Origin of the sequence: Xanthomonas sp. DAR33341 (assembly GCF_003992815.1) — a bacterium.
GTDB classification, from domain to species: Bacteria; Pseudomonadota; Gammaproteobacteria; order Xanthomonadales; family Xanthomonadaceae; genus Xanthomonas; species Xanthomonas cissicola.
In genome coordinates this window covers 57,672-114,246 of the sequence record NZ_QEYV01000030.1, presented here as the reverse complement: position 1 = coordinate 114,246, position 56,575 = coordinate 57,672, and the positions used below count along the sequence as shown (strand labels likewise).

The window sequence follows — 56,575 nt, the reverse complement described above, 5'->3', positions numbered from 1 at the left end:
CCCTTGGTTGCATGAATGACACGCAAGAACGTCCATGGACGGATCCACTATGCGTCGCGCAAGCGCTGAGGACACCGCACACTCCACTCACCAAGCTATCGCCTTACCCTGCGCGCTTTTGCGCCAGCAGCGCAAACAACGCAGGCAAATCACGCATATCGTCGAACACCTCAAGCACACCGATGCGGCGCAAGGTATCGCCATGCCCCGGTGGAATGTGGCTCGCACCGGCAAACCCCACCACCTGCATGCCGGCCGTCACGGCCGCCGTTGCACCGGTCGGGCTGTCTTCGATGACCAGACAACGCTCCGGTGCGACCCCGGCGGTGCGTGCCGCCAGCAGATACACATCCGGTGCCGGCTTGGGCCGCTCCACCATGTCGGCGCTGAAAATACGTCCCGCCGCACGTGCGGTGAGCCCGGCCCGTTCCACCGAGGCAATCACATTGTGGCGCCGGCTATTGGAGGCGACCGCCAACGGCAGCGGAATCTGCTCCAACGCCTCGCGTACGCCTGCGATCGGCTGCACCTGCGCCTGGATCAATGCCTCGCTGCGCACCTGGATCTGCGCCAGTAACGTCTCCGGCAACCGCAGCGCAAAGCGCTCTTCCACCCGCCGCAACACCTCGCGTGTGGTCTGCCCGAAGGTGGTTTCCAGCAGATGTTCCAGCGGCTCGCTTGGCACGAAAGACGCCAGCGCCTCACGCATCACCCGGTCGGCCAATATCTCGCTGTCGACAAGAACGCCATCACAGTCACTGATCAGTAGCTCGTACGCCATTGCACCCATCTGCTCGCAAAGCGCCATTATGCCGGCCCCGGTGTGACCGTCGGCTGTGGGGCAGCAGGCTGTGGCGATAGATACCGTCGCCGCTCGCGGCATGCGCGCTGCCAGGACAGGCGGCCCCGAGCATGCGGCCCGCCCTGCCGTCATGTCACGAAATCTTACCGCAAGCGATTTTTGCAGCTGCTAGGATCTGCCCCGCTGCGGCGGGACTTGCCGCAGCGTCATCAGGAATGCGATCAGGAGAAGGAGATTTCGATGCAACCGCGATTCCCCGCCCTGCTCGTTCTTGCGACCTCGTTTTTCGCGGTCTCATGCACCGCCTCGCCCGGTGCCAAGGAGCAAACCACCATGTCAGCTACGCTGCAGGACCACACCGTCGCCTTCCGCGACCCCGCCCTGACCGATATCGCCAGAGCCATTGCGCACGGTGATGTTGCCCAGATCAAGGCGCTCGCCCCTACCGTCGATCTCGCCGCGCATGGCGATCAAAACGTCACCTTGCTCGAATGGGCCATCTGGAACGAACAGCCGCGCGCCTTGGCGGCATTGCTCGATGCAGGCGCAGATCCATCATTACCCGGCATGGACCAGGAAACGGTCGTGCACATGGCCGCCATGGCTCAGGACCCGGAATATCTGCAGATCCTGTTGCAGCACAAGGCGCCGATCGATGTCGTCAGCGCGCGTGCGGGCTGGACGCCGCTGTTTCGCGCGGTGCAGAGCAAGCGCGATGCGCAGATCGATTTGCTGATCAAGGCCGGTGCGGATGTACAGCGCGTCGACCACACCGGCAACAGCCTGCTGCACCTTGCAGCGCAAAGTGGTGCAGCTAGCCCTGCAGTGCTCACCTTGCTCAAGGCCGGTGTCGATCCCGCCGTGCGCAATGCCCAGCAGAAGACCTTCCAGGCGTATTTCTTCACCACGCCGGATCGTCTGCTCAATGCCAGCGGCCAGCAGGTGAGATCGGAGGTGCGCGCGTGGTTGAACGCCCACAACATTCCCGTGGAAAGCAGCCGCTAAGCGCGCTTTTCGCATGACGAACGCAAGGAGCCGCGCATGAGCCCGTCAGAATCCTCTTCTTCTTCCACCCCGTTCGCAGAATCGATGCGCGGGCAACAACCGCACCCGGAGGACCGCCAGTTCCCCGCGATGCTGCAAGACCTCTACGCCACCGCCGCCCAACGACGCGAAGGCGGCGCCGAAACCTTTGCCGCCTTGCCCAACGGCTGGTCGCGCATGGACGACCGCACGCTGCAGCAGGCAGGCATCGACCCTGCCCTGCTGCACGACGCCAAGAGCGGCTTCGACGCCGCGTTCTATCGCAATGATCAGGGGCAGGTGGTGCTGGGCTTCTGCGGCACCGACGAAGGCAAGGATTGGAAGCACAACATCGGCCAGGGCCTGGGCTTGGACGATGCGCAATACGCTTCGGCGATCCAGCTCGGCAGCCAGGCCAAACAGGCGTTCGGCGACCAGGTGGTGATCAGCGGGCATTCGCTGGGTGGCGGCCTGGCCGCGGCGTCGGCAATGGTCAACGACATTCCGGCGGTGACCTATAACGCTGCCGGCGTCAACGACCGCACGCTGGAGCGCCAAGGTCTGGATGCATCGGCGGCCAAGGATTACGCCAATAGCGAATTGATCCGCGGCTACCACGTCAAGAACGAAATCCTGACCCATCTGCAGGAAGACAGCATCCCGCTCAAATGGGCCATGCCCAATGCGGCCGGTCATCAGATCGAACTGCCGGAGCCGGACCCGTTGTCCTTCGGCCAGCGCCTGGTGCCGGGCGTGATGCTCAAGCATCGGCTGGATCTGCACGGCATCGATTCGGTGATGAAGGCGCAGGACATGCAGTTGCAGGGCCAGGCGCGCGGCAACGCATTGCAGCCCGGCAGCCAGCTGTTCAACGACGCGGTAGTGAAACTGGATGGACAACGCGACCGCCTGGGGCTGCGCGACGACACCGCGTTTCTCAATACCGCCGCCAGCGTGGCCGCGCGTGCAGGCAACGATGGCCTGCAGCGCATCGATCACCTGGTGCCCAACCGTGATGGCGACAGCCTGATCGCGGTGCAGGGCCGCATGGACGACCCGGCCCATCTGCGCAGCCATGTGCAGACGGCGTCCGCAGCCAACGAGCCGGCCCAGACCAATGTCAGCCAGTTGCAACAGCACAATCAGCAACACACCCAGCAGCAGCCGCAACAGCAGCAAGAGCAGCGGCGGGTGATTCAGCAGTAATGCTCCGGTGGCCCGCGCACTGCCGCGGGCCACTCTTTGTCAACGCACGCGGCCGGCGACAGCGCGTCAAGGCTTGCGCATGATCGCTGCCGGCGTCGCGTAGCGGACGGTGTTTCGGGAATGGCCCGCGCATTTGAACCATGGCGCGACGTTATTGACACCGTGTCATAGGAGTCGTCAGCCGATCGCGAACGGTGCGCAGAGCGGCGTGCCTGGCGCGGTACATAGCGCAACGCCGAGCATCGCCCAACATCGCCCAGCCGCGCTGGCGATTGCACGCAGCGCGATACCGCACCCAGTCGCTTAATCGTGGCGCTGCAGATCGCGGCGCGCGTTATCCAGCGCCCGCCATCGCCCGCAAAGTGATGCCGACCAGATATGCCAGGTAGGTGCCGGTGGCGTAGCCCATCGTGCCCAGCAACACACCCACCGGCGCCAGTGCCGGGTGAAACGCCGAGGCAACCACCGGCGCGGAGGCTGGGCCGCCGATATTGGATTGCGAGCCGATCGCAAAGTAGAAGAACGGCACCCGCAACAACCGGCCAAGACCCCATAGCACGGCAATGTGCACGGCAATCCAGATCAGGCCAAGCAGCAACAACCATGGCCGGTCCAGCAGCGCCAGCAGGTCCATCTGCATGCCGATGCAGGCGATCAGGAAATACAGCAGCAAGGTGCCGATTTTGGACGCGCCTGCGCCCTCCAGCGTGCGTGCGCGGGTGAAGCTCAGCAGCAGGCCCAGGCTGGTCGCCAGCACCACCACCCACACGAACGGCGTGTCCAGACTGAACTGGCTGGCCCAATGCAACTGCGCCTTGCACCACGCGGCGAGAGGATTGGCCAGGGCATGCGCAAGGCCGACACCGCCGAACGCCACCGCCACGATCACCATCAGGTCGGCCAAGCTGGGAATACGCGCATGCTCGGCCTGGAAGCGCGCCATGCGCTCGCGCAAGGCATCCAGCGCCCGGGTGTCGGCACCGCTGCGTGCATCGATCTTGCGCGCGCGGCCGGCCAGGAAGATCAGCGCCGCCATCCACACATAGCCCACGCCGACATCGACCACCGCGAACTGCCCGAACGTGGTTGCGTCCACATCGAACACTTCGCGCATCGCCAGCATGTTGGCGCCGCCGCCGATCCAGCTGCCCGCCAGCGCTGCCATGCCGGCCCAGGTATCGCCGGCCACGGTGGCCGGATGCAGCCAGCGCATCACCCAGAACGCCACCACCGCACCCAGCATGATGCTCAGCGATGCGGCCAGATACATCGCGACCAGCTTGGGGCCGAGCCGCAGGATCGCGCGCAGGTCGATGCTCAGGGTCAGCAGGATCAACGCGGCAGGCAGCAGCACGTCACGGGCGATCGGGTCGTACAACCGTGTGCCGGCACCGTCGATCAAACCGGCCGTGTTGTAGATGCCTGGCAGCAAATAACACAGCAACAAGGCCGGCACCAGCGCGTAGAAACGCCGCCAGAACCCTTGTTCGCGCGCGGATGTCCAGAACACCGCGCCCAGGGTGGCGGCGATCAGGCCGAACACGACAATATCGTTTTGAATCAGCGCAGCACCGGCAGCATTCACGACAGGCGGATATCCAGGAAAGTAGCCGCCAGAGCGCGGACCGGACCAAGGTGGCCGGTGCCTCGAATCTAGCCGACCCGGACGTCTGCGCAAACCCGGCACAGCGGCGCACAGCCGCCACTGTCGGCAATGACGTACTGCAGCAAACAGCCGCGTTCCTTACGGCCTCAGCCGTAGCGCCGCACCACCCGATCGCCGCCGCCGGTGTTGACCACCACGCCGCTGGGCTGGCCGGTGGTCAGGCAGTGCAGCTTTGCCATCAATTCGGCAAAGTCCAGGGCGCCCTGCTCGCGCAGATACCGCAACGGCGACCAGTGCGGGCGGGTCACCCACCAGCCGCCCTGTGCGGGATGGATGCGTACGACATAACGAGACTCGTCCATCAGGCCTCCGGCCAGTGCGCATAGCGGTCGAGCGAGGCGCACGGGGCATAGGCCCGCAGTGCGCGAGGAATGGGAACGCCTTCTCTCGTCCGGTATGCCGGCGTGCCCTTACTCAAGGGGCCGCGGGAGAGTAGCCAATGGCCCCGCGTCCGGCATAGCCAGGATGTTCTTTTATGCATGCCAATGCCGTCGGGCTGACACTGGCAGGGCGGTAGGAAAATTCTTACGTGACACACATCACGTCCAACGCTACATTCGGTCAGGACCGGTGAACGCCGCGTCATCAGTCATCGTCAGACGAGCGTGGACGATGCGCAGTGGGTGATCAGTCGCTCTTGAAGACGGCCTCTGGGGAGGGGTTGCATGCATCTGCTGAGGAAATTCCAGTTCTCGATCAAGACCGCCATGGTGATTGGCTATGTGTTGGTGATCAGGGAAGCGGTTGTGTTGTGGTCGTAAGGCTGCGGCACGGTTGAACGCGTCGGCCCGGCATGTCGCTTGGCGGGCTGCAAAGGATAGGTAACGCGCCTGGACCGGTGTCGGTGATCGACACCGATGACGCCAGCGTGCGTGCAGTGACCATGCCTGCCGCTTACGGTGCGACCGCCGCGCTATGGTGTCAGGCTGCCAGGGATTTGCGCGCATACCCGTCATGGCGTCTCACTCCGCATCGACCCAGCCGCGCTGCTGCGCGGTGGCCAGATCGGCCGGCGTGTCGATATCCAGCGCCAACGCCGGGGCGCTGACGCACCCCAGGCTCTGCATATCCAGGCTGGCGAACAGGCCGCGCAGGCCGCTATCGGCCTGCAATGGCACATCCGCCCAAGCCGTATGCGTGACCACCGCGGGAATGCCGCGCACGCCGCTGTAGCCACTGGTGGCGCATCCGGAGACGGCGCGATCGGCTTCTTCCAGCAGGGAGCGCAAATGCGGGGCATCCAGCGCAGGCTGATCGCACCCCAGGATCAGGCTGCGTCGCAATGCCGGGTCGCCCTGCACATGCCGACGCAACGCGGCCAGGCTAGAGCCCATGCCCTCGGACCAATCGGGATGCCGGAGTATTTCGATATCCAGATCCTGCAACACCTCGCTCAACGTATCGGCGTCGGCACCCAGCACGACCACGCAGCGGCGTGGCGCAGTCAGTAATGCAATGCGTGCGGCGCGGCGCAGCAACGGCTCGCCATCGCGCATCAGCAGTTGCTTCGAGCGGCCAAGCCGGCGCCCTGCTCCGGCGCCCAGCACCAGCGCCGCGTGATCGCCACTCATGTGCCGCACGCCGCTGGCATGGCGGCAGCCGCGTGCGGTGCTGGTTGCGAGACGGTGGGAGCGTGGCGCGTTCCGGCGTAGTCACCACGTGCGCAATGGTTGGTGGCGAAGAAGCTAAGGCGAACAGCATCACGCGATACGTCGACGTGGGGATCTGGAACAGGGGTCATGGCGACGTACTGCTTGAATGGAAGACCGCTGCAGCCTAGAGCGCCAGCTGTGCGTGCAAGGTGACCGACCTTTGCGTGCGCTGTCCATACATCGGCGAAGGCCTGCCAATGGCGATGCAGACTGCGGCGTGCTGTCGCAGGCCAGCGACGATAGTGTTCGGAAGCAGCCGTGTTTCACTCGACCGGCTGCAAGGCGCCTTGATGACTGACGCACGCGGCAGAAGCAGCTAGCGATTTATCAGCTTGCGGTAACGGCCTGCACATCTGCCACCGCCTGCGTGGCTTCGGCGATGACGCCGAGCGCGATGGTATGCGGCGAGGAGCGTCCCATGCGCCAGCCCGCCGGCAAACGCAGACGCGCGAGCGAGGTGTCGCCATACCCCAGCGCACGCAGCGCCTGTAGACGACCTTCGCGCTTTTGCCGGCTGCCGAGGATGCCGATGCAGGCGACGGGAGACGCCAAGCCGCGCCGCGCAACCTGTAGGTCGATCTCGGCATCGTGGGCCAGGCTGTACAGTGCGGTATCGGCATCCAGATGCAGATCCCGCAGTGCATCGCCCAGCGCACGTCGGTCGTAGTGCTCGGGCGCCAATCCCGGCGGCGGTTCCCCCGGACCATGCGGCCGCAACACGCGCACTTCGATGCCCATCTGGCTGGCCAACGACACCAGCGCCAGTAGCGACGGGTCGGCGCCAACCAGCACCAGCCGTAGCGGCGGACGATGGGTGCGCACGAATTCGCCCGCACGCGCGTCCTGTGCATGTGCCAGGTAACGCACCGTGCCGGAGGCACGATCCAAGGCCACATGAAATGCGCGCCGATGCTGGCGCGCGTTACGCCAACGCGCGAGGTGCTCGCCCAGATCCGGCACCGGCCACACCAGCACGCCGATGCGCCCCCCGCAGCTGAGCTGGATGTCCAGCACTTGGCTGCCTTCGCCATAGTCCAGCCAGCGCGGCTGACCATCGCGCAGCGCTGCCATGGCTTCATGCGCCACCGCCGCTTCGACGCAGCCGCCTGAGACATAGCCTGCCACGCGCCCGTCGGCGCTGATGGCCATCTCGCTCCCCAACGGGCGAGGTGAGGAGCCTTGCACATCGATCAAGGTCGCCATCGCCACGCGCTGCCCGGCGCGCTGCCATGCGCTCAGCGTTGGCAGCAAATCGTCGAGCAACGCGTAGCCCGGCCATGCCGGCCACGCCGGCGGCGCATGCGTGACGGGGGCAACGAGCGCGCTCACGCGCGCAGCATCTCGGGCAGGTGCGGCAGCAGTTTGTCGAGGGTGACCGGGTAGTCGCGCACACGCACGCCGGTTGCGTTGTAGACCGCATTGGCGATCGCCGCTGCCACGCCGCAGATACCCAGCTCGCCCACGCCCTTGGCCTTCATCGGCGACGACAGCGGGTCGCTTTCTTCCAGGAACACCACCTCCTGATGCGGGATATCCGCATGCACCGGCACTTCATAGCCGGCCAGGTCGTGGTTGACGAAAAAGCCCAGGCGTTTGTCCACTGCCAGCTCTTCCATCAGTGCCGCGCCGGCGCCCATGGTCATGCCGCCGATGACCTGGCTGCGTGCGGATTTGGGATTGAGGATGCGCCCCGCGGCGCACACGGCAAGCATGCGCCGGATGCGCACTTCGGCGGTTGCGATATCCACGCCCACTTCGACGAAATGCGCGCCGAACGTGGAGAGCTGGTGCGTTTTGCTGAGGTCGCCGAATTCGATCTTGTCTTCCACCACCAGCGCGCCATTGGCCGCGGCATCGCCGAGCGCAACGCGCTTGCCGCCGGCACGCACATAGCCATCGGCAAACTCGGCACTGGCCGGATCCAGGCCCAGTTGCTTGGCCACCGCTTCGCGCAATTTGACTGCGGCTGCATAGACGCCTGCGGTAGAACTGTTCGCGCCCCACTGCCCGCCGGAGCCTGCAGAGGCCGGAAAGCTCGAATCGCCCAGGCGCACATCGACCCAGTTGAGTGGGACGCCCAGCATTTCCGCAGCGGTCTGCGCAATGATGGTGTAGGAGCCGGTCCCGATATCGGTCATGTCGGTTTCCACCACCACGCGCCCGCCCTGCTCCAGCCGCATGCGTGCGCCGGAGGTCATGACCGGCGCGTTGCGAAATGCCGCCGCAACGCCCATGCCGACCAGCCAACGACCATCGCGCGTACTGGCCGGCTTGGCCTTGCGCTTGGACCACCCGAATCGCCTTGCGCCATCTTCCAGGCACGTGACCAGCTGACGCTGCGAGAACGGTCGCTGCGGGTTTTCCGGGTCCACCTGGGTGTCGTTGACGATGCGGAACTTGACCGGGTCCATGTCGAGCTTTTCGGCCATCTCGTCCATGGCGATTTCCAACGCCATCAATCCTGGTGCCTCGCCCGGCGCGCGCATGGCGTTGCCTTCGGGCAGATCGAGCACGGCCAGACGGGTCGTGATCAGGCGGTTAGCACCGGCGTAGAGCAATTGCGTCTGCGCGGCGGCGATTTCCGGGCTGCCGTCGGGCAAGTCGCCCGACCAGCTTTCATGCGCGATCGCCGTGAGCTTGCCGTCGCGCCCGGCCGCAAGCCGGATGCGTTGCAGCGTGGCCGGGCGGTGGGTGGTGTTATTGGCGATCAGCGGCCGCGGCAACATCACCTTGACCGGCCGTCCGACCTGACGCGCGGCCAGCGATGCCAGCACTGCATCGGCACGCAGGAACAGCTTGCCGCCGAAACCGCCGCCGACGTACGGCGACATGATCCGCACGTTCTCACGCGGGATGCCCAGCGTCCTGGCCAGATCGCCGGCTCCCCAGTTGATCATCTGATTGGAGGTCCACACGCTGAGCTTGTCGCCATCCCACATCGCGATGGAAGCGTGCGGCTCCATCATCGCGTGCGAATGATCGGGTGTGCTGTATTCGGCATCCAGTTGCACTGGCGCCGTCGCGAAGGCAGCGTCGAAGTTGCCGACGTTGCTGTTGGGCGCGTCGCCCTTCTTGGTCACCGTGGCGCCGGCGCGGGCCTTTTCCAGGTCGTAGGCGCCCACGTGACGGCCGTAATCGACCTTGATCAACTGGCCGGCCGCACGCGCCTGCTCGAAGGTCTCCGCCACCACCACTGCAATGGCCTGGTGGTAATGCGCGATCTCGGGACCGCCCAAGAGCTTGGCGGTGTTGAACTTGCCCTTTTGCAGCTTGCCGGCGTTCTGCGCAGTCACGATGCCCAGCACGCCTGGCGCCTTGCGTGCCGCACTTAGATCGATACTGCGGATGGTGCCCTTGGCGATGCCTGCGCCCACCACATGCCCGTAAGCCGCTTGGCCCGGCAAGTCATGATGTTCGTAGGCATACGGCGCCTGCCCGGTGGTCTTGAGTGGCCCGTCGATACGGTCGACGGGCTTGCCGACGACAGTAAGCTGATCGATGGGATTGGTGCCGGCGGGAGTGTCGAATTTCATATCAGGCCCTCGTGTCGGCCAAGATCGCGGTCAAGGTGCGCTCAACCAGCGGCACCTTGAATGCGTTGTGTTCGGTGGGCCGTGCGCCGTCGAGCAGCACGGACGCAATGGCGCGGGCACCCTCCTTCGATCTGGCTTCGGCGGCTTCGCTGCGCCATGGCTTGTGCGCGACGCCGCCGACTGCGACGCGTGCGCTGCCATCGCGCTGGACGACGGCGGCCACCGACACCAGGGCGAAAGCATACGAGGCACGATCGCGCACCTTGCGGTACACATGCGTGCCACCGAGCGGCTTGGGCAAGGTGACGGCGGTGATCAATTCGCCGCGCTCCAGCACGGTTTCCAGATGCGGCGTCGTTCCCGGTGCACGGTAGAACTCGGACAAGGCCACGGCGCGTGTCTGGCCATCCGGGCGCACCGTTTCCACAACCGCATCGAGCAGGCGCATGGCAATGGCCATATCGCTGGGATGGGTGGCGATGCACGCCTCGCTGGCACCAACCACTGCCAGTTGACGGTTATAGCCGCCGATGGCCGCGCAGCCGCTGCCAGGCAGTCGCTTGTTACAGGGCTGGTTGGTGTCGTAGAAATAGGGACAACGCGTCCGTTGCAGCAGGTTGCCTGCCGTGGTCGCACGGTTGCGCAGTTGTCCCGAGGCACCGGCCAGCAATGCGCGCGACAACACGGCGTAATCGCGGCGCACGCGCTGGTCGGCCGCCAGATCGGTGTTGCGCACCAATGCGCCGATGCGCAGGCCGCCCTCAGGCGTTGCGTCGATGGTATCCAGGCTCAGGCCGTTGACATCGATCAGGTGCGACGGTGTTTCGATCTGAAGCTTCATCAGATCGAGCAGGTTGGTCCCGCCTGCGATGAACTTGGCACCGGGCTGGCGCGCGGCCTTGGCGGCGGCATCGGCTGGCGAGCTGGCCCGTTCGTAGCTAAAGGCTTTCATGCGCGGCCTCCGGCAACATCGTTGATGGCTTCGACGATGTTGGAGTACGCACCGCAACGGCAGATATTGCCACTCATGCGCTCCTGCAATTCCGGCGTGGTGAGTCTGGTCTTGCCGGTGAGGTCTTCGGTGACATGGCTGGGGATCCCGCGCTTCACCTCGTCCAGCACGGCCACTGCCGAACAGATCTGCCCGGGCGTGCAATAGCCGCATTGGTAGCCATCGTGCTTGACGAACGCCGCCTGCATGGGGTGCAGCTTGTCCGGCGTGCCCAGCCCTTCGATGGTGGTGACCTTGGCGCCCTCGTGCATCACTGCCAGCGATAGGCACGCGTTCATGCGTTGCCCGTCGACGATGACCGTACATGCGCCGCACTGGCCGTGATCGCAGCCCTTCTTGGTGCCGGTGAGATGCAGATGTTCGCGCAGTGCATCCAGCAAGGTGGTGCGGTTATCCAGCGTCAGCGTGACCGGTTTGCCGTTCACCTCGAAGCCGACCTGGCTGGATGCATTGGCGGGCTCGCTTGCGGGCCGCTGCGACATCGCAGTGGCGGCGGTGGCGGCCATCGATTGGGTTGCGGCAACGCTGGCTGCGGATGCCGTCCCCGCGATCAGTACCTCGCGACGGGTCATCTTGATGTCTCTCATGGCTGGCATCTCCAACAATGCTGGCTTTTACAGTTCTCAATCAATGTGCAGCGCTGCCGGTCACAAGCGCGTGAGTGCGCAGCGGCGACTGCGGGCGTGACGCAGTGCATTGCCCGATTCTAGTTCCCGCTTTTGTCCGCATTAGCGCTGGTGGCTGCATGCGCCTATGAAAGACGCTCATCACTGCGAGTCACCAACCCATGCGCCGATGACGTTGGAGTCGGAAGGGCCGGCCGAACAGTTTCTTGAATGTTGCGCGTGCAGCACGTGGGTTGGCCGCAGTGAAGGAAGCGAAGAAACCCGAGGAGTATTGGTTGCGCTTGCCAGCAACGTCATGCAGGCGGCGGCCTTTGCACACGTCGAAATAGTGAATTCGCGCGTCGGCGTGCGGAGCATCACCGACGCTCGGTGCCGCGGGCTGGATCAGAACTCCAGCGCGATCTTGCCGAGGTGGCCACCGGACTTCTGCAGCGCGAAGGCTTCACCGATCTCATCCAGCGCGAAGCTGCGATCGATCACCGGTCGCAGCGGCAAGCTGTCGAGTGCGCGCACCAGGTCCTGTTGATGCTTGCGGCTGCCGACGACCAATCCCTGCAGGCGTTGCTGGCGCCCCATCATTTCGGCAGTCGGAACCGGCCCAGCCGCACCGGTCAATACGCCGATCAAGGCGATATGCCCACCCACGCGCGCTGCACGGATCGATTGCGTCAGCGTGCCCGGCCCACCGACCTCGACCACATGGTCCACCCCACGTCCTTCGGTGATGTCCAGCACCTGCGCCGACCATTCGGGATGCTGTCGATAGTTGATGACGTGGTGGGCACCGAGCGCTCGCACCTTCTCCAGTTTCTCGTCGGATGAGGACGTGGCGATCACGCGCGCGCCCATCGCTTTGGCCAATTGCAGCGCAAAGATCGACACGCCGCCGGTGCCCAGTACCAGCACGCTGTCGCCGGCCTTGAGCCCGCCGTTGACTGCCAGTGCACGCCACGCGGTGACGCCGGCGGTGGTCAGCGTCGCAGCCTCGGCGTGGCTGTAACCACGGGGTGCGTGGGTGAATGCCCGTGCATCGGCGACGACCGCCGAGCGCGCATAGCCATCGACGCCGTCGCCTGGAGTGGTGGCAAAACCGGCGTGCAACGGCTCGCCGTCCAGCCACTGCGGGAAGAAGGTGGACACCACCTGATCGCCCACTGCGAACTCGTCAACCTCCGGCCCGACCGCTTCCACCACGCCTGCGCCATCGGACATCGGAATACGCCCGTCTGCGGTTGGCATCTGCCCGAGCACCACGCCCAGATCATGAAAATTGAGCGAACTGGCATGCAGGCGCACGCGGATCTGACCGCGTGCAGGCTGCCCCGGATCGGGCAATGCAACCGACTGCAGCGATGCGATGGCGGCCGGATGGCGAAGACGAATGGCTTGCATGGAGAACTCCTGAGCGTGATTCAGTGCTCGGCATAGCATGCTGCCCGTTATGCAGCCGCAGTCGAGCTGGCTCTGACATCTGTCGCCGTGCGCGTTGAGGTGATTCAGCGAGCGCTGCTGCGGCAGCCATTGCGCGTCGCGACGCGATCAAGCGGGCTGTTGCGTGTAACGTGAGGCATCAATCACAGATCTGTCATTGCACGTGTCGACGCGCCTAGGAATGCATGCCGCGACGCGTAGGGTGGCACGGCGGTTGCATCGCCCTGGTATCCAGACAGGTAGCCGCAGTGACGTCAACAACCAAGCGGCGGCGCCAACGTGCTCAGCGCATCGCGCTGCATTTCGTGCTGACTGCGTCTTGGATGCTACTGCTCGGTTCGGAATATTGGTCCATCCACGAAGAGCGCGCGACCGCGCTGCGCAGCGCCCAGGCGCAGTCGTTGAACCTGGCCAATTCGCTGGCGCAGCATGCCAGCGACACCCTGTCCATCGCCGACGCAGTGCTGTCCGGGCTGGTGTCGCGGGTCGAACACGACCAAGGCTCCAGTGCCGCGCGTTCTGCGATGCATGAGTTCCTGGTGCACGAAGCGCGCCGCTCCGATCGCCTACATGGCATTTTCATCTATGCCGCGGACGGCAGTTGGGTGAGCTCGTCGCTGGACAGCACCCCCAGGACGCACAACAACGCCGACCGCGCCTATTTCAAATACCACCGCGACCATCGCGACGCCTTGTCGCTGGTCGGCCCGCCTGTGCAAAGCCGTTCGGACGGCTCCTGGGTGCTGACATTGAGCCGCCGCCTCGACGCCCCCAGCGGCGAGTTCGCCGGCGTGGTGCTGGTCACCCTGCAGCTGAAGTATTTCCAGAACTACTACAGCACCTTCGAGGTCGGCCCGCACGGCACCATCGGCATGACCAACGACGATGGCATCGTGATGGTGCGCCGGCCCGACAAACAGGGCGTGATCGGCACCTCGATCGCGGGGACGTCGATCTACGTGACCATGCGCGCACGCAAGCACGGCACCGCCACCTATCGCTCGCCGATCGACCGCGTTGAGCGTATCTCCAGCTTCGCACCGGCGCGACCCTATCCGCTGACCGTGCTGACCGGCTTTTCAGTGGACGATGCGTTGGCGAACTGGCGGGAAACCGCGCGCCAGCGCATCGTGGTGGCCGCGCTGGGCTGCACCCTGCTGCTGGGCGTGGGGATCTGGCTGGACCTGCAACTGCGCCGCATGCACCGCAACGAAGCCAAGCTGAGTACCGAAGCCTGGGTAGACGCATTGACCGGCATCGCCAACCGGCGCGCCTTCGACCACCGGCTATCGCGTGCGTTGCAGGACGCGGTTCGCCTGGAGGCGCCATTGTCGGTGCTGATGATCGATGTCGATCACTTCAAGCTCTACAACGACACCTATGGCCACGTGAACGGCGATGCCTGCCTGCGTTTGATCGCAGGCGCCATTGCCGGCTGCTCGCGCCGCAGCGAAGACCTCGCCGCGCGCTACGGTGGCGAAGAGTTCGGCATGATCCTGCCGCATACCGATGCCGCCGGCGCGCTGCGCCTGGCCGACGCCGTGCGCAATGCGGTCGCCGAGCTGGGCCTGATGCACCTGTCCAGCCCCACCAGCGCGCACGTCACCGTCAGCATCGGCGCAGCCACCTTCGAACCGGGCGAAGCGCCGCTGAGCCCCAACGCCATCGTGCACGACGCCGATTCGGCGCTGTATCGCGCCAAGCAGAAGGGACGCAATCGCACGTCTGCCTAAACCTGCCGAGGGGCGCTAACGGCCTGCCGTAGAGATCACGCTGCTGCTGCGAGCTGGACGTTGCGAGCTTGAGCAACGCATGGACGGCGCGCCCACGCTGCGTGCGTTGCGCGTAAGCCTGCAATAGGCGCTGCACGCACGGCGTGCCTGCCTCCGAGCACGCATAACGCCCGCGAGGCTCTGCCACCATTCTGCCAAAACCGGCCAATGTCCGGGCGTCATTGCCATAACGCAGAAGGCCCGCGCAATGCGGGCCCTCGTGGATGACACAACGACGGGCAGTCCTCAAAACGGGATATCGTCGTCTGCGAAATCGTCCATTGGCGGCGCCGACTGCTGCTGGGCCGGCTGCTGACGACGCGGCGCGTAGTCCTGACCACCGCCACCGCCGCCATATCCGCCACCACCCTGCCCGCCACCGCCGCCCTGCTGACGCGGCGCCGAACGCTGCGGGCGATCGCTGCCCATCCCACCACCGCCGCCTTCGCCACGGCCGCCGAGCATCTGCATCTCGTTGGCGACGATGTCGGTGCTGTACTTTTCAACGCCGTCCTGGCCGGTGTACTTGTCGTAGCGCAGTTCGCCTTCGACATACACCTGCGAGCCCTTGCGCAGGTACTCGCCGGCGATTTCGCCCAGCTTTCCGAAGAACACCACGCGGTGCCACTCGGTACGTTCCTGGTTATTGCCGTCGCGGTCCTTGCGCATGCTGGTGGTGGCCAGGCTCACGCGCGTGATTGCCATGCCGGCCTGGGTGTACTTGGTGTCGGGATCGTTGCCGAGGTTGCCGACGAGGATGACTTTGTTGATGCCGCGGGCCATAGGTGCTTCCGAGATGATGCGCTGGCGCCGGGAGCGCGCAACGATGAATGTCTGTGCGGCAATGTTACCGCACCTGCCGCTCGGCGGTCCTGGCAGGTTGCCGCGCGGCGCTGCCGGGCAAGCGCCCTGCCAAGGGTCGGAAATCCAGCCCGTACAGGCCTTGCGGCTTTGACGCGACCACGTGAAGCTGCAAATGTGAAGACGCCGGTTGTGCCCGGCGGGACGGATCCGGCCGGGGCACCTATAATCGGCCCACATCACGAACGCCTGCGCATGACCATCGCCGAAGACCTCCCCACCGTGCTGGGCCTGCCCCAGATCCAGTCCCTCGCCGCGCCCGACATGGCCGCGGTCGACGCACTGATCCGCCGCCGTCTGGCCTCGGACGTCGTGCTGATCAACCAGATCGCCGATCACATCATCTCCGCCGGCGGCAAACGCCTGCGCCCGATGCTGGTGATGCTGGCCGGCCATGCCGCTGGCGGCTCCGGCCCGGAGCACCACCAACTGGCGGCAATCATCGAATTCATCCATACCTCCACGCTGCTGCACGACGACGTGGTGGACGAATCGGACCTGCGCCGCGGGCGCAGCACCGCCAACGCGCTATGGGGCAATGCGCCCAGCGTATTGGTGGGCGACTTCCTGTACTCGCGCAGCTTCCAGCTGATGGTCGAACTGGATCGCATGGAAGTCATGCAGATCCTGGCCGACACCACCAACCGCATCGCCGAAGGCGAAGTGCTTCAGCTGTTGCATGTGCATAACCCCGACACCGACGAAGCGGCGTACCTGCGCGTGATCGAGCGCAAGACCGCAGTGCTGTTCGCCGCCGGCACGCGTCTGGGTGCGCTTGCCTCCGGCGCAAGCGCGCAGGTGCAGCAGCAGCTGTACGACTACGGCATGCAGCTGGGCTTCGCCTTCCAGATCGCCGACGACGTACTCGACTACGCCGCCGAGGCCGCGGACCTGGGCAAGAACCTGGGCGACGATCTTGCCGAGGGCAAGGCCACCCTGCCGCTGATCCACGCGATGGCGCACTCGGATGCGACCACCCGTGAGCGCCTGCGACAGATCGTCGAGCAAGGCGATGCGGCGGCGATGCCGGAAGTGCTGGCCGCCATCCATGCCACCGGCGGGTTGGACTACAGCCGTCAACGCGCGGCCGAATACGCCGCCGCCGCCGAACAGGCTCTGGAAACCCTGCCGCACAGCCCTGCCGTGGCGGCGCTGCGCGGCCTGGCGCGCTACGCAGTCGAGCGTACCCACTGATCCGGAGCGCCCTGCGCGCCGGATGGGATTGGGGATTTGAGATTGGGGATTCGCAAGGGCGGCTAGTTTGCGCGTTGACGAATCCCGCATCCGTTATCCGAATGATTGGTCAGCGCCCTCCCCCGGAGCACAAACTCCGGGGGTGATGCGTTGAAGCACGGGACCCGCGCTCTTGCGAATCCCAAATCCCCAATCCCGGCTACTGACCAAACCGCTCTTCGAAGAAGTCGCCCAGCATGCGGTACGCACGCTTGGCCGCCCGCGGGTTGTACAGGCAGCCCGGCGGGCTGCTGGCGTCGGCCTCGGCAAAGCAATGCACCGCGCCGCTGAAATTGACGAATTGCCAATCCGCGCCGGCTGCATTCATTTCGGTTTCGAACGCGGCGATATCCGCCTTGCTCACGCTCTTGTCGTCGGCACCGTTGAGCACCAGCATGGGCGTCTTGGCAGAGCCGGCGGCAGCCGGGCTGGGAGTCGCGATGCCGCCATGCAGGCTGACCACACCGGCCAGCTGTGCGCCTGAGCGCACCAGCTCCAGCACCGTCGTACCGCCGAAGCAGAAGCCCACCGCACCGATGCGCGCTGCGTCCAGCGGCGCCTTGCCGGCCTGCGCCTTGAGTACCTCTACCGCCTTGAGCGCGCGTGCGCGCAGCTCCGGCGGATCCTTCTTCAGGGCGCCGGCGAACTGTCCAGCCTCGCTGTCGTTGGCGGGGCGCTTGCCCTTGCCATACACGTCGGCCACCAGCACCACGTAATCGTCGCCGGCCAGTTGCTTGGCCTTGCTCACCGCCGAGTCGTTGACACCGCGCCAGTTGGGCACCATCACCAGGCCCGGGCGCTTGGCATCGCCGGCATCGTCATACACCAGCACGCCGCTGTAGGTGTCCTTGCCGATCTTCCATTCCAGCGGCTTGGCCTGCATCGCGGCCGCTGCGGGGAAGGCCAGCGAGGCCAGGACACCGATCAACCCAACGCCACGCCATGTCCATTGCTTGTGCATGTGCTTGCTCCCAGGATGGTGCGGCGAGTGTAGGCGCTGGCGCCGTGCAGGAGAGGTCATCGTCGCCGCTGCCGGCAACGGTGGCGGCAGGTCGTCGGTCCAACGCGCCTGCGCGTTTCGCATGCGCTGCGCGTGCGCGCTTTCGAGGCAATCGCGCCACCGCGCCACCGCGGCGGCGCTGGCGTTAGCGCGGCGACCCAAGCGCGGCGACCAATAGGCAGCGAGCAACCATCAGGTGGCCGGAGAACAGCGCGCAGGCACAGCGGTGTATGAGCGGCACATGCCAGTTCCGAGCACCTGCCATGCCCACCGGCTGATGAGCGCAGCCGGTGCGTTGGCCGCCTTCAGTGCACACCCAGTCCGTCAATCGCGCTGATTGCCGCCGGGTCGAAGCCTGCCAGCTGTGCGAAGTGACGGCCGCGCGCAACGTAATCGCTGTAGGCGCCGAAGCTGGGCGCCCCCGGCGAGAGCAGCACCACACCGCCCTGCTCGCCCAGCGCATTGCGCGCCAGTCCCATGGCGTGTTCGAGATCGTTGGCGGCATGCAGGCCGAAGTGTCCCGCTTCGGCCAGCGGCGCCAGCAATGCATGGATGCGTGGGCCATTGGCGCCCATGGTCACGATTTCCAGCGGCGCCTGCTGCGCCATCTGCTGGGCGAAATCGTGCCAATCCAGCCCGCGATCATGGCCACCGACCAGCAAGGCTACGCGTCGCCGCGCAAAGCACGCCAGTGCAGCCAGCGAGGCATGCGGCGTGGTGCTGATGGAATCGTTGACGTAGCTGATGCCGTCCACGCTGCCGAGCAACTGCAGGCGGTTGGGCAATGGACGAAAGCTCGCTGCCGCCGGCGCAAGTGCCGCCGCATCCAGGTCCAAGGCCTCTACCGCCGCCAGCACCGCGCACAGGTTGCGGCGGTTGTGCTCGCCCGGCAGCGGTACATCGGCGGTATCGAAAATGGCCTGTTCGCCGCGATAGACCACCTCGCCACGCAGATGCCAGCCGGCGGGCTGATTGAACCAACGCACCTGGCTATCGGGCAATTGCAAGCCGGCAAGCAGCGGGTCGGCAGCGTTGAGCAAGGCGATCCGCGGCCGGCCTTCGGTCACCAGCGACAGCTTGTCGCGCACATAGCGCGCCTCGTCGCCGTGCCAGTCCAGATGCTCGGGAAACAGATTCAACACCAGTGCCAGCTGGGGGCGCGCGCCGCTGCGCCCGACATCAGCGGTCTGATAGCTGGACAACTCGACCGCCCAATACGCCGGCGGCGGCTGCGGTGCCAGCACTTCCAGCAGGGGCTGGCCGATATTGCCGACCAAGGCGGTGCGATGCCCGGCTGCGCGCAGCACGTGCGCCAGCAGCGCAGTGGTGGTGCTCTTGCCCTTGGTGCCGGTGATGCAGACGACGCCAGGCACGCTGCCATCCGCCTGCGCGTGTTCGGCAAACCACAGCGCGGTGCCGCCAATGAAATGCGTGCCCTGCGCAGCGGCAGCCAGTGCCTCGGCGCGATACGGGCTGATGCCGGGCGACTTCACGACGATCTCGAATCGCCCCAGCGCCTGCGCGCTGGCATCGGTTTCCACCTGCAAGGCCGCATCTGCCAGCGCAGCGATCTCACGCGCCTCTTCGGCGTTGCAGAACACCGTCAGCGCTTGAGTCGGCAGGCGCGCCCGCAGCGCACGATACGCCGCACGTCCTTCGCGCCCCCAGCCCCACAACGCAACAGCCTTGCCTTCAAGCTGCGAAATTCGCACGCACGCGCTCCCACAGCGCCGGCGGAATCCGGTGCTCGCCATCGATGGCCATGAGTGGCTCGACCTGCAGATCATTCGAGTCGAGCTGCGGCTGGATGTCGCGGATGAAGCGCTTCACCAACGCGTCCTCCTTCCACTCCGCGCGGCTGGCCAGCACGGCCATCGCCGCGCGCGATTCGCGGCCTTCGCCCACGCATTCGAACGGCTTGTGGTCCTGGAACTCCAGCAGCGCATCGTAGCCGCCGGCCTGGGTCGCATCGTCGAGCAGATTGCGCCCGAAGATGTTGACCAACCGCGTCTTGGGCATGAACGGCGCCAGCGCCAGGAACACGAAATGGCACTTCGGGCACACGCCGCACCAGCGATGCACCGGGCGCTCGCCCATGATGTGGAAGTTGCGGTTGCAGCTGGAAAAGTGCGCGTCGTAGTGATCGGTCTTGGCGAATTGCCGCGCCACCGCCAACTCGGAGAGCGGCCGCAGCAACGAGTAGTAGCGTAGATCGGCCGCCACCTGCCGCTGCACGTAATCGCCGAATGCCTGTTCGAACGCCCAGCCCTTGGACCACTGGTGATTGACCTCGCCGGTGCCGGGAATCTGGCTGCCGTAACTGGCCGAACGTTCGTTGGAGAACACCACCTGGTCGATCCCATTGAGCAGCGCCGCCAGCACCAGGATGGCCGAGTTCACCGCGGTCACCGGGATATGCCCGTTCCACGCGCCCTGGCGATTGAGTTCGAACAGTTCCGGGGCCAGCACGCGGCCGATGTTGAGTACCGGCAACCCGGTGCGTTCTGCACAGGCACGGATGAGTTGCGAACCGCCGATCCAGCTGACGGTCTGCGCCACGCCGGCCTGGCGCAGGGCCTCGATGCTGACCAGCGAATCCTTACCGCCACCGATCGCAACCAGCGCATGCTCGCGCAACCCCACTGCCGGCGCAGCATCAGACGCTTGCGCGGCGACCGGAAAATGAATCTTGCCGTGCAGGTTCAAGCCATTGCGATAGGCAAATTCGCCCAGGCCGTGCAGGTACACGCTTTCCACCAGCGCAGCGGTTTCGGCATCGATGCTGTAGCTGTCGATGGCGATGTTCGGCGGCACCGCAGCTTTGAAATAACTGACTCCTGCAATGAGATGCAGCAGCCGCAGCCCCTGTTGCACGGCAGTCGCCTGCGCGCCCTCAAGCACGAACGGTGCGCCCGGCACCGCAACGGTCTCGACCAGCTCCGGCCCTTGATCGAAGGCATACACCAGCGTCGCCACGCCGGTCTGCACGTCGAGTGCGCAACGCACGAAACGGAAGGTGGACATCTGATGTTTGTCGAAAGCGCTCATGGACTACCTGCAGAAACACGTACACGACGCAGATAGCGTCGGCACAGGAGATATTCAATCATGGAAAACGGCACCGCCGCCCATAGCAGCGGCAGGCAACCGATCACGAACAACAGCAGCATCACTTCCGAGCGAATCACCTTTGCATCGCCGGTGATCGCCAACGCGACCAGCAGATACAGCAGCAATGCGGGCAAATAGCCAAGCGCGCTGAGCACCACGGTGCGTAGCGCCATGCCACCGGCACGCTGCGCCAGCGCTCGCTCGGCGCGCCGTGCCTGCCAGAACGCTGCGCTCCAGGCACCGACGCCGGCAGCAATCAACCCTGGCAGCACCCACCGCAGGCTGTCAGTCCACGGCACCCGTTGCCCGGCCATGTCGATGGCGGTGGAGAACACCATCGCCACGCCACCGGCCAGCGTGCTGAGTACGACGAACTCAGCCAGTGGGCGCATCGATCACCTCTTCGCGCGGCAATTCGCGCTGGTTGTAGGTGCTGGCCATCGTGTAGCCGTAGGCGCCGGCATCGGCGACCAGCACCACATCGCCTGGTGCGGTGGCCGCAGGCAGGCGGCGGCGCTTGCCGAACACGTCCGACGATTCGCAGATCGGCCCGACGATATCGAACGTGCCATCGGCCGGCGCGTCAAGTTGGCTGAGGTTTTCGATGTCGTGCCAGGCGTCGTACAACGCCGGGCGAATCAGGGTATTCATCCCCGCATCCAGGCCCACGCGGTGCACGCCGTCCTTCTCGATCACCTGGGTGACGCTTGCGAGCAATACGCCGGCTTCGGCCACCAGATAGCGGCCCGGCTCGATCGCCAGGCGGTAGCCCGGATGCACGGCCTTGACCTCGGCCAGGCCCTTGGCCCACACCTCCAGATCGAATGGCTCGTCTTCGGCGCTGTACGGAATCGGCAGGCCGCCACCGATGTCGATGGTCTCCACCGTGCCGATACGGCGCGCGAAGCCGGCCAACTCGTCGTACATCATCCGCCAGTGCTCGCCGGTCTCCACGCCACTGCCCAGGTGCGCATGCACGCCGGTGATGGTGACCTCGAGCGTGCGCGCCACCTCGACAAATTCATCCACCCGCGTGGACGACAGGCCGAACTTGGAAGCCTTGCCGCCGGTGTTGACCTTCTCGTGATGGCCGTCGCCGTGCCCCAGGTCGATGCGCAGCCACACATTGCGGCCACGGAACACCTCGGGCCAGTTGCGCAGCGCTTCGACGTTGTCCACGGTCACCGTCACGCCCAGCGCGAAGGCCGCTTCGTATTCGGCCTTGGGCGCAAAGCTCGGCGTGAACAGCACGCGCCGCGGCGACAACTCCGGTAGTGCCTGGAATACGCGGCGCAATTCGCCGTGCGAGACGCATTCCAGCCCGAAGCCGGCCTGCTCCAGCGCCATCAGGATGGCCGGATGCGCATTGGCCTTGATCGCGTAATAGCGCTGATCCACCGCGGCTATCTGCGCCAGCGCATGCGCACGCTCACGCACCGTGGGCAGGTGGTATGCGTAACGCGGCGTCCCGGCCTTAGACAGCGACAGCAGATGCGCGCGCTCGGCATGCCACCACGGCGTGGGTCGCGGACGTACCGAGCCGATGATCTGCCGCCAGCGCGGCCCGAACACCTCGCCCTCGCTGACCGGCATCGCACCGCTGTCGATCAGTTCCGCGTGCAGGATCGGCAGCAAACCGTCGGCATCGGCTTCGTCGATGACGAAGGTCAGGTTCAAGTCGTTGGACGACTGCGAAATCATGTGCACGCGTTCCTGCCCGAACGTGGCCCACACGTCGGAGAGCTTGTGCAGCAGCGAACGCATGCCGCGTCCGACCAAGGTGATGGCCGCGCAAGGAACGATGATCTTGACCTTGCAGATCTGCGAAAGATCGGCCGACAACGCCGCCAGCACATCGGTGTTGACCAGGTTTTCCGAAGGATCCAGCGACACGGTGACGTTGGTCTCGGCCGAACCGATCAAGTCCACCGACAGGCCGTGCTTCTTGAACAGCGTGAACACGTCGGCCAGGAAGCCGACCTGCTGCCACATGCCGATGCCTTCCATCGACACCAGCACGATGCCATTGCGGCGGCTGATCGCCTTGACGCCCAGCACCGGCTCGGCATTGCCGTCGATGCTGGTACCCGGCAGATCCGGGCGCTCGGTGTCCAGGATCGCCATCGGTACGCCGGAATCGCGGCACGGCTTGATCGAGCGCGGATGCAGCACCTTGGCGCCGGTGGTGGCGATTTCCTGCGCTTCGTAATAGTCCAGCCGGGTCAGCAGCCGCGCATCCGGCACTTCTTTCGGGTTGGCGCTGAACATGCCAGGCACGTCGGTCCAGATTTCCACCCGGCTGGCGCCGAGCAGCGCGCCGAAGTACGCCGCCGAGGTATCCGAACCGCCACGGCCCAGAATCGCGGTGCCACCATCGGCATGACGCGAAATGAAGCCTTGCGTGATCAGAAAGCGTGTCGGTTGCGCGGCGAAACGCGTGCGCCAACCGGCATCGGACTGCCATTGGCACGAGACCGACAGCCGCTTGGACCATTCGCTCTGATTGGGCTGCGGCGGCAGCGCGGACAGCCACTGGCGCGCATCCAGCCACCCCATGTCCAGGCCGCTGGCATGCAGATACGCCGCGCCGATGGTGGACGACAGCAACTCGCCCTGCCCCAGCACCTCGGCTTGCCAATCCAGCGTGCGCGTTGCAGCGCGCGCATCGCCCAGCAATGCGTGCAGTGCGGCCAGGCGCTCGCCCAGCACTGCATCGGCGTCCAGTTCGAGCTCGGCCAGAAACTCGCGATGGCGTTGGTCCAGTGCCGCCACGCGCTGCGCGCTATCGGCGGCGCCGTCGGCAATGGCGGTGAGCTCGTTGGTCACGCCCGACAATGCAGACACCACCACCAGCACGCGGCCGCCGGTTTCGTTCGCCCGTTTGCTCGCCAGTTTTCCAATCGTGTCCCAGCGATGACGACGCGACACCGAAGTGCCGCCGAACTTGAGGACGATCCAACGATCGGTAGAGTGGGGAGCTGACATTGAGATAGGCGTTTAGGATGGGGGGAAGATGCCCGGGATGCCGAGCGGAACCTCCGATTCTACTGCCAATGCCGCTCGCATGACCCCGCGTGCGATCACAGCGTGCCGTCGCACGTCCGCTGCCGTGTCGGTTCGCCCTGCCTGCAACCATCGCCGCGCCCTCCTTCGATCGAGATTTCCCCGCGATGAGCAAGCACCGCTATCTGCAACTGGATGTTTTCGCCGCCCGGGCCGGCAGCGGCAACCCACTGGGCGTGGTCTTCAATGCAGAGACGTTGTCGTCTGCGCAAATGCAGCAGATTGCCGCGTGGCTGAATCTGTCCGAGACGGTCTTCTTCCTGCCGGTCAGCGTGCCCGATGCCGATTACCACATCCGCATCTTCACCCCGCGTACCGAGCTACCGTTTGCCGGCCACCCCAGCGTCGGCGCAGCGTGGGCGGCGGTGACCCACGGCGTGACCGCCTATAAGCCCGACGGCCGGCTGCGCCAGCAATGCGCAGCCGGCGTGCTGCCGGTGGACGTGTTCGACCGATACGGCGCCTTGCTGGTGCGGCTGCGCGCGCCGCGCGCACGCGCCATCGACACGGGCGACACGTACGCCGACGCGCTGCGCGCCGCCTGCGCTGGCCTGGGCGCGAGCGCGCAGCCGGCCGCGCTCTGGAACAACGGCCCGAACTGGTGGCTGCTGGAATTGGCCGACGCGCAGGCGGTACGGCAGGCAGCCCCGGACCTTGCCGCCATTGCGCGCCTGACTCAGGCCAGTGCCGCTTGCGGACTGGCCATCTATGCGCCCATGCATGACCACGACGCAGGCCTGGTCGTACGTGCCTTCTGCCCAGGCGATGGCATTCCGGAAGACCCGGTGACCGGCAGCGCCAATGCCTGTATTGCCGCACGCCTGCATGGCGAAGACCGCCTGCCCGGGGCGCAGTCGCGCTACGTCGCCAGTCAGGGCCGCGAGGTTGGCCGCGATGGCCGCGTCCATGTGGACGTGGATACGGAAGGCGAAGTCTGGATTGGCGGAGCGACGCTGCAGGTGATCGACGGCCGCATCGATTGGTAAGCTGCCGCGCCCTCACTGCGGATCGACGCCCATGACCACTCGCCGTTTCCTGCAATTGGATGTGTTCTCCGCCCGCCCCGGCAGCGGCAATCCGCTGGCGGTGGTGCTGGATGCCCAAGGTCTGGACGATGCGGCGATGCAGGCCATCGCACGCTGGACCAAACTGCCGGAGACCACCTTCGTCGTCCCCGTCGAAAACGTGCACAGCAGCTACCGGCTGCGTATGTTTTCGCCGCAAAAAGAGGTGCCGTTTGCCGGCCACCCCAGCGTGGGCACTGCACATGCCGTGCTCGAGGCCGGCCTGGCCGCACCACAGGACGGCGTCCTGGTTCAGGACGGCATCGCTGGTCAGTTGCCGCTGCGCGTTGAGCAGCGCGACGGCCACCGCAGCATCGCGATCCGCACGCCACGCGCACGCGTGGCCGAGCAGGTGGGCGCCGACGATCCGCGCCTGCGCGATGCCTTGCGGGGCTGGCCGCTGGGGACGCTACCGCCTGCGCTGATGGACGGCGGCCGCACGTGGTGGGTGGTGGAACTGGACAGCGAAGCCGCGCTGCGCGGCCTGCAGCCGGACTGGGACGCGATCGCCGGGTTGGCAGAATCTACCGGCAGCATGGGCGTGTTTGCGTATGCACGCGCCGGCGCACCGGGCGCCTACGATCTGGCAGTACGTGCCTTCGTCGGCAATGGCCGGCGCTTCGAAGATGCGGCGTCCGGCGCGGCCAATGCGGTCCTCGCCGCATGGCTGGACAGCCGTGACGCATTGCCCGGCACCGACCGTCGCTATGTGGTCAGCCAGGGCCGCGAAATCGGCTTCGATGCCTTGCTGGAACTGCACATCGATGCCGACGGCGACGTGTGGTCGGGTGGCCAGGTGCAGACGGTGATTCGCGGCACGCTGGACTGGGCTTAGTCGGCGCGCCACAGGGCGCTTCCCGGAGGGTTGGCCGTCAGCGGCACGGAGCGCGCGCCGCGCGGCCTGCCTTGGCGCCAGCCAAGCCGGCGCCACGCAGCACCCGCTCCGCTGGCGGCCAACGCATCTCATCTCCACGTGCATCACACGCTCTAGGGCGGTAGCAACGCTGCTGCGCAGGATCCAACGCAACGAAGTGGGCTGCAGCTGCAGCCAATTTCTGATCACGGCCCGTGCACCGCGCATCAGCGCCTGTGTGAAACAGCAAGGTGCATCGCATCGATTAGCGCCCAAGCCTTGTTGACGCGCCATTGCAGCCCGCAATCGCTCCGCAAAACGCAAGAACGCTGCGGTTGCCCGCAGCGTTCTTTTCAGCACGATGCCGCAACCAGCGGCACCGCATGCATCCGGCACTGATCAGTCAGGGCGCACGTCGACGCGCACGCGGATACGGTCGCCCGGGTTGTAATCGCTACGCGTGTGGTATGTACGGCCAGCGTATTCGTAGGTAACGTCGTAGCCATCCACGCGGTCGCGTTCGCGGCGGTAGGACACCGGCTCGCAGACCCTCACGTTGCCCTGGTACGTGCGGTGATTGGCCTCGTAGATCGAACGGCCCGCCGCTACGCCTGCCATGGTGCCAACGGCGGTACCGACCAGGCGACCATTGCCGCCGCCGACCTGGCTGCCGAGCACGGCGCCCGCGATGCCACCAATGACACTGGCCACGCCGCGATCGGACACACCGGCCTGGGCGTAGCCGCCATCGCGGTAGTACCCGTCATTACTGGTGTAGTAACCGTCGGCGGGACGATCGTAGCAACGTTCGCTGGTGCGTTCGTTGTACGAGTCGGCAACGATGATCGGATCCACGCGCACGACGCGCGCATATTCGTAACGGCCATCCTCATAGCCGCTGCGGCCGTAATCGCGGTAGCCGCTGTCATAGCGCTGCGCCGTGGCATTGCCCGCCACGACCAGACCCATCACCAGAGCACCAAGCACGAGAGTTTTCATTGCGGCAGCTTCATAGGGAGGACACGCTGCCGATGCTCGGCCTGCGCCAGTGAAACCGCACTGAACCAAACCAGCCGCAAAAAGCCCTATTCAGGTTGCCGCCAGCTGCGCGCGCCGGGCGTTTGCGCCGACGCGTCGCAGCGGTATTGGCATTAGCTGGAAAACTCGGTTTCCAGGCTGATCGGCACGGCGCTCAGTGCCTTGGACACCGGGCAATTCTTCTTGGCGGTGTCTGCCAGCTCGCGGAACTTGGCCTCATCGATGCCCGGCACCACGGCCTTGAGCTTGAGGCGAATCTGCGACAACTGCGGGCCGCCTTCCATCGACAGATCCACATCGGCGCGCGTGTCCAGCGAGGCCGGCGGAAAACCGGCTTCGGTCAACTGTGCAGACAACGCCATGGTGAAACAGCCAGCATGCGCGGCGGCGATGAGTTCTTCCGGATTGGTGCCCTTCTCGTCGCCGAAGCGGCTGCTGAAGGCATAACGGGTGTTGTCCATCAGGCCGCTCTGCGGCGTGCTGAGCTGGCCCTTGCCGGTCTTGAGGTCGCCTTCCCAGTGAGCGGTAGCGTGACGTGAAATACCCATTGCGATCTCCTGCGCTGAAAGGAGCGCTCACGATAGGTGAGTGGGTGTTAGCTGGTGGTGCTCGGAATCGGGAATCGGGAATCGCAAGCGCAGATCACCGGGCACGTCAGGCAGCAAGCGACTGTTTGTCTGCATTCATGCAGTTGCACTCGAACGCCACCGCGCGACGGACCGCGGTGTACGTTCGGCAAAAGCGACCGCCTCTTCGCAATCGACAATTACACATCAGACACGACCGCGCGCGTTGGTTGCGCGGTCGCGTTGCCGCTCCTGGGCCGCTAACGAAACGAAGGCGCAGCCACGCTCAGCCGAGCAGGGTTTCCAGCACGGCCATGCGCACGGCGACGCCATTGGCGACCTGCCGTAGCACGCAGGATTGCGCGCCGTCGGCCACTTCATCGGTGATTTCCACGCCGCGGTTGATCGGGCCCGGGTGCAGCACCGCGGCCTCGCGACCGGCACGCGCCAGGCGCTCGCAGGTCAGACCATATTCGGTGTGGTACTGCTCCAGCGAGGGCACCAGGCCTTCTTCCATGCGCTCGCGCTGCAGGCGCAGCATCATCAGCGCGTCGGCGCCTTCGAGCATGGCATCGAAATCCTGACCGACCACGCAGCCCTCCAGCATGCCGTCGTCAGGCAGCAGGCTGGCCGGGCCGCAGACGCGGATTTCGCCAGCGCCCAACGTGCGCAAGGCATGCAGGTCCGAGCGCGCCACGCGCGAGTGCTTCACGTCGCCGACGATAACGACCTTGAGCTTGGAAAAATCGGTGCCCTTGGCCTGGCGCAGGGTGAGCATGTCGAGCAAGCCCTGGGTGGGATGCGCGCTACGTCCGTCGCCGGCATTGATCAACGCGGTGCCCTCGCCCGCGGCAGCCGCCAGCGCTTCCACCGCGCCGTCGTCGGGGTGACGCACCACGAAGCCGCGCACGCCCATCGCTTCGAGATTCTTCAGAGTATCGCGCGCGGTTTCGCCCTTGCGGGTGGATGAGGTGGATGCATCGAAATTGAGCACGTCCGCGCCCAGCCGCTGCGCCGCCAGATGGAAGGAGCTGCGCGTGCGCGTGGAGGGCTCGAAGAACAGCGTGCACACTGCAGTGCCCGCCAGCACGCTGCGCTTGCCCACGCGCCCGACCGCTGCATCGCGGATCTGGCCGGCGCGGTCGAGCAATTGCAGCAGCGTGGTGCGCGGAAGTCCTTCCAGGGTGAGCAGGTGGCGCAAGCGTCCGTCCGAATCGAGTTGCATGGTGGTCATCGCAGGTCGGGAGTCAAGGAAGAAGGGTGGCTTGGTCGGGTGCGGCCAACCAGCGTTCGACGATCACTGCGGCGGCCATCGCATCGAGCGCTTCGGCATCGCGGCGGCGCTTGCGCCCATCGGCACGCTCGCGCGCGAAACGCTGCGCAGCCTCAACCGAACTGGAGCGCTCATCGATCAGGACAACCGGCAGCGCATAGCGCTCGCGCAGCTGGCGGGCGAACGCGTGCGCGCGCTTGCGTGCGGGCTGGTCTTTGTCGTCCAGCGTGAGCGGATCGCCGATCACCAGGCCGTCCGGGCGCCATTGCTTGTACACGCGGTCCAACGCACCCCAATCCGGGCCGTTGGCATGCACATTGATAACGGCCACCGCGCGCGCGCCGGCGCCGAGCGCGCTTCCGACCGCCACACCGATCCGGCGCGACCCCACATCGAAGCCCAGCACCGTGCCTTCGGGGCGGATCGCGCCCGCCTCAGGCATGCCCGGAATAATCCGTGAGCCGGAACAGATCCACGCCGATCCGCCCGGCAGCGGTCTGCCAGCGATCTTCCAGCGCGGTCGCAAACAGCACATTGGCATCCGACGGCGCGGTGAGCCAGCTGTTTTCGCCCAGTTCGAATTCCAGCTGGCCGGCGCCCCAACCGGCGCAGCCCAACGCGACCAGCGCATTGCGCGGGCCGTTGCCGGCCGCCATCGCTTCGAGGATGTCGCGCGAGGTGGTCAGGAACACACCCTGTCCCACTTCCAGGCTGGAATCCCATTCGCGCGCATCGTCATGGATCACAAAACCGCGCTCAGGGTGCACCGGACCGCCGCTGAGCACCACCTGCTCGCGCAGCGGCTCATCGTCGGTGTCGATACCCATCTGCGACAACACTTCGCCCAGGGTGTATTCGGAGGGCCGGTTGACCAGCACGCCCATGGCGCCGTTCTCATCGTGCTGGCAGATCAGCGCGACGCTGCGCGAAAAGGTGGGGTCGGACAGCGCCGGAAGCGCAATCAGCAGTTGGTTGGCCAGAGGCGTGGGCAAAACAGACATGGCCGCATTCTAGCCGTTCGCTTCGCCGCGCGCAGAGCCGCTGCCATACTGGGCCTTGCCGGCGCCGGGACTGCGCGATGCCGCCGATGCGGCTGCCTTCGCGGTGGCCCATCTGCGGCGCCTGACCGACACGTTCAGCTTGATCGCGACGCGTGCGACTTGCAGCGCCGCCGAAGCGGTGCAGCCGCGAAAACGGCATCCCGGCCTCTGCGCCAACTGCTGCTCGCCCGCCGTGGCAGCGACTGGCGCGCGACTGGCAAGCCTCGCCCCACAACCACAGGCATCCACATGAGCGGTTATTGCAGCATCGCCCCAGGCCATCCGGTCCATGGCCACTACCACGATCACGAGTACGGCTTTCCGCAGCGCGACGAACGCGAGTTGTTCGAGCGGCTGGTCCTGGAGATCAACCAGGCCGGACTGAGCTGGGAAACCATCCTGCGCAAGCGCGTCAATTTCCAGCAGGCTTACGGCGGCTTCGACGTGGACACCGTTGCTGCGTATGGCGACCAGGACATCAGCAGGTTGATGGGCGATGCCGGCATCATCCGCAATCGCCTCAAGGTACTGGCGGCAATCCACAACGCGCACGTCATCCGGACGCTGCGCGCCACGCATGGCGGCTTCGCGCAATGGCTGGACGCCCACCACCCGCTCGACAAACCGGCCTGGGTCAAGCTGTTCAAGAAAACCTTTCGTTTCACTGGCGGCGAAATCACCGGCGAGTTCCTGATGAGCCTGGGCTATCTGCCCGGCGCGCATCATGCCCAGTGCCCGGTGTTTACGCAGATCCGGGCACTGGCGCCGCCCTGGTTGCAGGCGCAGAAGCCGGCAAAGGCGCGCACGGTCCAGCGCGGCTAGACACCTTTTGCACGCCGCACGCGAAATGCTCGGGGTTATGGCTATTTGCATCGGCATTTCCGGCTGGCGTTACGCACGCTGGCGCGGCACGTTTTACCCGGCCGGCCTGGCCCAACGGCGCGAGCTCGAATACGCCGCGGGCTGCTTTCCCAGCGTGGAAATCAATGGCTCCTTCTATTCGCTGCAGCGCCCGGAAAGCTTCCAGCGCTGGCATGACGAAACGCCTGAGGATTTCGTCTTTTCGGTCAAGGGTCCTCGCTTCATCACCCATATGAAGCGCTTGCGCGATTGCGAGCAGGCGCTGGCCAACTTCTTCGCTTCCGGGGTGTTGCGGCTGGGCGCCAAACTGGGTCCGATCCTGTGGCAGCTACCGCCGACCCTACAGTTCGATGCCGAGCTACTGGACGCATTTCTCGGCAGCCTGCCGCGCGATAGCGAGGCCGCGTTGGCGAGGGCGCGCAAACGCGACACCGGGCTGATGCAGGGCCGCAGCGCGCTGGCGATCGATCGCCGGCGACCGATCCGTCACGCATTGGAAGTGCGTCACGACAGCTTCTGCGATCCGGCCTGCATGCGGCTGCTGCGGCGTCACAATGTCGCGGTGGTGGTCGCCGACACCGCAGGGAAATTCCCGTATCTGGAGGACGTCAGCGCAGATTTCGTCTATGTGCGTCTGCATGGCGATGCGCAGTTGTACGCCAGCGGTTACAGCGACACCGCACTGGATCGCTGGGCAGCACGCATCGCCGCGTGGGCCGGCGGAGCCGAACCGGACGATGCAGCCCGCGTCGGCGCACGCGCCCGCAAACGCGCAATGCGCGATGTGTACTGTTATTTCGACAACGACATGAAGGTGCATGCGCCGTTCGATGCGCGCGGCTTGATGCAACGGCTGCAGTTGCCTACCAACTGCCCGGCACGCGAAAACACCTAGAACTGCTGACAAACGACGGTGCTAACGCCAGGCGCGCCTTGCCGGCGCACGGAAAGCGGCATGCATCGCTGGCACGCTGCGGTTCTGGGCGCGCCAGCCGCGCCCGCTGACAGCTACACGCGACGGATGGTTGGCCGCTCCCGGACGCGCCATGCGAGCGATCTTCGGCACGCATCACACGCCCATATACCGGTGCGGGCGGTGATTGAACATCAGCACCAGACTCAGCATCAAGGCGCCAATGGCCGAATACAGCACCTTGTCCGGGGTCAGCACGAAGAAGGCGACCAGCATGAGCATCGCGTCGAAGCTCATTTGCACCTTGCCCGCGCTCCAGCCACGCTCGCGCTGCAGGTACACCGCCAGGATGCCGATGCCGCCCAGGCTGCCGCGGTGGCGAATGAAGAACAAGATACCCAGGCCAGACAGCGCCCCGCCGACGATCGCCGAAAAGGCCGTGCTCATGTGCGCGTAGTCGGCCCAGCGCGGCAGCAGGTTGGTCAGCACGCCGCACGCGCCGACTGCCGCGAAGGTCTTCAGGGTGAACTCCCACCCCATCCGGCGCACGCTCAGCCAGTAGAACGGCAGATTGACCAGTACGAACACCAGGCCGAAGTTCCAGTGCAGCGCGTAGTGCAACAGGAAGGCCACGCCGGCCATGCCGCCGATCATCAGCCCGCCCTTGGCGAAGATGGCCAGGCCGAGCGATGCGACCAGAGTCGCCAGCACCATGCCTTGCGCATCCTCAGCCACCGAATGATGGAAGGCGTGGTCGTCGGCGGCAGTCCCGGCCGAATCCGGCGGAGGAGTGAGCGGGCCGGCGGTGACCACGGCACCATCGTCGGGCAAGGGTTCTTGCTCCGGTCGCAGATCGGAATCGGGAAGGCTCACGGGCTTGGGCACTGCAGTGGGGTGCGGTATTAGACACTATCGACCCACCCGGTTACATCTGAAACCGGGCTGGCCTCGCCAGGTCGGTGCGTGACCGGGGCGCCTCGATCGGCCGTCGACCGCCGCCCTCCTCCGCAGCAGCCGGGCATGCCGGAGCGGCGCGGTAAGGGATGGCCGAGCTCCTCGATGATGCGCGGACGATTCGAGCCGGACCGTCGTTTTCCTTGGCGCGCTCAGGCGCTCCCTCCACGCGGCGGCCAGGACCGCGTCGGCGGTGCGATCCTGGCGCAACGCCGGCCGCCACGCCGGGCACGAAATGGCGGCAACGCGCAGACAGGCGGCGTCACCGTGGCGGCAGCAGCTCAGCTTCTGGCTGGTCCGATCCCCGCGCTTGTTACCCGTCGGCACTGGCACCCCGTGCACGCGGGCACCGAGGCGCGCAGCACTCAGCGCACTTCGGAAATTTCCACGCCGTCCAGGCCCTGCGACAAGGTCTTGGCATCGCCGCCCTGCGAGAGCTTGATGCGCAGGCGCACCTCGTTCTGCGAGTCGGCGTAGCGCAACGCGTCTTCGTAACTGATTTCGCCGGCCTGGTAGAGCTCGAACAGGCTCTGGTCGAAGGTGCGCATGCCCAGGTTGGTGGACTCCTTCATGATCTCCTTGAGCTTGTGGATCTCGCCGTCGCGTATGTAGTCCTGCACCAGCGGCGTGCCCAACATGATTTCCATCGCCACGCGACGGCTGCGGCCGTCCGGGGTCGGAATCAGCTGCTGCGCGACCACGCCCTTGAGGTTGAGCGACAGGTCCATCAACAGCTGGTTGCGGCGATCTTCGGGGAAGAAGTTGATGATGCGGTCCATCGCCTGGTTGGCGTTGTTGGCGTGCAGCGTGCACAGCACCAGATGGCCGGTTTCGGCGAATGCGATCGCATGGTCCATGCCTTCGCGGGTGCGCACCTCGCCGATCATGATCACGTCCGGCGCCTGGCGCAGGGTGTTCTTCAGCGCGTTCTCCCAGCTGTCGGTGTCGATGCCGACCTCGCGCTGGGTGATGATGCAACCCTCGTGCTTGTGCACGAATTCGATCGGATCTTCGATGGTGATGATGTGCCCGGTCGAGTTCTGGTTGCGGTAGCCGATCATCGCCGCCAGCGAGGTCGACTTACCGGTCCCGGTGGCGCCGACGAAGATGATGATGCCGCGCTTGGTCATCGACAGCGTCTTGATCACCGGCGGCAGGCTCAGTTCGTCCACGGTGGGGATGCGCGTTTCGATCCGGCGCAGCACCATGCCCACCTGATTACGCTGGTAGAAGCAGCTGACACGAAAACGCCCGACCCCGGACACGCCGATGGCGAAATTGCACTCGTGGGTCTTTTCGAATTCCTCGCGCTGCGACGGCGTCATCACGTTCAACACCAGATCGCGACTCTGCTGCGCGGTCAGCGGGGTCTGGGTAATCGGGCTGATCTTGCCGTGCACCTTGATCGCCGGCGGCATCCCCGAGGTGATGAACAGGTCCGACGCCTTCTGATGCGCCATCAGCTTGAGGAAGGAGGTGAAGTCGATGGTGCTCATGGGGTGCTCCCTCGGAGCCGGGAATGGGGAATCGAGAAACGGGAATTGGAGAAGCCGGGCAACGGACTCGGTGACGGGAACGCGCCTTTGCGATTCCCCATTCCCGATTCGCTATTCCCGTATCACTCGAATATCCGCTTGTCCTTGGCGTACTCGCGAGCCTGGTTGCGCGTGATCAGGCTGCGCTTGACCAGGTCCTGCAGATGCTGGTCCAGCGTCTGCATGCCGTATTGCTGGCCGGTCTGGATCGAGGAATACATCTGCGCCACCTTGTCCTCGCGGATCAGGTTGCGGATGGCCGGGGTGCCGACCATGATTTCCCATGCTGCGGTACGGCCGCCGCCGACCTTCTTCAGCAGCGCCTGCGAAATCACAGCGCGCAGCGATTCGGACAGCATCGAGCGCACCATCGGCTTTTCGCCGGCCGGGAACACGTCGATGATGCGGTCGATGGTCTTGGCGGCCGAGCTGGTGTGCAGGGTGCCGAACACCAAGTGACCGGTTTCCGCAGCGGTGAGCGCCAGGCGAATGGTTTCCAGGTCGCGCAATTCGCCGACCAGGATGATGTCCGGGTCTTCGCGCAGTGCCGAGCGCAGCGCTTCGTTGAAGCCGTGCGTGTCGCGGTGCACCTCGCGCTGGTTGATCAGGCACTTCTGCGAGGTGTGGACGAATTCGATCGGGTCCTCGACGGTGAGGATGTGCCCGTACTCATTCTTGTTGATGTAGTCGATCATGCCGGCCAGCGTGGTCGACTTGCCCGAGCCGGTCGGGCCGGTCACCAGGATCAGGCCCTGTGGCTGATCGATCAGCTGACGGAAGATCGGCGGGCAGCCAAGGTCTTCCAGCGTCAGCACTTCGGACGGAATGGTACGGAACACCGCACCGGCGCCGCGGTTCTGGTTGAACGCATTGACGCGGAAACGCGCCAGCGATGGAATTTCGAACGAAAAGTCGACTTCGAGGAATTCCTCGTAATCGCGCCGCTGCTTGTCCGACATGATGTCGTACACCAGCGCGTGCACCTGTTTGTGGTCCAACGCCGGAATATTGATGCGGCGGACATCGCCATCGACACGGATCATCGGCGGCAGCCCTGCAGACAGGTGCAGGTCCGATGCCTTGTTCTTGACAGAAAACGCCAATAGTTCAGCGATATCCATGCGCTGCTTTTCCCCTAGGCTGCGATTGGAAGGTACTCCCCGGCCGGCAGTATAGCGTTCTGGCTGCCGGCGGGAAGCGGCCTGTCGCCGGTTCAGGTCGGGTGCGACGCGCCTGGCTGAAACCGTTGCCTGCGCCCGGCTGCGGAACGGCCCAAGGCCGAACGGCTGGTGCGCGGTGGCATCAAGGACTTGCTGGCGAGCGCAGCGCTTGCCCGAGCGTAGCGGGCCGCATTGCCAGTCCGTCGCCCCGGGCCTTAATCGGACTTGGGGACGGTCGCCCACCTTGCTTCCAGACACTCCTCTTAAATGTGCGCAGCACCGGCGCATCGATGCAGGCGTCCGGCAGCCCCCAACTGGATGGAAGCGTCTGCGGGCGGCACTATAGCGCTCCCGCCTTCTCCGGAATGCCACGTGCCGGCTTCGTCGCTGCAGCAGATTCTCGATGCCATCCACGCCGCAGCGGTCGCACACGCGCGTGCCGACGTGCGGCTGTTGGCGGTCTCCAAGACCAAGCCGGCCGACGCCGTTGCCGCCCTGGCCGCGCAGGGCCAGCGCGCCTTTGGCGAAAACTACGTGCAGGAAGCCGACGCCAAGATCGCCCAGTTGCGTGCGTTGGACCTGGAATGGCATTTGATCGGCCACCTGCAATCCAACAAGGCCGAACTGGCGAGCCAGTGCTTCGATTGGGTGCAGACGGTGGACCGCGCCAAATTGATTCCGCTGCTGGCGCGTCACCGCCCGGACGACCGCGCACCGTTGAATGTATTGATCCAGGTCAACATCGACGACGAGGACAGCAAGCATGGATGCGCGCCCGACGCGATCGACAGCCTGGCCGAAGCGATCGCCCTACAACCACGCTTGCAGCTACGCGGACTCATGGCGATCCCTGCCCCGTTCCCGGATCAGGCACGACGCCAGGCTGCGTTTTCGCGCATGCAGGCACTGTTCCAGCAGCTGCAAGCCCGTCATCGGCAGGTGGACACCTTGTCGATGGGCATGAGCTCGGATTTCGCCGAAGCGATCGCGGCCGGCGCCACCATGGTGCGGGTGGGCACGGCGTTGTTCGGCGCGCGCGGTCAGGCGCCGGACGCCGCTGCCTGATCGCATCGCCTCCCACATCGACTCGTCTTACCAAGGTGCTGCAATGAACACACCGGCTTCGTCCTCGCCCTCGTCTTCCGCTACGACGTCCATCGCCTTCGTCGGCGGCGGCAACATGGCGCGTAGCTTGATCGCCGGGCTGATCCGGCAGGGTACGCCGGCTGCCAGCATCCGCGTGGCCGAGCCGGTGGCCGATCTGCGCGCAGCCTTGGCGCGCGACTTCGGCGTGCAGGTGGTCGAGGATGCGCGCGCCGCTGTCGACGCGACGACGACCTGGGTCTTGGCGGTCAAGCCTCAGGTCCTGCCAATGGTGTGCGCGCAACTGGCCGATCTCGCGCAGGCCCAACAACCGCTGCTGGTTTCCATCGCTGCCGGCATCACCGCAACGCAGCTGCAGCGCTGGTCTGGCGGAGATATCGCCGTGGTTCGTGCCATGCCCAACACCCCCGCCCTGCTCGGCGCCGGTGTCACCGGGCTGTACGCCAACGCGCGCGTGTCCGCAGCGCAACGCCAACAGGCGACCCAACTACTGGACAGCGCCGGCGTCACCGTCTGGATCGACGACGAAGCGCAGATGGATGCGGTGACCGCCGTCTCCGGCAGCGGACCGGCCTATGTCTTTCTCTTGGCCGAAGCGATGGAAGCTGCCGCGCAAGCGCAGGGCCTGCCCGCCGCAGCCGCGCGTACGTTGGTGCTGCAAACGCTGCTCGGCGCCGCACGCATGCTCACCGAATCGGGCGAAGCACCGGAGGTCCTGCGTCGCCGCGTGACCTCGCCCAACGGCACGACCCATGCCGCCATCGAGACGTTCCAGGCCGGCGGCTTTGAGGCCCTCACCGCCCAGGCCATTGCCGCAGCGACCGAACGCGGCCGCAGTTTATCGGCCGCCAACGACTGATTGAAACGCGGCGGGTCTGCATGTCGCGCATCGCGCAGCCCCTTCGCGCGGCGCGCATGGCAAGACGAAAACGATTCGAACGTCTGCGCAAACCGCCGCGCCCGCGCCTTGATCACCGCAAGGTGGATGCAGGGCAATACAAAGCCAAAGGCTGCATACCGCCCCGAAACCGCTCCATTCCCGTACATGGAGCGTGCGCCCACGTTTGCAATCGATGGCAGCCATCTCGACGGCGCGTGGTTCTGTTCCATGCATCCCCGAAAAGGTTGACCTTATCGGCTCGTTGCGTCGCCCCCACGGATGCGCGGTGCGGCCGTTGCCCGCGCAAACGATCTGCTGCTATGCGTCAGACCTGCAGCGAACGTGCGCATGGCGCGGGCAAGCCGATGCGTTTTGTACGTTTTTTCTGCCGCTGGTGAACGAATCCCCGTCGAAAGATGCTTTTTTCGTGCTGTTTCATCGTTTACCTATTGGCGACGCGCAGCAGTTGCCCTACATTTCGCGTTGCCGACTGGGTCGGCAGACCCAACACCACCAACGAATACGGAACACATCACTCATGGCAAAAACCGCCGCTAAGAAGGCTGCCCCCAAGAAGGCAGTGAAAAAGGTCGCCGCGACCAAGACCGCAAAGCCGGCCAAGGCCGCTGCTGCCAAGTCCGCTGCGCCCAAGCCGATCAAGGAAGCACTGAGCAAGACCGGCCTGGTCGCGCACATTGCCGAAAGCACCCAGTTGGCTCCGAAGGACGTCCGCGCCGTGCTGGCGTCGCTGGAAGCCACCGCACACGCCTCGCTGAGCAAGAAGGGCGTCGGCACCTTCACCATCCCGGGCATGCTCAAGCTGACCACCGTGCACGTGCCGGCCAAGCCGAAGCGCAAGGGCATCAACCCGTTCACCAAGGAAGAGCAGATCTTCGCCGCCAAGCCGGCGACCACCAAGCTCAAGTCCCGCATGATGAAGAGGTTGAAGGACGCGGCGCTCTAATCCAGCACGTCTCCGGTGTCACGAAGACGGCCCTCGGGCCGTCTTTTTTTTGCCATCGCGCCGCGATGTGCAGCACATACCGCTCATCGGCACTGCCCTACCCTGCATGCTGATTCGCCATCTGCAGGTGCCTGTGACCGGTCCGTCGAACACCCCGCCATCGCCACCACACCGAGTCTCCACACCTAGCCGCGCGCGTCGGCTGCGCAGCACTGTTGTCTCCATTGCACTGTTGTGCGTGCTGGCGGTGGCCGCGCGCTGGGCCTGGCAGCTGCCGATCCCCCATCAGCTCCGTACCAGCTGGGAGCTGTCGCAAATGCCGCCGCCTGCGCAGTTGCATGTGCCGGTGGAAGGCGTGCGTGCGCGACAGATTGCCGACACCTTTGGCGCACCCCGTGGCCGCGACCGCACGCACGCGGGCGTGGATATCTTCGCGCCACGCGGTACATCGGTGGTGGCGGCAACGCGCGGCGTGGTCAGCGCCATCCGCGACCAGGGCCTGGGCGGAAAACAGGTCTGGCTCCTGGGTCCGGCGATGGAACGGCATTACTACGCGCATCTTGACGACTGGGCTGCCGGCCTAGCAGTAGGCGATGTGGTCGAGCCCGGCACCCTGCTTGGCAAGGTCGGCACCACCGGCAATGCGCGCGGCACGCCGCCACACCTGCACTATGGTGTCTATGGACGCAACGGTGCGTACGATCCGCTGCCGCTTCTGCGCAAATCCGCCGCACAGCCAGCAAACTGAGCACGTTGGAACACTGCGTCATGGGCCACCCTATCGAGACGGTTGCGTCCTGCGCCTATGGTGAGCACAGCCCAGAACGACGCGACCCATATGTCCCGCAAACGCTATCGCATCACGGTCACGCCTATCGAAAACGACGGCCGCCCTTGTGACGACCGTTGCACCATCGAATTCGAACAACGTTCGCGCGCCGACTGGATGCGGCTGCTCGAAGAACTACACCTGCGCCGCGATCTGAGCAGCGACGAATGCGCGGCACTGACCGTAGGCTCGCAATTGCTGGAAGACCTGGCGGCCCGCCCACGCGCCCAGCCCAGCGATGCACTGGACGCATTGCGTCCCAAACTGCAGCTGCTGCTGGAACGCCTGCAGCGCGTGCACCCCGCCACCGGCGCCTGAAGACGCATCGCCGCACGTACCCGCTACACTGCGCACCTCGGGGATGGGGACGCGCCATGCGCTGGATGGGAATGCTCGTTGTCGCAGCCGCACTTTCTGGTTGCAGCTGTCATCGCACTGGCGATCCGCAGGCAAACGACGCGCCGGCGACGCATGCTGCGAGCGCATCGCGCCCGCTCGATAAGGGCACTGCCGGCACCACGACCGCAGCACCTGCCCCTGCATCCGATCCCACCGATGCTCTTGCGCTGGCCAGCTACGCCCAAGCAAGCGCCACCGTTCAACGTTACCTCGGCGCGTTGCCGGGAGCGGCGCGCGCGCAGGCCGATGCCTTATGGACCGGCGGCCGCCCTGCCCCGGTGCCGGACGACGCTGCCTTGCGTGCCATCGCCAACATCCAATCGATACGCATCAACAACGACCCGCCCATTGCGCTGGATCAGGCGCAGCCGCCACAGCGTATCGAAGTGCCGGTGCAATTGACGGTACGCACCACCACCGGCACGCAACGCCTGGTGGGCGCATACCGGCTGCAACCCCGCGCCGGTAGCGATGGCTGGGAAATCTATTCGGCCACGCTGCGACCGGTGTTGCGCTAACCCGTGGTTCACCGGCGCCGACTAAGGTGATGTCACCTGTTGCCGGAGTCACCCGATGAAACTGCGTTCGCTTGCCGGATCCATGCTCGCCCTCGCCTTGGCAATGCCCATCACCAGCGCCTGGGCCGCACCGCAGATCCAGGGAAAACAGATCAGCGTGCAGGCCAGCGACCTGCAGCAGTATCTGGGTGGCCGCTTCCCGCAGACACACGACACGCTGGGTGGGCTGATCGCAATGACGGTCAGCAACCCGGCGCTATCGTTGCCGCCAGGCGATCGGCTCAAGATGGCGTTCGATCTTGCCGTGGCGACCGCGGGCGGCGCTCCTGCACCGGTCGGCAATGTGACCTTGACGAGCGCACTGCGCTACGACGTGGCCAAGCAGGGCTTCTATCTCGACCAACCCAGCATCGACGACTTCCGCCCCGCCCACGCGGGCGCAAAGCTCGACCACAGCACGCGGCAGCTGCTCAATACCTGGCTGGCCGACTACGCGCGCAAGGAACCGATCTACCGAATCGATCCGGCGATTGCGTCCGTGATGGGTGCGGTGCAGGTGGAATCGGTCGGCATCCAGAACGGGCGGGTGGCGGTCAACTTCAACCAGAACATCGAGCAGATGGTGCCCGCAGCAGCGCTGTCCGGGAAGTAGGCCCGCCTGGGTTGGCGTCGATGGCGCGACCCACGCACCACTCCAGATGGAAAGGCCCGACGCACCTGCGCCGGGCCTTCTTGTTTCGAGCTGACACTGGCCAGTGAAGAGCCTATGCAGCCAAGGCCTTGGCCACTGCCGCGGCGAATGCAGGAATGTCGTCCGGTTTGCGGCTGGTAATCAGCTGGCCATCGGCCACCACTTCGGCATCCTGCCAGCGCGCGCCGGCATTGATCAGGTCCGTCTTGACCGACGGCCATGAGGTGACCTCGCGGTCGCGGACCAAGTCGCTTTCGAGCAACAGCCACGGCCCATGGCAGATCGCCGCCACCGGTTTTTGTGCGGTCGAAAACGCGCGAATGAACGCGATTGCCTGCTTATCGGTGCGCAGCGTATCGGGATTGAGCACCCCGCCAGGCAATACCAGTGCGTCGTAGGATTCGGCTGTTGCCTGTTCCAACTGCCGATCGACCGCTACCGAATCGCCCCAATCTGTGTGATTCCAGGCGCGAATCTGTGCGCTGTCGCCTGGCGCGATCACCTCGACCTTGGCACCCCAACTTTCCAGCAGGCGCTTGGGCTCGGTCAGTTCGGATTGCTCGAAGCCATCGGTGGCCAGCACGGCAACCGTCTTGCCTGTAAGCGAATAAGACATGCGGAGGCTCCTCTTAAAAAAGAAGCCCAAACCTAGAAAGCGCGCCGTTGCGCACCTGTGAACCGATGTGTGCGTGGCGTCAGCGCCTGACGCCACCTTCATGCTCAACGCTTGGGCTGCAGCATCGTTCCGGTGCAATTCTTCGAGCCGCAGCGGCATTCCCAAATTTTCTTCAGGCGTGGCGTGTGACGCTCGGCAAGGGTGATGCCGTAGTTATAGGTGAGCTCTTCGCCGGGTTTGATGTCGCGCTTGGCCTCGATGAAGATCTTGTCCTTGCGGCGGTCGTCGCCCTCGGCTTCTTCGATCACCGCTTCGCAATTGGGATCGCAGCTATGGTTGATCCAGCGCGCGACATTGCCTTCGTAGTTGGCATCCAGCACGTAGTCGTCGCTGAGCGTAAACAAGAAGGTATGCCCGCTCTCCACGTCGCCGGTGTCGTCGGCATCCACTTCGGCATGCGTGCGCAGCCGCCCCTTGTACTGAATGATGCGCTCGCCCTTGCGTAGCGGGGCGAGGGCGAACATGCCATTGCCGTGGATACGAGACTTGCGGGCGGCAACTTTGCGCGACATGTAGGGGTCCAGTGATGGGGCCGCTCATTGTGACCGCAGCGCGCCAATGCGCCAAGCACAAGCGCAGCGTGGACCGCAACGGGCCACGCTTGCCGGCGGCTGAACCGCGCCGTTGGCCCTGCCTTACTGGAAAGAGTACAATTTCGGTCCGCTTTCGGATTTCGTCTTCCCCATGTTGCGCGTCACCAAACTCACCGATTACGCCACCGTCGTGCTGACCGTCCTGGCGGCACGCTGCGATCAGGTGCTCAGCGCAAGCGAGCTGGCCGAACAGGCCGGTCTGGAAGCGCCGACTGTCAGCAAGATTCTCAAGCCGTTGTCGCAGGCAGGCCTGGTTGAAGGTTTGCGCGGCGTGCACGGCGGCTACCGACTTGCGCGCGCCGCCAGCGACATCACCCTGGTGGAGATCGTCGAAGCGATGGAAGGTCCGTTGGCGATCACCGAATGCAGCCAGGACCACAGCCAATGCGGTATCGCGCAGCGCTGTGGCGTGCGTTCGAACTGGCGCCTGATCAACGACGTGGTCGGCGATGCCTTGCGTCGCGTCACGCTTGCGCAGATGTTGCAGCCCCTTTCTCTCCCTGGCGACACCCGTCGGCGTTCCATCGCCGCACGCGTCGCGACCACCTGACCTGTAGGCAGCCCAATGGCCACCGAACTTGCTCCTCCACAGAACGCGCAGATCCTCGAACGGTTGGGTCGACGTTACGACGCCGGCTTCATCACCGAAATCGAATCGGACTCGCTCCCGCCCGGCCTGGACGAAGACGTCATCCGCGCGTTGTCGGCCAAGAAAGACGAGCCGCAATGGATGACCGACTGGCGTCTTGAGGCCTATCGCCATTGGCTGAAGATGCCGATGCCGGAGTGGGCGAAACTGCAGATCTCGCCGATCGACTTCCAGGCGCTGAGCTATTACTCCGCGCCCAAGGGCCCGAAATACGCCTCGCTGGACGAGGTGCCCAAGGAATTGCTGGACACCTACGACAAGCTGGGCGTGCCGTTGCACGAGCGCGCCAAGCTGGCCGGCGTCGCCGTCGATGCAGTGTTCGATTCGGTCTCGGTCGGCACCACCTTCCGCAAGGAACTGGCCGAAAAAGGCGTGATCTTCTGTTCGATGTCCGAGGCCATCAAGGAACACCCGGAGATCGTCAGGCAGTACCTGGGCAGCGTGGTGCCGGTGGGCGACAACTATTTCGCTGCACTCAACTCGGCCGTGTTCTCCGACGGCAGTTTCGTGTTCATCCCCAAGGGCGTGCGTTGCCCGATGGAATTGAGCACTTATTTCCGCATCAATGCCGGCCATACAGGCCAGTTCGAGCGCACCTTGATCGTGTGCGAAGACAAGGCCTACGTCTCCTATCTGGAAGGCTGCACGGCGCCCATGCGCGACGAGAACCAGCTGCATGCGGCGGTCGTCGAGCTGGTGACGCTGGAAGATGCAGAAATCAAGTACTCGACCGTGCAGAACTGGTACCCGGGCGATGAGGAAGGCCGCGGCGGCATCTACAACTTCGTCACCAAGCGTGCCGAATGCCGTGGCGCGCGTAGCAAGGTGACCTGGACCCAGGTCGAAACCGGCTCTGCGATCACCTGGAAGTACCCGTCGTGCGTGCTGATTGGCGACGATTCGGTGGGCGAATTCCATTCGGTCGCGCTGACCCACCATCGTCAGCAGGCCGACACCGGCACCAAGATGATCCACATCGGCAAGCGCACCAAGAGCAAGATCGTCAGCAAGGGCATCAGCGCCGGGCGTGGCCAAAATACCTATCGCGGCCAGGTCAAGGTGGACCGCAATGCCGATGGTGCACGCAACTACACGCAATGCGATTCGCTGTTGATCGGCAAACAGTGCGGCGCTCACACCTTTCCCTATATCGAGGTGAAGAACCCGGGCGCCACCGTCGAACACGAGGCCACCACCTCCAAGATCAGCGACGACCAGCTCTTCTATTGCCGCGCGCGTGGCATCAGCCAGGAAGATGCGGTGTCGTTGATCGTCGACGGCTTCTGCAAGCAGGTGTTCCGCGAACTGCCGATGGAGTTCGCAGTGGAAGCCAAGAAGCTGCTGGAAGTCTCGCTGGAAGGCTCGGTCGGCTGACGCGTCGACCCTTCTCCCTCCGGGAGAAGGTGGCGCGCAGCGCCGGATGAGGGTACGAGCGAAGCCTCGCGCACCCAAATCTTAGGAGACGCTTCGCGCCGACCCTCACTCCAACCCCTCTCCCGGTAGGAGAGGGGCTAAAAGAATCTGATGGAAAATCCCATGCTCACAATCAACAACCTCCACGCCAGCATCGCCGGCAAAGACATCCTCAAGGGCCTGTCGCTGGACATCCAGCCCGGCCAGGTGCACGCCATCATGGGTCCCAATGGCGCGGGTAAGTCCACGCTGGGCAATGTACTGGCCGGTCGAGACGGCTATGAGGTCAGCGCAGGCAGCGTGCAGTTCGACGGCAAGGATCTTCTCGACCTGCCGCCGGAAGAACGCGCCGCCGCTGGCTTGTTCCTGGCCTTTCAGTACCCGGTGGAAATTCCCGGCGTCAACAACACCTATTTCCTGCGCGCCGCGCTGAACGCGCAGCGCAAGGCGCGTGGCGAAGACGAGCTGGATTCGATGCAGTTCCTCAAGCTGGTGCGGCAGAAGCTGGCCGTGCTGCATCTGAAGGACGAGCTGCTGCATCGCGGCGTCAACGAAGGGTTCTCTGGCGGGGAAAAGAAGCGCAACGAGATCTTCCAGCTGGCCGTGCTCGAGCCCAAGCTCGCCATTCTGGACGAGACCGATTCCGGCCTGGATATCGATGCGCTCAAGAGCGTGGCCGACGGCGTCAACGCGCTGCGTTCGCCCGAGCGGTCGTTCCTGGTCATCACCCACTATCAGCGCTTGCTCGACTACATCAAGCCGGACGTGGTGCATGTGCTGGCCGAGGGCCGTATCGTACAGAGCGGCGGCCCGGAACTGGCGCTGGAACTGGAAAAGCACGGTTATCACTTCCTGAAAGACCGCGTCGTGCCCGAGGTTGCCGCCTGATGAGTGCCCTGCTTGACTCCCTGGCGCGCGGGTTCAGCGGCAGTGATGCACGCCGCGCCGAGCTCGATGCCGCCCTGCAGACCGGCCTGCCCGGCCCACGTGCCGAGGCCTGGAAATACACCTCGTTGCGGCAGCTGGAACGGCGCAGCTTTCAGCCCGCCCCGTTGGTCCCGACGCTGGTGGATGCGGCCGCGCTGGACGATATCCCATCGCCGCGCCTGGTCTTGGTCAATGGCCGCCCGTCCGAAGCGCTCAGCGATCTGTCCACGTTGCCGGAAGGCGTGCAGTTGGACACGCTGTCTGCATCGTTGGCCGCAAGCGACCAGGCGCAGCAGTTACTGGGCCGCCGCTTCGACGGCAGCGACGAGGTCTTTGCGCGCCTGAATGCCGCGCTTGCCGACGAAGGCGTGCTGGTGCGCGTGCATGCCGGCGCGCGGATCGAGCTGCCACTGCATTTGGTGTTCGTCGGCGTGGCCGGCGAGCAGGATCTGTCGTGGCATCACCGCCATCTGATCGAATTGCGTGCCGGCGCTGCGCTGCAGGTAATCGAGCATCACCTGCATGTCGGCGACGCCGCCCATCTGGAGAACAGCGTGATGCACGTGCATCTGGCACAGGGCGCAGCGCTGTCGCACGCGCGCGTGCAGGCCGGCAGCGCACATGCGACGTCGCTGCTGCGCACCGACGCGGTGCTGGCGCGCGACGCGCGCTACCAGCGCGTGGACCTGGAGCTGGGTGCCGGCCTGTCGCGGCACGAGTTCAACGTGCGCCTGGAAGGCAACAACGCCCAGCTCACCGCCAATGGCGTGCTGCTCGGCAACGGCCGCCGGCATGTGGACACGCGGCTGGGCATCGAGCACATCGCGCGCGACACCGCCTGCGAACTGGTATGGCGCGGTGTGGGCGCGGACCGCAGCCGCGTGGTCTTCCATGGTGGCATCCGCATCCGCGCAGGCGCCGACGGCACCGATGCACGACTGTCCAACAAGAATCTGCTGCTGTCGTCCAATGCCGAAATCGACACCCAGCCGGTGCTGGTGATCGATGCCGACGAGGTACAAGCCGCGCATGGCGCCACGGTGGGCCAGCTCGACGACAACGCCTTGTTCTACCTGCGCTCGCGCGGCTTGCCGCAGGAACAGGCGCAACGCCTGCTGAGTGCCGCGTTCTGTCACGAACCCTTGCGCGTGCTGCCGCCCGCCTTGAGCGCCGTGCTGGCGCTGCAACTGGACCGTGCATTGAATTCGGCGGGCGTGGCATGAACGTGTCCGCCGTTCCGCCCAGCGCAACGCCCGACTGGGACCGCGTGCGCCTGGATTTCCCGCTGCTGATGCGGCAGGTGCATGGCAAGCCGCTGATCTATTTCGACAACGCGAACACCGGCCAGAAGCCGCTGCAGGTGATTGCCGCCACCGACGAGTTCTACCGCCGCCAGAACGCCAACGTAAGCCGTGCCGTGCATGCGCTCGGCAGCGAGGCGACCGACGCGTTCGAGGGAGCGCGCAACAAACTGGCGCGTTTTCTCAACGTCCGCGCCGATGAGCTGGTGCTGTGCAGCGGCACCACCTTCGCGATCAATCTGGTGGCGTATTCGTGGGCATTGCCGCGGCTGGGCGCCGGCGATGTGATCCTGATTTCGCGCATGGAGCACCATGCCAACATCGTGCCGTGGCAGCTGGTGGCCCAGCGTACCGGCGCCACCATCCGCGTGGCCGAAATCACGCCCGATGGCGCGTTGGATCTGGATGGCTTGCGCAAGGCGATGACACCTGACGTCAAACTGCTGGCGATCACCCACGTGTCCAACGTGCTGGGCACGGTCAACCCGGTACGCGAGATCTGCCGCGAAGCGCGTAAGCGCGGCATCGTCACCATGGTGGACGGCTCGCAGGCGGCACCGCATCGGCGCATCGACGTGGCCAGCATCGGCTGCGATTTCTACGCCATCACCGGGCACAAGATGTGCGGCCCCACCGGCACCGGCGCACTGTGGGCACGTCGCGAGCATCTGCAGGCGATGCCGCCGTTTCTTGGCGGCGGCGAGATGATCAAGGAAGTCAGCTTCGAGAACACCGTCTTCAACGATGCGCCGCATAAGTTCGAAGCCGGCACGCCCAACATCGCCGGTTTCGTCGGCCTGGGTGCGGCAGTGGATTACCTGGAATCGATCGGCCTGGCGCACGTGGAAGCACGCGAAGCCGAACTGCTCGCCCACTTCACCGAAGAACTGCAACGCATCGATGGCCTGCGCATCTTCGGCACCACGCCCGACAAGGCCGCGGTGGTGTCGTTCCTGATCGACGGTGCGCACGCGCACGATCTGGCCACCCTGCTCGACCTGGAAGGCGTCGCGGTGCGCTCTGGCCAACACTGCGCGCATCCGCTGCTGCAGTACTACGGTGTCGCCGCCACCTGCCGCGCGTCACTGGCGTTCTACAACACGCACGACGAAATCGAGCGCTTCGTCGCCGCGTTGGTGAAGGTGCGTCGACTGTTGGGCTGATGGGAATCGGGAATGGAGAATCGAAAGAGCGGTTCTCCCGAACGCCGGTGACATGCGATGTATGGAACACGGCTCATCGAGCAGCGCAGCGCTTCCCCCATTCCGCATTCCCCATTCCCGATTAAACTGTCTCCATGCAGACCACCACTTTCCGCACCGCTACCGTCGCTGACATCGACGCCCTCGTCCTGCTGGTGACTTCGGCCTATCGCGGCGACAGCAGCCGCGTGGGCTGGACCACCGAGGCAGATATTCTCGAGGGTGCGCGTATCGATCCGGCCGTGCTGCGCGACGATATCCTGCGCGAACGCAGCCTGGTGCTGGTGGTCGAACAGGATGAGCGTCTGGTGGCCTGTGCGCATATTGCCGATGACCACGGCGCCGGGTACTTCGGGATGTTTGCGGTGGATCCTTCGTTGCAGGGCAGCGGGCTCGGCAAGACGCTGTTGGCCGAAGCCGAGCGCCTTGTACATCGCCAATGGCAGCTGCCGGTGCTACGCATGACCGTCATCGATGTGCGCGATGAACTCATCGCCTTCTACGAACGGCGCGGGTATCGTCGCACCGGCATCGTCAAACCCTTCCCGTATGGCGACGAGCGCTTCGGCATTCCGCTGCGCCAGGATCTGCGTTTTGAAGTGCTGGAAAAGCAGTTGAACGGGCCAACCCCGTGAGCGACACCTGGACCTTTGTCTGTGCCAGCGATGCGCTGCTGCCCGGTGAAATGCAGACCGTCTGGGACGAGGTCACCGATACGCCGATCGTGGTGTTCAACCTCGATGGCGCCTTGTACGCGCTGGAAGACCGCTGCAGCCACGAAGACTACGAGCTGTCGCCTGGCAGCTTCGATCCGGTAGCCGGCACCATCGAATGTCAGTTGCATAGCGCGCGCTTCGATATCCGCGACGGCCGCCCTCTGTGCGCGCCTGCCTATACGGCCGTGCCCAAGTTCCCGGTCAAGCGTGAACACGACGGCATCTGGACCCGCGACGATCGTTGAAGCGGGCGCGTTGCAGCGACGGTGCCGCTGCACGGCGCCACACATCGCAGCGTCTGCCACCGACTGGCAGATATTGCAAAGAAGAATGATTTGCATTTAAGATCGCATCCTTAAAGCCTTCTTAACAACTGGCCTGCCTGCGATCCCATGCACCCAGCTCTGCTCGACGCCTGCCCCGCTCGTTCGCCTCGCCTGCGCGCCCTTGCGCAGCGCCTCGGCTTGCCTGGCTCGGGCGACTGTCGGCGCAGCGCTTCGGGTTAGCCGGCGCAGCACCCACGCATTCCATCCCGCATCCGCCAAGCCATCGCCAGGTGGGAGCCTCGCATCCTCCTTGAGACTTTTCATGACCCCTAGCATTTCCCCGCTCGCTTCGGCCGTGTTGCTGACGCTGTCCGCTCCCGCTTTCGCCCAGCCCGACGATGTGTCGGCGCCCCCAGGGGCGGTGGATCTGGATGCGATCCGGGTGCAGCAGGAACGTGCGCAGAAGCCGTCTTCGCCCAAGTACACAGAAGCCCTGCGCGACACGCCGCAGACAATCACCGTGGTCACCAAGCAGACCATGGACCAGCAGAATCTGCTGTCGCTGCGCGATGTGCTCAGCACCCTACCCGGCATCACCTTCGGCGCGGGCGAAGGCGGTGGCGGCTACGGCGACAGCATCAACCTGCGCGGCTTCACTGCCAGCAGCGACATCACCACCGACGGCGTGCGCGACAGCGCGCAGTACAGCCGCAGCGACACCTTCAACCTCGAATCCGTCGAGCTCATCAACGGTGCCAACTCTGCGATGTCCGGCGCAGGCTCGGTGGGCGGCAACATCAACCTGGTCACCAAGAGCGCCGGCCAGGGCAACTTCACCAACGTCATGATCGGCGGCGGCAGCGACCGTTACGGCCGCCTCACGGCCGATAGCAATTACGACTTCGAAAACGGCACCGCCGTGCGCTTGAATGCGATGGGCCACACCCAGGACGTGCCGGGCCGCGACGAAGAATTCCGTCACCGTTGGGGCGTTGCGCCGTCGGTGGCCTTCGGCCTGGGTTCGGACACGCGCTTTACGCTGAGCTACTTGCACCAGCACGACAACAACCTGCCGCAATACGGCGTGCCGTTCGCGCTCAGCCCGTTCAACGATGGCCCGTTGCCGGGCGTGGACCGCGAAACCTATTACGGCTATCGCAATGTGTCGCGTCAGGAGATCGACGTGGACATGCTCACCGGCGTGCTGGAAATGGACTTCGACGACAACGTCAAACTGCGCAGCCTGGCGCGCTTGCAGCGCGTGGATCAGAGCACCACCGCCACCGCACCTGAGGGCACCTGGTGCCTGCCCAACAACACCAACGCCTACACCGGCCGCGCGTGCGTGGGCCAGCCGCCGTCGACCTGGAACCCCAACAGCGGGCCACGCGGACTGGTGCGCGACACCGAAAACTTCATCGCACATAGCCAAACCGATCTGACCGCCACGCTGCACACCGGTGCAATCGAACATCGCGTGGTCGCCGGCGTCGCCTTCAGCAAGGAAGACTTCGAACTCGATAGCGGTTCGCTCTTCCGCAACGCCGACGGCTCCACTACCGGCATCACCTATCCGCTGCAGTCGTTCGACAACCCGTACAACATCTGGACCGGCCCGCAGCACTATTTCCGCACCGGCCGCAGCAAGGGCAGCCTGACCAACCAGGCGGTGTACCTGTTCGACACGCTGCAGTTCAACGAGCAATGGATGCTCAACCTGGGCGGCCGCTACGAGCACAACGAAGGCGACACCACCACCTATACCGTCAACGCCACCGGCGGCATCACCGGCGTGGCCGCAGGCTTCCCGGCCGGCAGCAAGGACGATCTGTTTTCCTATCGCGCCGGACTGGTGTTCAAGCCGGTCGACAACGCCAGCCTGTATCTGTCCTATGCAAATGCGAAGACGCCATCGAAGGCCTCGGTCAACGGCTCGTGCACGCCGATTGCCACCTCCACCGTGGGTGCCAACTGCAATGTCGAACCGGAAACCGCGGTCAATCTCGAACTGGGCGGCAAGTGGGATGTGTTAGACGAGCGCCTGGCGTTGACCGCCGCGGTGTTCCGCAACGAACGCGAGAACTACAAGGTCAACAGCGGCGACCCGCTGGTCCCCGAGCAGGTACTGGACGGCAAGGCACGTGTGGACGGCATTGCGCTGGGCGCGGCCGGCTACCTGACCGAGCGCTGGTCCATCTTCGCCAACTACACCTTCCTGGACAGCGAAGTGCTGCAGAGCGTGTCCAATCGCACCGCCAGCCTGACAGGCGACCCCATCGCCGGGCGCGAACTGGTGCAGACACCGCGTAACGCAGGCAATCTCTGGACCACCTACCAGCTCAACCAATGGACCTTCGGCTACGGCGTCAACTATCAGGGCAGCTTCTATCCGAACAACACCTCGACCGCGGTCTACCGCAAGACCGACGCCTATTGGGTGCATCGCGCCATGGTCGGCCTGCGCGTCAATGCGTGGCTCAGCCTGCAGTTGAACGTCAACAACCTGTTCGACAAGGAGTACTACACCAGCATCCGCAACAACCTCACCGTCAACGCCGCAGGAACCGTCACGGCGGGCAGCGGTTGGGCGTTGCCGGGTGACGGCCGCTCGGCAGTGTTGAACGCCACCTTCAGCTTCTAACCCTCAGGCACGCCGTGCGCGCTGCGCGGCGACGTGGAGACCACTGCATGTTGTTGCCCATCCACGATGTGCTCAGCCCCGCGCAACTCAGCCAGCTGCGCGCGCAGCTGGACGTGGCCGACTGGGCAGACGGTCGCATCACCGCCGGTCACCAGTCGGCACAGGCCAAGGACAACGCGCAGTTGCCCGAAGACAGCGCCGTTGCACGCGAGGCCGGCGCGCTGGTGCTGGAGGCACTCGCACGCAGCAGCACGTTCTTTTCGGCAGTGTTGCCGCGCAGGATCTATCCGCCACTGTTCAATCGCTACAGCGGCGGGCAGTCGTTCGGCTATCACGTGGACAACGCGGTGCGGTACGACCGCAGTCGTGGCGGCGCCGAAGCGGTGCGCACCGATGTCTCCGCCACGCTGTTTCTCAGCGACCCGGACAGCTACGACGGTGGCGAGCTGGTCATCGAAGACACCTACGGCACGCAGTCGGTCAAGCTGCCGGCCGGGCATCTGGTGATCTATCCGGGCACGAGTCTGCACAGGGTCATGCCGGTCACACGTGGCGCGCGCGTGGCGTGCTTTTTCTGGGCACAAAGCATGCTGCGCGACGCTGCGCAGCGCCGCCTGTTGTTCGAGCTGGATGTCTCGATCCGCCGCCTCACCCAGGACACGCCCGGGCATCCCTCATTGATCCAGCTCACCGGCGTGTATCACAACCTGCTGCGGCAATGGGCCGATGTCTGAGCCGGCGCTGGACATCGCGCAGCTGAGCGCGTTGCTGCGCACGCAGCCGGAACAGGCACGTGCGCGCTTGCACAAAGCCGCTGCGAACCATGACGTAGGCGCACAATTACTGCTCGCGCAGATGTACGCCGAAGGACGCGGCATTGCCGCAGATCCGGCTGCAGCGATGCTGTGGTACGAAGTGGCCGCCAACGCAGGGTGTGCGGAGGCGATGAACCAGCTGGGCCGCTGCCATGAGCTCGGGTTCGGAACCGCCATCAACGCGGTGCTGGCCGTGCTGTGGTATCGCCGCGCCGCCGAACATGGCCTGGCATGGGGCATGTACAACCTGGCGCACATGTACGCCTCCGGGCGCGGCGTGGCGCAGGACCACGCGCAGGCATTGGCGCTGTACCACCGCGCGGCCGAAGCCGGACATGCCAAGTCGATGAACTTCCTGGCGCGCTATCTCGACCAGGGCCTGGCCTGCGCTGCAGACCCTCTGGCCGCATGCGTGTGGTACCGCCGCTCTGCCGAAGCGGGCGATTTCCGCGGCCAGGCCGGCTACGCCACCCTGCTTGCCGACAGCGACGAGCTGGATCAGGCCGAGACATGGATGCGCCGCGCCATCGCAGGTGGCCACGCCGGCTTTTTGCAACAGCTCGCACCACTGCTGGCCGGCGCGCGCCATCCGCGCCTGCGCGCCTTGCTGCACGAGGTGGCTGCACGGCAGCGGCAACTGCAGCCTTGCGTCCCCGCAGACGTGGCCTGAGCGCAGCATGTCGACCACAGACCACGCTCACCTCGCCAGCGCGCAGCAGCGCCGCGGCTTCTGGCTGCGCATGCTGCATCAGTGGCACTGGATCAGCTCGGCGCTGTGCCTGATCGGCATGCTGTTGTTCACCGTCACCGGGCTGACCTTGAATCACGCCGCGCGCATCGAAGCCAGCCCATCGACCGAACAACGCACGCTGACGCTGCCGCCCGCGCTGCTGCAGACGCTGGGCCGGCGTCAGGACGGTAATGCACCGCTGCCGCCGCGCGTGGCGCAATGGCTGGGGCGCGAGCTCGATATCAGCATCGGCACGCGCAACGGCGAATGGTCGGCGGACGAGGTGTATGTCGCGCTGCCACGCCCCGGCGGCGATGCCTGGCTGAGCCTGGACCGCCGCACCGGCGCGATCGAATACGAACGCACTGCGCGCGGCTGGGTCGCCTATCTCAACGATCTGCATAAGGGCCGCAACGCCGGGCCGGCCTGGGGCTGGTTTATCGATGTCTTTGCGATCGCCTGCCTGGTGTTCTGCATTACCGGCCTGTTCCTTCTCCACCTGCATGCACGGCAGCGGCGCATGACCTGGCCGCTGGTCGGTCTTGGCCTGCTGATTCCGCTGTTGCTTGCCCTGCTGTTGATCCACTGACTTTTCTACCGGAGACGATCATGCGCGCCACCCTGACCATCGCCCTGAGCGGCCTGCTCGCCATGCCGGCGTATGCCGCCACACTCGACATCAACGTCGAAATCCCCAAGCTCAACGTCGCCGAGTACCACCGCCCGTATGTTGCGGTCTGGCTGGAAGGCGCAGATCAGAAGGTCGCCGCCAATCTGGCGGTCTGGTATCAATCCAGGGACACCGCCGAAGGCCACGGCACCAAATGGCTGCCGGATCTGCGCCAGTGGTGGCGCAAGAGCGGCCGCACCCTGAGCGTGCCGGTCGATGGCGTCACCGGCCCCACCCGGCCGGCCGGCGCGCATGCGCTGTCGTTCTCCGATAGCAAGGGCGCATTGAAGTCGCTGCCGTCGGGGCAATACACGCTGGTGGTGGAAGCCGCACGCGAAGTTGGCGGCCGCGAACTGGTCAAGCTGCCTTTCACCTGGCCGGCGACGTCCGCGCAGACAGCCAAAGCCAGCGGCAGCAGCGAGCTCGGTGCGATCAGCCTGGTTGCAAAGCCCTGACTGCTGCGTTGGCGTTCGCAGCGCCGTGCACCGCGCCTTGCGTCGTCGTGCAAGGTGCGCCCTGGGCATTGAACCAAGGTCTGTCGCTCAAGACCCATCGTTTTCCACGCATCCAAACATCGTCGCAGTCTCGCGCTGATCAGACACGTGACCCATCGTTGCCATCGTCTTTCAAGGAGTTGTCATGAAACGTTCGCTCGTCCTGGTTGCCCTGCTTGCCACCCTGCCGCTCAGCGCACTCGCCCACAAGGCCTGGTTGCTGCCGTCGCAGACCGTCATCGCTGGCGACGCGCCGTGGATCACGGTGGATGCTGCCGTCTCCAACGATCTGTTCTACTTCAATCACGTGCCGCTGCGACTGGACAACCTGAGCATCACCGCACCCGATGGCAGCGCGCTCAAGCCGGAGAACCCGGCCACCGGCAAGTACCGCAGCGTGTTCGACCTGCAGCTCACCCAGCCCGGCACCTACAAGCTCGCCATCGTCAACGCAGGCCTGTTCGCCAGCTGGAAAGAAGACGGCAAACCCAAGCGCTGGCGTGGCAACGAAACCAGCTTCGCCACCGAAGTGCCGAAAAACGCCAAGGAACTGCAGGTCTCGCAATCGCTCAACCGTGTGGAAACCTTCGTCACCCGCGGCGCACCCACGGACACCGTGTTCAAGCCCAGCGGCAAGGGCATCGAGTTGATTCCGGTGACGCACCCCAACGATCTGGTCGCCGGCGAAGCCGCGCACTTCACCCTGCAACTGGATGGCAAACCGGCCGCCGGGCTGGAGATCGACGTCGTGCGCGGCGGCACCCGTTACCGGAATGCGCAGAACGAGATCAAGCTCAAGACCGATGCGAAGGGCGGCTTCAGCGTCACCTGGCCGGAAGCGGGCATGTACTGGCTGGAAACCACCATCGAAGACACCAAGACCTCGCTGCCGCAGGCCAAGCAGCGCCGCCTGGGCTATGTCGCCACCCTGGAAGTATTGCCGCAGTAATCTGCCGGCACGCGGCAGGAGCGCACACAGCGTGCGTCCTGCCGCCCCGTCCTCATAAGACCCGTCCATGCCCGCATCGTCTTCCGCCGACCACGCCGTTGCCACGCTCGGCGGCCGCAGCATGGGCACCACCTGGAGCGTGAAGCTGGTGGCGCCGCGCGGACGCGATCTGCACCCCTTGCATGCGTGCATCCAGGCCGCGCTGGACCGCGTGGTCGCGCAGATGAGTACCTGGAAGGCCGATTCGGATATCAGCCGTTACAACCGCGCACCGGCAGGCAGCTGGCACCACCTGCCGGACGAATTCCACGCAGTGCTGAGCGCAGCATTGGAGTTCGCACAGGCCAGCGAGGGTGCCTTCGATCCCACCGTCGGCCCGATGGTCGAGCTATGGGGCTTTGGCGCTTCCGGCACGCGCCAGCGCGTGCCGGAAGCGCAGGCGATCGCATTGGCGAGCCTGCGTTGCGGCTGGCAACGCCTGCAGCTGGATGGCAGGCGGGTGCTGCAGCCGGACGCAGCGGCGCTGGATCTGTCCGGCATCGCCAAGGGCTTCGGTGTGGACTGCGTGCATCGCGCATTGCTGCAGTCGGGTATCGACAGTGCATTGATCGAGGTCGGCGGCGAATTGTTCGGTTACGGACGCAAGCCCGATGCCAGCTCGTGGCGCGTGCTGGTCGAATCCGCCCCCGACGAAGACGCCGGCAGCGCGCTGCCACCACGCGTGCTGGCGCTGGACGGCCTGGCGGTCGCCACCTCCGGCGATCGCTGGCACCGCTTCGATGCCGACGGCACACGCTATACGCACACCCTCGACCCACGCACCGGCGCGCCCGTTCCGCATGCCCCTGCGGCGGTCACCGTACTCGCGCCCGATGCGATGCAGGCCGATGCCTGGGCCACCGCGATGACCGTGCTTGGCGCCGATGCCGGTCTTGCCCATGCGCGCAAGGCGGAACTGGCCGTGCGATTCCTGGCACGCAAGGACGGCATCCTGCTCGAATCGATGAGCCCGGCATTCGAACGCCACCTGTCCGCGTCATGAGCAACACCACCTCACGCGTGTGGCTGGGCAACGGGCTGGCTCTGCTGGCGCTTGCGGTCATCGTCGGCTGGCTGGCCGGCCTGCATGAGGGCGCATGGTGGAGCCCACCCACGCCGCATCGCTGGCAACTGGCAGCGCTCGGCCTAGCAATGTATCTGGGCCTGTGCGCGGTCGTACTGCTGCGTGCCCGCAAGCGTGTCGACGCACAACGCGCAGACGCCAGCGGCGTGTTGATCATCTGGGCAAGCCAGACCGGATTTGCGCGTGAGCTGGCGCAACGCAGCGTTGCCGCGCTGCAATCGGCCGGCGTCGGCGCGCATGCGCTGCCGATCGAAGCCGTCGATAGCGGTCAACTCGCACGCGTGCCGCGGCTGCTGTGCATCGTCAGCACCACCGGCGAAGGCGATGCGCCCGACCATGCGCAGGCCGCCGAGCGCGCCTGGCGTGCCGACCACGCGCAGGATCTGACGGCGGTGCAGTACGCAGTGCTGGCGCTTGGCGACCGTGGTTACGCGCACTACTGCGCGTTCGGCCGACGCCTCGACGATCGCCTGCAGGAGCGCGGCGCCACTCGCCTGTTCGAGCGCATCGAGGTCGATAACGCTGACCCCAACGCCCTGCAGCACTGGCAACGCCGTCTGGCGGAACTGGCGCCCGCACTGGCGACGCAACCCGACTGGAGCCTGCCCACCTACACCACCTGGCAGCTACGCGAACGTGTCCACGTCAATCCCGGCAGTGCGGGTGCGCCGATTTACCGACTGCGCCTGACGCCATGCGATGGCGCGTTGCCGCAGTGGAGCGCAGGCGATATCGCGGAGATCGCACCGCGTCATGCCCCGGATGCGGTCGAGTCCT

The 56,575-nt window shown here is 65.4% G+C and carries 55 protein-coding genes (1 of these 55 running past the window's edge); 30 read left to right on the top strand and 25 right to left on the bottom strand.

The genetic code is table 11. The features are described 5' to 3' along the window. Positions 1-103: 103 nt before the first annotated feature. Positions 104-808, bottom strand: coding sequence for an HAD family hydrolase (locus EO156_RS15200; protein ID WP_015472421.1), 705 nt, complete (start codon positions 806-808; stop codon positions 104-106). Between the two features lie 189 nt (positions 809-997). On the opposite strand from EO156_RS15200, the gene EO156_RS15195 reads away from it, so the two are divergent. Both EO156_RS15195 and EO156_RS15190 read left to right on the top strand, forming a co-directional pair. Then, entirely contained in the window at positions 998-1,807 is an 810-nt protein-coding gene (locus EO156_RS15195; RefSeq protein ID WP_016849456.1) for an ankyrin repeat domain-containing protein, read from the top strand. Positions 1,808-1,843: 36 nt separating this feature from the next. Then, the gene (locus tag EO156_RS15190) at positions 1,844-3,031 is read left to right on the top strand and encodes an XVIPCD domain-containing protein (RefSeq protein ID WP_016849457.1); all 1,188 of its coding nucleotides are present in this window, start codon (positions 1,844-1,846) and stop codon (positions 3,029-3,031) included. Between the two features lie 334 nt (positions 3,032-3,365). On the opposite strand, the gene EO156_RS15185 is transcribed toward EO156_RS15190, so the two are convergent. The 8 genes from EO156_RS15185 to EO156_RS15140 all read right to left on the bottom strand — a co-directional run bounded on the left by EO156_RS15185 (position 3,366) and on the right by EO156_RS15140 (position 12,912). Beyond that, positions 3,366-4,616, bottom strand: coding sequence for a DUF819 family protein (locus tag EO156_RS15185; RefSeq protein WP_016849458.1), 1,251 nt, complete (start codon positions 4,614-4,616; stop codon positions 3,366-3,368). 167 nt (positions 4,617-4,783) lie between these two features. Next, positions 4,784-4,999, bottom strand: a complete 216-nt coding sequence (locus tag EO156_RS15175) for a hypothetical protein (RefSeq protein ID WP_003488147.1) — start codon at positions 4,997-4,999, stop codon at positions 4,784-4,786. 660 nt (positions 5,000-5,659) lie between these two features. After that, complete coding sequence (locus EO156_RS15165) at positions 5,660-6,268, bottom strand: nucleotidyltransferase family protein (protein ID WP_015463436.1); 609 nt, start codon at positions 6,266-6,268, stop codon at positions 5,660-5,662. Positions 6,269-6,676: 408 nt separating this feature from the next. Further along, on the bottom strand, positions 6,677-7,678 hold the full coding sequence (locus EO156_RS15160; RefSeq protein WP_005919235.1) for an XdhC family protein: 1,002 nt from the start codon (positions 7,676-7,678) through the stop codon (positions 6,677-6,679). After that, positions 7,675-9,882 carry an aldehyde oxidoreductase molybdenum-binding subunit PaoC gene (paoC, locus tag EO156_RS15155; RefSeq protein ID WP_016849459.1) on the bottom strand — a complete coding sequence of 736 codons (2,208 nt, stop codon included), beginning with the start codon at positions 9,880-9,882 and terminating at the stop codon, positions 7,675-7,677. The genes EO156_RS15160 and paoC overlap by 4 nt, the downstream gene beginning before the upstream one ends. Before the next feature lies 1 nt (position 9,883). Then, the gene (locus tag EO156_RS15150; RefSeq protein ID WP_005913261.1) at positions 9,884-10,834 is read right to left on the bottom strand and encodes a xanthine dehydrogenase family protein subunit M; all 951 of its coding nucleotides are present in this window, start codon (positions 10,832-10,834) and stop codon (positions 9,884-9,886) included. Next, positions 10,831-11,490 carry an aldehyde dehydrogenase iron-sulfur subunit PaoA gene (paoA, locus tag EO156_RS15145; protein WP_256359398.1) on the bottom strand — a complete coding sequence of 220 codons (660 nt, stop codon included), beginning with the start codon at positions 11,488-11,490 and terminating at the stop codon, positions 10,831-10,833. The genes EO156_RS15150 and paoA overlap by 4 nt, the downstream gene beginning before the upstream one ends. Before the next feature lie 414 nt (positions 11,491-11,904). Beyond that, the gene (locus tag EO156_RS15140; protein WP_016849461.1) at positions 11,905-12,912 is read right to left on the bottom strand and encodes an NAD(P)-dependent alcohol dehydrogenase; all 1,008 of its coding nucleotides are present in this window, start codon (positions 12,910-12,912) and stop codon (positions 11,905-11,907) included. Between the two features lie 224 nt (positions 12,913-13,136). Between EO156_RS15140 and EO156_RS15135 the strand changes: the two genes are divergently transcribed. After that, positions 13,137-14,684 (top strand): sensor domain-containing diguanylate cyclase, encoded by a 1,548-nt coding sequence (locus EO156_RS15135; RefSeq protein WP_016849462.1) that lies wholly within the window; start codon positions 13,137-13,139, stop codon positions 14,682-14,684. A gap of 285 nt (positions 14,685-14,969) precedes the next feature. Here EO156_RS15135 and EO156_RS15130 read toward each other — a convergent pair whose 3' ends face one another. After that, positions 14,970-15,506: a single-stranded DNA-binding protein gene (locus tag EO156_RS15130; RefSeq protein ID WP_003488165.1), complete on the bottom strand. Its 537-nt coding sequence runs from the start codon at positions 15,504-15,506 to the stop codon at positions 14,970-14,972. Between the two features lie 273 nt (positions 15,507-15,779). On the opposite strand from EO156_RS15130, the gene EO156_RS15125 reads away from it, so the two are divergent. Beyond that, positions 15,780-16,778, top strand: coding sequence for a polyprenyl synthetase family protein (locus EO156_RS15125; protein ID WP_011348098.1), 999 nt, complete (start codon positions 15,780-15,782; stop codon positions 16,776-16,778). Between the two features lie 199 nt (positions 16,779-16,977). Here the strand turns inward: EO156_RS15125 and EO156_RS15120 are convergent, their stop codons facing one another. The 5 genes from EO156_RS15120 to EO156_RS15100 form a co-directional block, all read right to left on the bottom strand. After that, positions 16,978-17,778, bottom strand: a complete 801-nt coding sequence (locus EO156_RS15120; protein WP_026007050.1) for a dienelactone hydrolase family protein — start codon at positions 17,776-17,778, stop codon at positions 16,978-16,980. A 344-nt stretch (positions 17,779-18,122) separates the two neighbouring features. Further along, complete coding sequence (gene murD, locus EO156_RS15115) at positions 18,123-19,529, bottom strand: UDP-N-acetylmuramoyl-L-alanine--D-glutamate ligase (RefSeq protein WP_016850261.1); 1,407 nt, start codon at positions 19,527-19,529, stop codon at positions 18,123-18,125. Next, entirely contained in the window at positions 19,510-20,865 is a 1,356-nt protein-coding gene (murL, locus tag EO156_RS15110) for a UDP-N-acetyl-alpha-D-muramoyl-L-alanyl-L-glutamate epimerase (RefSeq protein WP_016850260.1), read from the bottom strand. Before murL ends, murD begins: the two co-directional genes overlap by 20 nt. Beyond that, positions 20,862-21,320: a hypothetical protein gene (locus EO156_RS15105; protein ID WP_003489947.1), complete on the bottom strand. Its 459-nt coding sequence runs from the start codon at positions 21,318-21,320 to the stop codon at positions 20,862-20,864. The genes murL and EO156_RS15105 overlap by 4 nt, the downstream gene beginning before the upstream one ends. Then, complete coding sequence (locus EO156_RS15100) at positions 21,304-23,913, bottom strand: bifunctional aspartate kinase/diaminopimelate decarboxylase (protein WP_016850259.1); 2,610 nt, start codon at positions 23,911-23,913, stop codon at positions 21,304-21,306. The genes EO156_RS15105 and EO156_RS15100 overlap by 17 nt, the downstream gene beginning before the upstream one ends. Before the next feature lie 185 nt (positions 23,914-24,098). Here EO156_RS15100 and EO156_RS15095 point away from each other — a divergent pair, with 185 nt between their 5' ends. Both EO156_RS15095 and EO156_RS15090 read left to right on the top strand, forming a co-directional pair. After that, positions 24,099-24,977: a PhzF family phenazine biosynthesis protein gene (locus EO156_RS15095; RefSeq protein WP_029829256.1), complete on the top strand. Its 879-nt coding sequence runs from the start codon at positions 24,099-24,101 to the stop codon at positions 24,975-24,977. Positions 24,978-25,008: 31 nt separating this feature from the next. Then, positions 25,009-25,890 carry a PhzF family phenazine biosynthesis protein gene (locus EO156_RS15090; RefSeq protein ID WP_011051920.1) on the top strand — a complete coding sequence of 294 codons (882 nt, stop codon included), beginning with the start codon at positions 25,009-25,011 and terminating at the stop codon, positions 25,888-25,890. A 417-nt stretch (positions 25,891-26,307) separates the two neighbouring features. Here the strand turns inward: EO156_RS15090 and EO156_RS15085 are convergent, their stop codons facing one another. The 5 genes from EO156_RS15085 to EO156_RS15065 form a co-directional block, all read right to left on the bottom strand. Next, a complete protein-coding gene (locus tag EO156_RS15085) occupies positions 26,308-26,907 on the bottom strand; it encodes a glycine zipper 2TM domain-containing protein (RefSeq protein ID WP_015472432.1) in 600 nt (199 codons plus the stop codon). Positions 26,908-27,059: 152 nt separating this feature from the next. Then, a complete protein-coding gene (locus EO156_RS15080) occupies positions 27,060-27,494 on the bottom strand; it encodes an OsmC family protein (RefSeq protein WP_003489936.1) in 435 nt (144 codons plus the stop codon). Between the two features lie 304 nt (positions 27,495-27,798). Further along, positions 27,799-28,746: an aspartate carbamoyltransferase catalytic subunit gene (locus EO156_RS15075; protein WP_016851092.1), complete on the bottom strand. Its 948-nt coding sequence runs from the start codon at positions 28,744-28,746 to the stop codon at positions 27,799-27,801. A gap of 13 nt (positions 28,747-28,759) precedes the next feature. Next, positions 28,760-29,227, bottom strand: a complete 468-nt coding sequence (gene ruvX, locus EO156_RS15070; RefSeq protein WP_016851093.1) for a Holliday junction resolvase RuvX — start codon at positions 29,225-29,227, stop codon at positions 28,760-28,762. Beyond that, positions 29,220-29,786: a YqgE/AlgH family protein gene (locus EO156_RS15065; RefSeq protein ID WP_003489930.1), complete on the bottom strand. Its 567-nt coding sequence runs from the start codon at positions 29,784-29,786 to the stop codon at positions 29,220-29,222. The genes ruvX and EO156_RS15065 overlap by 8 nt, the downstream gene beginning before the upstream one ends. 288 nt (positions 29,787-30,074) lie before the next feature. Between EO156_RS15065 and EO156_RS15055 the strand changes: the two genes are divergently transcribed. Together EO156_RS15055 and EO156_RS15050 are read left to right on the top strand one after the other, a co-directional pair. Then, positions 30,075-30,647: a DNA-3-methyladenine glycosylase I gene (locus EO156_RS15055; protein WP_016851094.1), complete on the top strand. Its 573-nt coding sequence runs from the start codon at positions 30,075-30,077 to the stop codon at positions 30,645-30,647. A 7-nt stretch (positions 30,648-30,654) separates the two neighbouring features. Further along, the gene (locus tag EO156_RS15050; protein ID WP_016851095.1) at positions 30,655-31,581 is read left to right on the top strand and encodes a DUF72 domain-containing protein; all 927 of its coding nucleotides are present in this window, start codon (positions 30,655-30,657) and stop codon (positions 31,579-31,581) included. 174 nt (positions 31,582-31,755) lie between these two features. Here EO156_RS15050 and EO156_RS15045 read toward each other — a convergent pair whose 3' ends face one another. From EO156_RS15045 to EO156_RS15035, 3 genes are all read right to left on the bottom strand, one after another. Then, positions 31,756-32,430, bottom strand: coding sequence for a YitT family protein (locus EO156_RS15045; RefSeq protein WP_016851096.1), 675 nt, complete (start codon positions 32,428-32,430; stop codon positions 31,756-31,758). A gap of 488 nt (positions 32,431-32,918) precedes the next feature. Continuing rightward, a complete protein-coding gene (locus tag EO156_RS15040) occupies positions 32,919-34,049 on the bottom strand; it encodes a PilT/PilU family type 4a pilus ATPase (RefSeq protein WP_003489921.1) in 1,131 nt (376 codons plus the stop codon). Between the two features lie 122 nt (positions 34,050-34,171). Next, complete coding sequence (locus EO156_RS15035; RefSeq protein ID WP_003489919.1) at positions 34,172-35,209, bottom strand: type IV pilus twitching motility protein PilT; 1,038 nt, start codon at positions 35,207-35,209, stop codon at positions 34,172-34,174. Positions 35,210-35,620: 411 nt separating this feature from the next. Here EO156_RS15035 and EO156_RS15030 point away from each other — a divergent pair, with 411 nt between their 5' ends. The 7 genes from EO156_RS15030 (at position 35,621) to EO156_RS15000 (ending at position 40,594) form a co-directional block, all read left to right on the top strand. Further along, the gene (locus tag EO156_RS15030) at positions 35,621-36,313 is read left to right on the top strand and encodes a YggS family pyridoxal phosphate-dependent enzyme (protein ID WP_016851097.1); all 693 of its coding nucleotides are present in this window, start codon (positions 35,621-35,623) and stop codon (positions 36,311-36,313) included. 43 nt (positions 36,314-36,356) lie between these two features. Then, positions 36,357-37,211 (top strand): pyrroline-5-carboxylate reductase, encoded by an 855-nt coding sequence (gene proC / locus EO156_RS15025; RefSeq protein ID WP_011051928.1) that lies wholly within the window; start codon positions 36,357-36,359, stop codon positions 37,209-37,211. A gap of 559 nt (positions 37,212-37,770) precedes the next feature. Continuing rightward, a complete protein-coding gene (locus EO156_RS15020) occupies positions 37,771-38,196 on the top strand; it encodes an HU family DNA-binding protein (RefSeq protein WP_003489904.1) in 426 nt (141 codons plus the stop codon). A gap of 106 nt (positions 38,197-38,302) precedes the next feature. After that, a complete protein-coding gene (locus tag EO156_RS15015) occupies positions 38,303-38,944 on the top strand; it encodes a M23 family metallopeptidase (RefSeq protein ID WP_016851098.1) in 642 nt (213 codons plus the stop codon). Between the two features lie 57 nt (positions 38,945-39,001). Beyond that, positions 39,002-39,343 (top strand): DUF3861 family protein, encoded by a 342-nt coding sequence (locus EO156_RS15010; RefSeq protein WP_003489901.1) that lies wholly within the window; start codon positions 39,002-39,004, stop codon positions 39,341-39,343. A 56-nt stretch (positions 39,344-39,399) separates the two neighbouring features. Then, positions 39,400-39,942: a hypothetical protein gene (locus EO156_RS24615; protein WP_033482761.1), complete on the top strand. Its 543-nt coding sequence runs from the start codon at positions 39,400-39,402 to the stop codon at positions 39,940-39,942. 55 nt (positions 39,943-39,997) lie between these two features. Next, positions 39,998-40,594 carry a DUF1439 domain-containing protein gene (locus EO156_RS15000; RefSeq protein WP_005919194.1) on the top strand — a complete coding sequence of 199 codons (597 nt, stop codon included), beginning with the start codon at positions 39,998-40,000 and terminating at the stop codon, positions 40,592-40,594. A gap of 112 nt (positions 40,595-40,706) precedes the next feature. On the opposite strand, the gene EO156_RS14995 is transcribed toward EO156_RS15000, so the two are convergent. Beyond that, positions 40,707-41,249 carry a type 1 glutamine amidotransferase domain-containing protein gene (locus EO156_RS14995; RefSeq protein ID WP_026007221.1) on the bottom strand — a complete coding sequence of 181 codons (543 nt, stop codon included), beginning with the start codon at positions 41,247-41,249 and terminating at the stop codon, positions 40,707-40,709. A 104-nt stretch (positions 41,250-41,353) separates the two neighbouring features. Further along, on the bottom strand, positions 41,354-41,821 hold the full coding sequence (locus EO156_RS14990; protein ID WP_003487757.1) for an SET domain-containing protein-lysine N-methyltransferase: 468 nt from the start codon (positions 41,819-41,821) through the stop codon (positions 41,354-41,356). 172 nt (positions 41,822-41,993) lie between these two features. Here EO156_RS14990 and EO156_RS14985 point away from each other — a divergent pair, with 172 nt between their 5' ends. The 15 genes from EO156_RS14985 to EO156_RS14915 all read left to right on the top strand — a co-directional run. After that, positions 41,994-42,452 carry an SUF system Fe-S cluster assembly regulator gene (locus EO156_RS14985; protein WP_003487759.1) on the top strand — a complete coding sequence of 153 codons (459 nt, stop codon included), beginning with the start codon at positions 41,994-41,996 and terminating at the stop codon, positions 42,450-42,452. Between the two features lie 15 nt (positions 42,453-42,467). Next, entirely contained in the window at positions 42,468-43,925 is a 1,458-nt protein-coding gene (gene sufB, locus EO156_RS14980; protein WP_003487760.1) for a Fe-S cluster assembly protein SufB, read from the top strand. A 162-nt stretch (positions 43,926-44,087) separates the two neighbouring features. Further along, positions 44,088-44,852 carry a Fe-S cluster assembly ATPase SufC gene (gene sufC, locus EO156_RS14975; RefSeq protein ID WP_003487762.1) on the top strand — a complete coding sequence of 255 codons (765 nt, stop codon included), beginning with the start codon at positions 44,088-44,090 and terminating at the stop codon, positions 44,850-44,852. Beyond that, positions 44,852-46,114, top strand: coding sequence for a Fe-S cluster assembly protein SufD (sufD, locus tag EO156_RS14970; RefSeq protein WP_016851101.1), 1,263 nt, complete (start codon positions 44,852-44,854; stop codon positions 46,112-46,114). Before sufC ends, sufD begins: the two co-directional genes overlap by 1 nt. Then, on the top strand, positions 46,111-47,355 hold the full coding sequence (locus EO156_RS14965; protein ID WP_003487766.1) for a cysteine desulfurase: 1,245 nt from the start codon (positions 46,111-46,113) through the stop codon (positions 47,353-47,355). Before sufD ends, EO156_RS14965 begins: the two co-directional genes overlap by 4 nt. Before the next feature lie 134 nt (positions 47,356-47,489). Next, positions 47,490-48,029, top strand: a complete 540-nt coding sequence (locus tag EO156_RS14960; protein ID WP_003487768.1) for a GNAT family N-acetyltransferase — start codon at positions 47,490-47,492, stop codon at positions 48,027-48,029. Further along, entirely contained in the window at positions 48,026-48,355 is a 330-nt protein-coding gene (locus EO156_RS14955; RefSeq protein WP_003487771.1) for a non-heme iron oxygenase ferredoxin subunit, read from the top strand. The genes EO156_RS14960 and EO156_RS14955 overlap by 4 nt, the downstream gene beginning before the upstream one ends. 343 nt (positions 48,356-48,698) lie before the next feature. Next, on the top strand, positions 48,699-51,017 hold the full coding sequence (locus EO156_RS14950) for a TonB-dependent siderophore receptor (RefSeq protein WP_015463444.1): 2,319 nt from the start codon (positions 48,699-48,701) through the stop codon (positions 51,015-51,017). Positions 51,018-51,064: 47 nt separating this feature from the next. After that, positions 51,065-51,751, top strand: a complete 687-nt coding sequence (locus EO156_RS14945; protein WP_016851102.1) for a Fe2+-dependent dioxygenase — start codon at positions 51,065-51,067, stop codon at positions 51,749-51,751. Further along, positions 51,744-52,502 (top strand): tetratricopeptide repeat protein, encoded by a 759-nt coding sequence (locus EO156_RS14940; protein WP_003487777.1) that lies wholly within the window; start codon positions 51,744-51,746, stop codon positions 52,500-52,502. The genes EO156_RS14945 and EO156_RS14940 overlap by 8 nt, the downstream gene beginning before the upstream one ends. A gap of 7 nt (positions 52,503-52,509) precedes the next feature. Then, positions 52,510-53,151, top strand: coding sequence for a PepSY-associated TM helix domain-containing protein (locus tag EO156_RS14935; RefSeq protein ID WP_003487779.1), 642 nt, complete (start codon positions 52,510-52,512; stop codon positions 53,149-53,151). A gap of 20 nt (positions 53,152-53,171) precedes the next feature. Beyond that, entirely contained in the window at positions 53,172-53,687 is a 516-nt protein-coding gene (locus EO156_RS14930) for a DUF2271 domain-containing protein (protein ID WP_003487781.1), read from the top strand. A 184-nt stretch (positions 53,688-53,871) separates the two neighbouring features. Next, a complete protein-coding gene (locus EO156_RS14925) occupies positions 53,872-54,675 on the top strand; it encodes a DUF4198 domain-containing protein (RefSeq protein WP_005919180.1) in 804 nt (267 codons plus the stop codon). Between the two features lie 67 nt (positions 54,676-54,742). Further along, positions 54,743-55,717, top strand: coding sequence for an FAD:protein FMN transferase (locus tag EO156_RS14920; protein ID WP_033482759.1), 975 nt, complete (start codon positions 54,743-54,745; stop codon positions 55,715-55,717). Next, positions 55,714-56,575: the 5' portion of a flavodoxin domain-containing protein gene (locus EO156_RS14915; RefSeq protein WP_016851104.1), read on the top strand. Its footprint extends 881 nt past the window's final position; only the first 862 of its 1,743 coding nucleotides appear in the window; its start codon is at positions 55,714-55,716; its stop codon lies beyond the right edge, outside the window. The genes EO156_RS14920 and EO156_RS14915 overlap by 4 nt, the downstream gene beginning before the upstream one ends.

What these genes read in the sequence shown, in the direction of transcription:
- EO156_RS15200 (WP_015472421.1), bottom strand. Translation starts at nt 808, where the DNA reads ATGGCGCTTTGCGAGCAGATGGGTGCAATGGCGTACGAGCTACTGATC.
- EO156_RS15190 (WP_016849457.1), top strand. Translation starts at nt 1,844, where the DNA reads ATGAGCCCGTCAGAATCCTCTTCTTCTTCCACCCCGTTCGCAGAATCG.
- EO156_RS15175 (WP_003488147.1), bottom strand. Translation starts at nt 4,999, where the DNA reads ATGGACGAGTCTCGTTATGTCGTACGCATCCATCCCGCACAGGGCGGC.
- EO156_RS15165 (WP_015463436.1), bottom strand. Translation starts at nt 6,268, where the DNA reads ATGAGTGGCGATCACGCGGCGCTGGTGCTGGGCGCCGGAGCAGGGCGC.
- paoC (WP_016849459.1), bottom strand. Translation starts at nt 9,882, where the DNA reads ATGAAATTCGACACTCCCGCCGGCACCAATCCCATCGATCAGCTTACT.
- EO156_RS15150 (WP_005913261.1), bottom strand. Translation starts at nt 10,834, where the DNA reads ATGAAAGCCTTTAGCTACGAACGGGCCAGCTCGCCAGCCGATGCCGCC.
- paoA (WP_256359398.1), bottom strand. Translation starts at nt 11,490, where the DNA reads ATGCCAGCCATGAGAGACATCAAGATGACCCGTCGCGAGGTACTGATC.
- EO156_RS15140 (WP_016849461.1), bottom strand. Translation starts at nt 12,912, where the DNA reads ATGCAAGCCATTCGTCTTCGCCATCCGGCCGCCATCGCATCGCTGCAG.
- EO156_RS15135 (WP_016849462.1), top strand. Translation starts at nt 13,137, where the DNA reads ATGCCGCGACGCGTAGGGTGGCACGGCGGTTGCATCGCCCTGGTATCC.
- EO156_RS15130 (WP_003488165.1), bottom strand. Translation starts at nt 15,506, where the DNA reads ATGGCCCGCGGCATCAACAAAGTCATCCTCGTCGGCAACCTCGGCAAC.
- EO156_RS15125 (WP_011348098.1), top strand. Translation starts at nt 15,780, where the DNA reads ATGACCATCGCCGAAGACCTCCCCACCGTGCTGGGCCTGCCCCAGATC.
- EO156_RS15120 (WP_026007050.1), bottom strand. Translation starts at nt 17,778, where the DNA reads ATGCACAAGCAATGGACATGGCGTGGCGTTGGGTTGATCGGTGTCCTG.
- murL (WP_016850260.1), bottom strand. Translation starts at nt 20,865, where the DNA reads ATGAGCGCTTTCGACAAACATCAGATGTCCACCTTCCGTTTCGTGCGT.
- EO156_RS15105 (WP_003489947.1), bottom strand. Translation starts at nt 21,320, where the DNA reads ATGCGCCCACTGGCTGAGTTCGTCGTACTCAGCACGCTGGCCGGTGGC.
- EO156_RS15100 (WP_016850259.1), bottom strand. Translation starts at nt 23,913, where the DNA reads ATGTCAGCTCCCCACTCTACCGATCGTTGGATCGTCCTCAAGTTCGGC.
- EO156_RS15095 (WP_029829256.1), top strand. Translation starts at nt 24,099, where the DNA reads ATGAGCAAGCACCGCTATCTGCAACTGGATGTTTTCGCCGCCCGGGCC.
- EO156_RS15090 (WP_011051920.1), top strand. Translation starts at nt 25,009, where the DNA reads ATGACCACTCGCCGTTTCCTGCAATTGGATGTGTTCTCCGCCCGCCCC.
- EO156_RS15085 (WP_015472432.1), bottom strand. Translation starts at nt 26,907, where the DNA reads ATGAAAACTCTCGTGCTTGGTGCTCTGGTGATGGGTCTGGTCGTGGCG.
- EO156_RS15080 (WP_003489936.1), bottom strand. Translation starts at nt 27,494, where the DNA reads ATGGGTATTTCACGTCACGCTACCGCTCACTGGGAAGGCGACCTCAAG.
- EO156_RS15075 (WP_016851092.1), bottom strand. Translation starts at nt 28,746, where the DNA reads ATGACCACCATGCAACTCGATTCGGACGGACGCTTGCGCCACCTGCTC.
- ruvX (WP_016851093.1), bottom strand. Translation starts at nt 29,227, where the DNA reads ATGCCTGAGGCGGGCGCGATCCGCCCCGAAGGCACGGTGCTGGGCTTC.
- EO156_RS15065 (WP_003489930.1), bottom strand. Translation starts at nt 29,786, where the DNA reads ATGTCTGTTTTGCCCACGCCTCTGGCCAACCAACTGCTGATTGCGCTT.
- EO156_RS15055 (WP_016851094.1), top strand. Translation starts at nt 30,075, where the DNA reads ATGAGCGGTTATTGCAGCATCGCCCCAGGCCATCCGGTCCATGGCCAC.
- EO156_RS15040 (WP_003489921.1), bottom strand. Translation starts at nt 34,049, where the DNA reads ATGAGCACCATCGACTTCACCTCCTTCCTCAAGCTGATGGCGCATCAG.
- EO156_RS15035 (WP_003489919.1), bottom strand. Translation starts at nt 35,209, where the DNA reads ATGGATATCGCTGAACTATTGGCGTTTTCTGTCAAGAACAAGGCATCG.
- proC (WP_011051928.1), top strand. Translation starts at nt 36,357, where the DNA reads ATGAACACACCGGCTTCGTCCTCGCCCTCGTCTTCCGCTACGACGTCC.
- EO156_RS15020 (WP_003489904.1), top strand. Translation starts at nt 37,771, where the DNA reads ATGGCAAAAACCGCCGCTAAGAAGGCTGCCCCCAAGAAGGCAGTGAAA.
- EO156_RS15015 (WP_016851098.1), top strand. Translation starts at nt 38,303, where the DNA reads ATGCTGATTCGCCATCTGCAGGTGCCTGTGACCGGTCCGTCGAACACC.
- EO156_RS15010 (WP_003489901.1), top strand. Translation starts at nt 39,002, where the DNA reads ATGGTGAGCACAGCCCAGAACGACGCGACCCATATGTCCCGCAAACGC.
- EO156_RS24615 (WP_033482761.1), top strand. Translation starts at nt 39,400, where the DNA reads ATGCGCTGGATGGGAATGCTCGTTGTCGCAGCCGCACTTTCTGGTTGC.
- EO156_RS15000 (WP_005919194.1), top strand. Translation starts at nt 39,998, where the DNA reads ATGAAACTGCGTTCGCTTGCCGGATCCATGCTCGCCCTCGCCTTGGCA.
- EO156_RS14995 (WP_026007221.1), bottom strand. Translation starts at nt 41,249, where the DNA reads ATGTCTTATTCGCTTACAGGCAAGACGGTTGCCGTGCTGGCCACCGAT.
- EO156_RS14990 (WP_003487757.1), bottom strand. Translation starts at nt 41,821, where the DNA reads ATGTCGCGCAAAGTTGCCGCCCGCAAGTCTCGTATCCACGGCAATGGC.
- EO156_RS14985 (WP_003487759.1), top strand. Translation starts at nt 41,994, where the DNA reads ATGTTGCGCGTCACCAAACTCACCGATTACGCCACCGTCGTGCTGACC.
- sufB (WP_003487760.1), top strand. Translation starts at nt 42,468, where the DNA reads ATGGCCACCGAACTTGCTCCTCCACAGAACGCGCAGATCCTCGAACGG.
- sufC (WP_003487762.1), top strand. Translation starts at nt 44,088, where the DNA reads ATGCTCACAATCAACAACCTCCACGCCAGCATCGCCGGCAAAGACATC.
- sufD (WP_016851101.1), top strand. Translation starts at nt 44,852, where the DNA reads ATGAGTGCCCTGCTTGACTCCCTGGCGCGCGGGTTCAGCGGCAGTGAT.
- EO156_RS14965 (WP_003487766.1), top strand. Translation starts at nt 46,111, where the DNA reads ATGAACGTGTCCGCCGTTCCGCCCAGCGCAACGCCCGACTGGGACCGC.
- EO156_RS14960 (WP_003487768.1), top strand. Translation starts at nt 47,490, where the DNA reads ATGCAGACCACCACTTTCCGCACCGCTACCGTCGCTGACATCGACGCC.
- EO156_RS14950 (WP_015463444.1), top strand. Translation starts at nt 48,699, where the DNA reads ATGACCCCTAGCATTTCCCCGCTCGCTTCGGCCGTGTTGCTGACGCTG.
- EO156_RS14945 (WP_016851102.1), top strand. Translation starts at nt 51,065, where the DNA reads ATGTTGTTGCCCATCCACGATGTGCTCAGCCCCGCGCAACTCAGCCAG.
- EO156_RS14940 (WP_003487777.1), top strand. Translation starts at nt 51,744, where the DNA reads ATGTCTGAGCCGGCGCTGGACATCGCGCAGCTGAGCGCGTTGCTGCGC.
- EO156_RS14935 (WP_003487779.1), top strand. Translation starts at nt 52,510, where the DNA reads ATGTCGACCACAGACCACGCTCACCTCGCCAGCGCGCAGCAGCGCCGC.
- EO156_RS14930 (WP_003487781.1), top strand. Translation starts at nt 53,172, where the DNA reads ATGCGCGCCACCCTGACCATCGCCCTGAGCGGCCTGCTCGCCATGCCG.
- EO156_RS14925 (WP_005919180.1), top strand. Translation starts at nt 53,872, where the DNA reads ATGAAACGTTCGCTCGTCCTGGTTGCCCTGCTTGCCACCCTGCCGCTC.
- EO156_RS14920 (WP_033482759.1), top strand. Translation starts at nt 54,743, where the DNA reads ATGCCCGCATCGTCTTCCGCCGACCACGCCGTTGCCACGCTCGGCGGC.